Source organism: Ruegeria sp. HKCCA5929, assembly GCF_013034525.1.
Lineage (GTDB): Bacteria > Pseudomonadota > Alphaproteobacteria > Rhodobacterales > Rhodobacteraceae > Ruegeria.
On the sequence record NZ_WQGE01000001.1, the window covers coordinates 854349 to 910121 of the forward strand.

At 56.6% G+C, this 55773-nt stretch carries 59 protein-coding genes (2 of these 59 running past the window's edge); 32 read left to right on the plus strand and 27 right to left on the minus strand.

Going from position 1 to position 55773, the window contains the following annotated elements; translation table 11 throughout:
- Positions 1-239, plus strand: the final stretch of a protein-coding gene (gene aqpZ, locus GOV90_RS04245) for an aquaporin Z (protein WP_171090665.1). 451 nt of this gene lie to the left of the window's left edge; only the last 239 of its 690 coding nucleotides appear in the window; its start codon lies beyond the left edge, outside the window; the stop codon is at positions 237-239.
- Positions 240-336: 97 nt separating this feature from the next.
- Entirely contained in the window at positions 337-1179 is an 843-nt protein-coding gene (locus GOV90_RS04250) for an alpha/beta fold hydrolase (RefSeq protein WP_171090667.1), read from the plus strand.
- A gap of 47 nt (positions 1180-1226) precedes the next feature.
- On the opposite strand, the gene GOV90_RS04255 is transcribed toward GOV90_RS04250, so the two are convergent.
- Complete coding sequence (locus tag GOV90_RS04255; protein ID WP_171090669.1) at positions 1227-1784, minus strand: peptidylprolyl isomerase; 558 nt, start codon at positions 1782-1784, stop codon at positions 1227-1229.
- Positions 1777-2283 (minus strand): peptidylprolyl isomerase, encoded by a 507-nt coding sequence (locus GOV90_RS04260; RefSeq protein WP_171090671.1) that lies wholly within the window; start codon positions 2281-2283, stop codon positions 1777-1779. Before GOV90_RS04260 ends, GOV90_RS04255 begins: the two co-directional genes overlap by 8 nt.
- A gap of 133 nt (positions 2284-2416) precedes the next feature.
- Between GOV90_RS04260 and pgk the strand changes: the two genes are divergently transcribed.
- The 6 genes from pgk to GOV90_RS04290 all read left to right on the plus strand — a co-directional run bounded on the left by pgk (position 2417) and on the right by GOV90_RS04290 (position 8335).
- Positions 2417-3610: a phosphoglycerate kinase gene (pgk, locus tag GOV90_RS04265; protein WP_171090673.1), complete on the plus strand. Its 1194-nt coding sequence runs from the start codon at positions 2417-2419 to the stop codon at positions 3608-3610.
- Between the two features lie 163 nt (positions 3611-3773).
- Positions 3774-4073, plus strand: coding sequence for a septum formation initiator family protein (locus tag GOV90_RS04270; RefSeq protein ID WP_171090675.1), 300 nt, complete (start codon positions 3774-3776; stop codon positions 4071-4073).
- 176 nt (positions 4074-4249) lie between these two features.
- The gene (gene pdhA, locus GOV90_RS04275; RefSeq protein ID WP_171090677.1) at positions 4250-5239 is read left to right on the plus strand and encodes a pyruvate dehydrogenase (acetyl-transferring) E1 component subunit alpha; all 990 of its coding nucleotides are present in this window, start codon (positions 4250-4252) and stop codon (positions 5237-5239) included.
- A 15-nt stretch (positions 5240-5254) separates the two neighbouring features.
- Positions 5255-6625: a pyruvate dehydrogenase complex E1 component subunit beta gene (locus GOV90_RS04280; RefSeq protein WP_171090679.1), complete on the plus strand. Its 1371-nt coding sequence runs from the start codon at positions 5255-5257 to the stop codon at positions 6623-6625.
- Between the two features lie 14 nt (positions 6626-6639).
- Positions 6640-7938, plus strand: a complete 1299-nt coding sequence (locus GOV90_RS04285) for a pyruvate dehydrogenase complex dihydrolipoamide acetyltransferase (protein WP_171090681.1) — start codon at positions 6640-6642, stop codon at positions 7936-7938.
- Between the two features lie 154 nt (positions 7939-8092).
- Entirely contained in the window at positions 8093-8335 is a 243-nt protein-coding gene (locus GOV90_RS04290) for a hypothetical protein (protein WP_171090684.1), read from the plus strand.
- A gap of 7 nt (positions 8336-8342) precedes the next feature.
- On the opposite strand, the gene cysE is transcribed toward GOV90_RS04290, so the two are convergent.
- Positions 8343-9152, minus strand: coding sequence for a serine O-acetyltransferase (gene cysE, locus GOV90_RS04295; protein WP_171090686.1), 810 nt, complete (start codon positions 9150-9152; stop codon positions 8343-8345).
- A gap of 84 nt (positions 9153-9236) precedes the next feature.
- Between cysE and GOV90_RS04300 the strand changes: the two genes are divergently transcribed.
- A complete protein-coding gene (locus GOV90_RS04300; RefSeq protein ID WP_171090689.1) occupies positions 9237-9575 on the plus strand; it encodes a TraR/DksA C4-type zinc finger protein in 339 nt (112 codons plus the stop codon).
- A gap of 276 nt (positions 9576-9851) precedes the next feature.
- Here GOV90_RS04300 and GOV90_RS04305 read toward each other — a convergent pair whose 3' ends face one another.
- Together GOV90_RS04305 and GOV90_RS04310 are read right to left on the minus strand one after the other, a co-directional pair.
- Positions 9852-12131: a glycoside hydrolase TIM-barrel-like domain-containing protein gene (locus tag GOV90_RS04305; protein WP_254429041.1), complete on the minus strand. Its 2280-nt coding sequence runs from the start codon at positions 12129-12131 to the stop codon at positions 9852-9854.
- A gap of 620 nt (positions 12132-12751) precedes the next feature.
- Entirely contained in the window at positions 12752-13132 is a 381-nt protein-coding gene (locus tag GOV90_RS04310; RefSeq protein WP_171090692.1) for a VOC family protein, read from the minus strand.
- Between the two features lie 48 nt (positions 13133-13180).
- Here GOV90_RS04310 and GOV90_RS04315 point away from each other — a divergent pair, with 48 nt between their 5' ends.
- Both GOV90_RS04315 and GOV90_RS04320 read left to right on the plus strand, forming a co-directional pair.
- Complete coding sequence (locus GOV90_RS04315; RefSeq protein WP_371732476.1) at positions 13181-13708, plus strand: winged helix-turn-helix transcriptional regulator; 528 nt, start codon at positions 13181-13183, stop codon at positions 13706-13708.
- 314 nt (positions 13709-14022) lie between these two features.
- Entirely contained in the window at positions 14023-15288 is a 1266-nt protein-coding gene (locus GOV90_RS04320; RefSeq protein WP_171090697.1) for a DEAD/DEAH box helicase, read from the plus strand.
- 85 nt (positions 15289-15373) lie between these two features.
- On the opposite strand, the gene mltG is transcribed toward GOV90_RS04320, so the two are convergent.
- The 7 genes from mltG to fabD form a co-directional block, all read right to left on the minus strand.
- Positions 15374-16531, minus strand: a complete 1158-nt coding sequence (gene mltG / locus GOV90_RS04325; RefSeq protein WP_171090699.1) for an endolytic transglycosylase MltG — start codon at positions 16529-16531, stop codon at positions 15374-15376.
- The gene (fabF, locus tag GOV90_RS04330) at positions 16532-17797 is read right to left on the minus strand and encodes a beta-ketoacyl-ACP synthase II (RefSeq protein ID WP_171090701.1); all 1266 of its coding nucleotides are present in this window, start codon (positions 17795-17797) and stop codon (positions 16532-16534) included. It lies immediately after the preceding gene.
- A 194-nt stretch (positions 17798-17991) separates the two neighbouring features.
- Complete coding sequence (locus tag GOV90_RS04335) at positions 17992-18735, minus strand: HisA/HisF-related TIM barrel protein (protein ID WP_171090704.1); 744 nt, start codon at positions 18733-18735, stop codon at positions 17992-17994.
- Positions 18736-18858: 123 nt separating this feature from the next.
- The gene (locus GOV90_RS04340) at positions 18859-19398 is read right to left on the minus strand and encodes a GNAT family N-acetyltransferase (RefSeq protein ID WP_171090706.1); all 540 of its coding nucleotides are present in this window, start codon (positions 19396-19398) and stop codon (positions 18859-18861) included.
- 138 nt (positions 19399-19536) lie between these two features.
- Positions 19537-19770, minus strand: coding sequence for an acyl carrier protein (locus GOV90_RS04345; protein WP_050602116.1), 234 nt, complete (start codon positions 19768-19770; stop codon positions 19537-19539).
- A gap of 208 nt (positions 19771-19978) precedes the next feature.
- Complete coding sequence (gene fabG / locus GOV90_RS04350; protein ID WP_171090708.1) at positions 19979-20716, minus strand: 3-oxoacyl-[acyl-carrier-protein] reductase; 738 nt, start codon at positions 20714-20716, stop codon at positions 19979-19981.
- A gap of 42 nt (positions 20717-20758) precedes the next feature.
- The gene (gene fabD / locus GOV90_RS04355) at positions 20759-21697 is read right to left on the minus strand and encodes an ACP S-malonyltransferase (RefSeq protein ID WP_171090710.1); all 939 of its coding nucleotides are present in this window, start codon (positions 21695-21697) and stop codon (positions 20759-20761) included.
- Between the two features lie 174 nt (positions 21698-21871).
- On the opposite strand from fabD, the gene GOV90_RS04360 reads away from it, so the two are divergent.
- A complete protein-coding gene (locus GOV90_RS04360; protein WP_171090712.1) occupies positions 21872-23092 on the plus strand; it encodes a cytochrome b/b6 domain-containing protein in 1221 nt (406 codons plus the stop codon).
- Between the two features lie 61 nt (positions 23093-23153).
- Here the strand turns inward: GOV90_RS04360 and GOV90_RS04365 are convergent, their stop codons facing one another.
- Positions 23154-23726, minus strand: a complete 573-nt coding sequence (locus GOV90_RS04365; RefSeq protein WP_171090714.1) for a YceI family protein — start codon at positions 23724-23726, stop codon at positions 23154-23156.
- A gap of 127 nt (positions 23727-23853) precedes the next feature.
- On the minus strand, positions 23854-24372 hold the full coding sequence (locus tag GOV90_RS04370; RefSeq protein WP_171090715.1) for a hypothetical protein: 519 nt from the start codon (positions 24370-24372) through the stop codon (positions 23854-23856).
- Between the two features lie 283 nt (positions 24373-24655).
- Between GOV90_RS04370 and rpsF the strand changes: the two genes are divergently transcribed.
- From rpsF to GOV90_RS04400, 6 genes are all read left to right on the plus strand, one after another.
- Entirely contained in the window at positions 24656-25009 is a 354-nt protein-coding gene (gene rpsF, locus GOV90_RS04375; RefSeq protein ID WP_171090718.1) for a 30S ribosomal protein S6, read from the plus strand.
- 28 nt (positions 25010-25037) lie between these two features.
- Positions 25038-25265, plus strand: a complete 228-nt coding sequence (gene rpsR, locus GOV90_RS04380; protein ID WP_005608650.1) for a 30S ribosomal protein S18 — start codon at positions 25038-25040, stop codon at positions 25263-25265.
- Positions 25266-25277: 12 nt separating this feature from the next.
- Complete coding sequence (gene rplI, locus GOV90_RS04385) at positions 25278-25898, plus strand: 50S ribosomal protein L9 (protein WP_171090720.1); 621 nt, start codon at positions 25278-25280, stop codon at positions 25896-25898.
- Between the two features lie 151 nt (positions 25899-26049).
- The gene (locus GOV90_RS04390) at positions 26050-26538 is read left to right on the plus strand and encodes a transglycosylase SLT domain-containing protein (protein WP_171090722.1); all 489 of its coding nucleotides are present in this window, start codon (positions 26050-26052) and stop codon (positions 26536-26538) included.
- Positions 26539-26775: 237 nt separating this feature from the next.
- Positions 26776-27477: an autoinducer binding domain-containing protein gene (locus tag GOV90_RS04395; protein ID WP_171090724.1), complete on the plus strand. Its 702-nt coding sequence runs from the start codon at positions 26776-26778 to the stop codon at positions 27475-27477.
- A 107-nt stretch (positions 27478-27584) separates the two neighbouring features.
- Positions 27585-28439 carry an acyl-homoserine-lactone synthase gene (locus tag GOV90_RS04400; protein ID WP_171090726.1) on the plus strand — a complete coding sequence of 285 codons (855 nt, stop codon included), beginning with the start codon at positions 27585-27587 and terminating at the stop codon, positions 28437-28439.
- Between the two features lie 101 nt (positions 28440-28540).
- On the opposite strand, the gene tig is transcribed toward GOV90_RS04400, so the two are convergent.
- The 3 genes from tig to GOV90_RS04415 all read right to left on the minus strand — a co-directional run bounded on the left by tig (position 28541) and on the right by GOV90_RS04415 (position 33096).
- Positions 28541-29872 (minus strand): trigger factor, encoded by a 1332-nt coding sequence (tig, locus tag GOV90_RS04405; RefSeq protein WP_171091203.1) that lies wholly within the window; start codon positions 29870-29872, stop codon positions 28541-28543.
- Between the two features lie 186 nt (positions 29873-30058).
- Entirely contained in the window at positions 30059-31183 is a 1125-nt protein-coding gene (locus GOV90_RS04410) for a porin (protein ID WP_171090728.1), read from the minus strand.
- 308 nt (positions 31184-31491) lie between these two features.
- Positions 31492-33096, minus strand: coding sequence for an NAD(P)H-hydrate dehydratase (locus GOV90_RS04415; RefSeq protein ID WP_171090730.1), 1605 nt, complete (start codon positions 33094-33096; stop codon positions 31492-31494).
- A gap of 169 nt (positions 33097-33265) precedes the next feature.
- Between GOV90_RS04415 and GOV90_RS04420 the strand changes: the two genes are divergently transcribed.
- The 5 genes from GOV90_RS04420 to GOV90_RS04440 all read left to right on the plus strand — a co-directional run bounded on the left by GOV90_RS04420 (position 33266) and on the right by GOV90_RS04440 (position 37785).
- Complete coding sequence (locus tag GOV90_RS04420) at positions 33266-33604, plus strand: P-II family nitrogen regulator (RefSeq protein ID WP_050602105.1); 339 nt, start codon at positions 33266-33268, stop codon at positions 33602-33604.
- Between the two features lie 33 nt (positions 33605-33637).
- Positions 33638-35044, plus strand: a complete 1407-nt coding sequence (glnA, locus tag GOV90_RS04425; protein WP_171090732.1) for a type I glutamate--ammonia ligase — start codon at positions 33638-33640, stop codon at positions 35042-35044.
- Positions 35045-35171: 127 nt separating this feature from the next.
- The gene (locus GOV90_RS04430) at positions 35172-35819 is read left to right on the plus strand and encodes an MSMEG_1061 family FMN-dependent PPOX-type flavoprotein (protein ID WP_171090734.1); all 648 of its coding nucleotides are present in this window, start codon (positions 35172-35174) and stop codon (positions 35817-35819) included.
- Between the two features lie 66 nt (positions 35820-35885).
- Positions 35886-36674 (plus strand): lytic transglycosylase domain-containing protein, encoded by a 789-nt coding sequence (locus GOV90_RS04435; protein ID WP_171090736.1) that lies wholly within the window; start codon positions 35886-35888, stop codon positions 36672-36674.
- 199 nt (positions 36675-36873) lie between these two features.
- Entirely contained in the window at positions 36874-37785 is a 912-nt protein-coding gene (locus GOV90_RS04440) for a hypothetical protein (protein ID WP_256367913.1), read from the plus strand.
- 35 nt (positions 37786-37820) lie between these two features.
- Here GOV90_RS04440 and GOV90_RS04445 read toward each other — a convergent pair whose 3' ends face one another.
- On the minus strand, positions 37821-38564 hold the full coding sequence (locus GOV90_RS04445) for a DUF3445 domain-containing protein (RefSeq protein WP_171090740.1): 744 nt from the start codon (positions 38562-38564) through the stop codon (positions 37821-37823).
- Positions 38565-38686: 122 nt separating this feature from the next.
- Here GOV90_RS04445 and dddP point away from each other — a divergent pair, with 122 nt between their 5' ends.
- On the plus strand, positions 38687-40030 hold the full coding sequence (dddP, locus tag GOV90_RS04450; RefSeq protein WP_171090742.1) for a dimethylsulfonioproprionate lyase DddP: 1344 nt from the start codon (positions 38687-38689) through the stop codon (positions 40028-40030).
- A gap of 10 nt (positions 40031-40040) precedes the next feature.
- Here dddP and GOV90_RS04455 read toward each other — a convergent pair whose 3' ends face one another.
- Complete coding sequence (locus tag GOV90_RS04455; RefSeq protein WP_171090744.1) at positions 40041-40235, minus strand: hypothetical protein; 195 nt, start codon at positions 40233-40235, stop codon at positions 40041-40043.
- Positions 40236-40516: 281 nt separating this feature from the next.
- On the opposite strand from GOV90_RS04455, the gene GOV90_RS04460 reads away from it, so the two are divergent.
- Positions 40517-41731, plus strand: coding sequence for a bifunctional alpha/beta hydrolase/OsmC family protein (locus tag GOV90_RS04460; protein ID WP_171090745.1), 1215 nt, complete (start codon positions 40517-40519; stop codon positions 41729-41731).
- A gap of 33 nt (positions 41732-41764) precedes the next feature.
- Here GOV90_RS04460 and GOV90_RS04465 read toward each other — a convergent pair whose 3' ends face one another.
- The 3 genes from GOV90_RS04465 to GOV90_RS04475 form a co-directional block, all read right to left on the minus strand.
- Positions 41765-42094, minus strand: coding sequence for a hypothetical protein (locus GOV90_RS04465; protein ID WP_171090747.1), 330 nt, complete (start codon positions 42092-42094; stop codon positions 41765-41767).
- A 12-nt stretch (positions 42095-42106) separates the two neighbouring features.
- Positions 42107-42667, minus strand: coding sequence for a hypothetical protein (locus tag GOV90_RS04470; protein WP_253284690.1), 561 nt, complete (start codon positions 42665-42667; stop codon positions 42107-42109).
- A gap of 153 nt (positions 42668-42820) precedes the next feature.
- Complete coding sequence (locus tag GOV90_RS04475; RefSeq protein WP_171090748.1) at positions 42821-43153, minus strand: hypothetical protein; 333 nt, start codon at positions 43151-43153, stop codon at positions 42821-42823.
- An 88-nt stretch (positions 43154-43241) separates the two neighbouring features.
- On the opposite strand from GOV90_RS04475, the gene purB reads away from it, so the two are divergent.
- The 4 genes from purB (at position 43242) to GOV90_RS04495 (ending at position 47687) form a co-directional block, all read left to right on the plus strand.
- A complete protein-coding gene (gene purB, locus GOV90_RS04480; RefSeq protein WP_171090749.1) occupies positions 43242-44546 on the plus strand; it encodes an adenylosuccinate lyase in 1305 nt (434 codons plus the stop codon).
- Between the two features lie 378 nt (positions 44547-44924).
- Positions 44925-45473, plus strand: a complete 549-nt coding sequence (locus tag GOV90_RS04485) for a hypothetical protein (protein WP_171090751.1) — start codon at positions 44925-44927, stop codon at positions 45471-45473.
- Positions 45474-45542: 69 nt separating this feature from the next.
- Complete coding sequence (locus tag GOV90_RS04490; RefSeq protein ID WP_171090753.1) at positions 45543-46637, plus strand: flagellar motor switch protein FliG; 1095 nt, start codon at positions 45543-45545, stop codon at positions 46635-46637.
- A gap of 126 nt (positions 46638-46763) precedes the next feature.
- Positions 46764-47687, plus strand: a complete 924-nt coding sequence (locus tag GOV90_RS04495; RefSeq protein WP_171090755.1) for a lysophospholipid acyltransferase family protein — start codon at positions 46764-46766, stop codon at positions 47685-47687.
- Here GOV90_RS04495 and GOV90_RS04500 read toward each other — a convergent pair whose 3' ends face one another.
- Positions 47688-48389 carry a thioredoxin family protein gene (locus GOV90_RS04500; protein ID WP_171090757.1) on the minus strand — a complete coding sequence of 234 codons (702 nt, stop codon included), beginning with the start codon at positions 48387-48389 and terminating at the stop codon, positions 47688-47690.
- A gap of 225 nt (positions 48390-48614) precedes the next feature.
- On the opposite strand from GOV90_RS04500, the gene acnA reads away from it, so the two are divergent.
- The 3 genes from acnA (at position 48615) to GOV90_RS04515 (ending at position 53766) form a co-directional block, all read left to right on the plus strand.
- The gene (gene acnA, locus GOV90_RS04505) at positions 48615-51305 is read left to right on the plus strand and encodes an aconitate hydratase AcnA (protein ID WP_171090759.1); all 2691 of its coding nucleotides are present in this window, start codon (positions 48615-48617) and stop codon (positions 51303-51305) included.
- Between the two features lie 117 nt (positions 51306-51422).
- The gene (locus GOV90_RS04510; protein ID WP_171090761.1) at positions 51423-52925 is read left to right on the plus strand and encodes a BCCT family transporter; all 1503 of its coding nucleotides are present in this window, start codon (positions 51423-51425) and stop codon (positions 52923-52925) included.
- A gap of 139 nt (positions 52926-53064) precedes the next feature.
- Positions 53065-53766, plus strand: coding sequence for an SDR family NAD(P)-dependent oxidoreductase (locus GOV90_RS04515; protein WP_171090763.1), 702 nt, complete (start codon positions 53065-53067; stop codon positions 53764-53766).
- Between the two features lie 25 nt (positions 53767-53791).
- Here GOV90_RS04515 and GOV90_RS04520 read toward each other — a convergent pair whose 3' ends face one another.
- The 4 genes from GOV90_RS04520 to ccmB form a co-directional block, all read right to left on the minus strand.
- Positions 53792-54331, minus strand: coding sequence for a DsbE family thiol:disulfide interchange protein (locus tag GOV90_RS04520; RefSeq protein ID WP_171090765.1), 540 nt, complete (start codon positions 54329-54331; stop codon positions 53792-53794).
- Complete coding sequence (ccmD, locus tag GOV90_RS04525; RefSeq protein WP_171090767.1) at positions 54324-54482, minus strand: heme exporter protein CcmD; 159 nt, start codon at positions 54480-54482, stop codon at positions 54324-54326. Before ccmD ends, GOV90_RS04520 begins: the two co-directional genes overlap by 8 nt.
- Positions 54479-55252, minus strand: a complete 774-nt coding sequence (locus GOV90_RS04530; protein ID WP_171090769.1) for a heme ABC transporter permease — start codon at positions 55250-55252, stop codon at positions 54479-54481. The genes ccmD and GOV90_RS04530 overlap by 4 nt, the downstream gene beginning before the upstream one ends.
- A 61-nt stretch (positions 55253-55313) precedes the next feature.
- Positions 55314-55773 carry the 3' portion of a heme exporter protein CcmB gene (gene ccmB / locus GOV90_RS04535; protein ID WP_171090771.1) on the minus strand. Its footprint extends 197 nt past the window's final position, so only the last 460 of its 657 coding nucleotides appear in the window; its start codon lies off the right edge, out of view; the stop codon is at positions 55314-55316.

Here is a 55773-nt window from a genome sequence, read left to right on the forward strand (position 1 = left end):
CAACTTCAGACAAGGCACCGGCTGGTTTCGCACCGATTGCCATTGGCCTGGCGCTGACACTGATCCATCTGGTGTCAATTCCGGTCAGCAATACATCGGTCAATCCCGCCCGGTCCACCGGAGTCGCCCTGTTCGCAGACGGCCCCGCGCTTGCGCAGCTTTGGATGTTCTGGGTGGCACCCCTGATCGGAGGCGCGGTCGGTGCGTTGATCTGGAAAGTGACTTCATCTGAAGACTAACGTGAACTGACTCGGTTTTTTCCCTGTCAATAAAAAACAAGCGTATCCTTCCGTAACGCCCGGCTGAACCAAGGCTCGGGATCAACGGGAGGATACTATGAAGATTACAGCGACTACATTTGTACTGGGATGCCTGGCCACCGCCAGTTGGGCTGCCGACCCGTGGCTGAGCATCCCAGCAGCCCCAGAGATGCCATCAGCCAACATGTCCGGCACCGCTGAAATCAATGGGATCAATATGTACTACGCCACCTATGGAGACGGTGAAGGCACACCGATCTTAATGATCCATGGTGGCTTGGCGCATGGTGACATCTGGGCGGCACAGGTTGCGGATCTTGCCGCAGATCACACCGTGATCGTTGCCGACACTCGCGGGCACGGGCGATCAACCAATGATGGCAGCACCTATTCCTACGGATTGCTGTCGCAGGATTATCTGGCTCTGTTGGACTATCTGAAGATCGATCAAGTGCATCTGGTTGGCTGGTCCGACGGGGCCAACATCGGCTATTCGATTTCGAGCACCAACCCGGAACGGCTGGCCAGTCATTTTGCTCATGCGGGTAATGTGACGCTGGATGGTATCGATCCGTCGGTAGAAACCAACGAAGTGTTTGGCGCCTATGTCGGCATGATGGCCGAAGATTATGCAGCAATGTCCCCCACGCCAGATGGGTTCGAAGCGTTCCTGGGCGGGATCGCTGCTATGTGGAGCACCGAAAAACCCGGTGGTTTGGAGGCGCTGTCGTCGATCACTGTCCCGACACTGGTCGTTCAAAGCGCGCATGACGAAGCCATCCTGATGGCACATTCGCAGGCAATTTCCGAGGCCATTCCGGGGACAGACTTGCTTGTTCTGGAAGATGTCAGTCACTTTGCTTCATTTCAGAAGCCGGATGCCTATACGCAAGCTATCCGCGACTTTATCGATCAATAAACCATAGAAAAAGCCCGGCGCTTTGGGCCGCGCCGGGCTTTCACTACTTATTCGGTGACGGTGACTTTTTTCATCACGTCGGGCTGGCCCGTGACCGCTCCGGTCTGGGAATGCCCGCGTTTGATCGCATCCACCACGTCCATACCATCGGTCACCTGACCGACCACAGTGTACTGCCCGTCCAGGAACGGGCCGGGTTCGAACATGATGAAAAACTGCGAATTGGCCGAATCCGGGTCATTCGAACGCGCCATGCCGACCACGCCCCGGTCAAAGGTGACGTCGGAAAACTCGGCTGGCAAATCGGGTCGGTCTGATCCGCCGCGTCCAGCGTAACGCATGTCAAACCCGTCCGCGCCGGAATTGCCGTATTGCACGTCGCCGGTTTGTGCCATGAAGCCGTCAATCACGCGGTGAAACACGACGCCATCATACTGACCGTCGGTGGCCAGCGCAGTGATCTGTTCCACATGCTTGGGAGCGACGTCCTCGAACAAGTCGATCGAAATAGTGCCATTGGCCCCTTCCCCTTCGACCTCAATCTGCAGACCGCTGGCCAGTGCCGGACTGGCCACCAGTGCAAAAACCGCAGCCAGCTTATACATCGGCGGCCACTTTGACGCTGATCATGCGATCCGGGTTCGCTGGCGGTTCGCCCCGAACGATGGCATCCACATGCTCCATGCCATCGATCACACGGCCATAAACGGTATATTGACCGTTCAGGAAGTGGTTGTCCTTGAAGTTGATGAAGAACTGAGAGTTGGCCGAATCCGGGTTTTGCGACCGTGCCGCGCCCAGCGTGCCGCGATCATGGGGCAGTTTCGAGAACTCGGCTGGAACGTTCGGAAGCGACGACCCACCGGTGCCCGCCATGCGCAGGTTGAAGCCGTCTTCCATATCGCCGTGCTGAACGTCGCCGGTTTGCGCCATGAAACCGTCGATCACACGGTGAAAGGCTACGTTGTCATATTCTCCACCACGGGCCAGTTCCTTCATCCGCGCGCTGTGCTGGGGGGCCACGTCGGGCAACAGCTCGATGACGACGTTGCCGCCTTTCAGCTCGATGATGATTGTGTTTTCGGGATCTTTGATCTCGGCCATGTGGCCCTCCTGTCGTTTGTCTTGCGCAAATACCTATGCGCCAAGCGCGTGAATGCCAAGTGACGCATTGACCTGAGGGCAAAATGCAGGAAAAGAACCGCCTAAATCGGTTGCCACTGGGAAGGATTGCACGATGGGCTGGAAAACACTGGACGATATGGATCTGAACGGCAAACGCGTGCTGGTGCGCGTGGACATCAATGTCCCTGTCGTTGACGGTGTTGTGACCGACGCCACCCGTATCCAGCGGATCGCACCGACAGTACGCGATATTCTGGCCGCCGGTGGTAAGCCGATCCTACTGGCCCATTTCGGTCGCCCAGGTGGCGAGCGACGCGAAAACTTGTCACTCAAGCAATTGGTGCCGACACTGGAAAGCACTTTTGGCGCCCCTGTCCTGTTTGCAGCCGATTGCGTGGGCACCGAGGCTGAACTGGCCGCCGATGCGCTGCAACCGGGTCATCAGGTATTGCTGCTGGAAAACACGCGCTTTCACGCAGCCGAGACCAAGAACGACGCTGATCTGGCCGCAGGCATGGCCAAGCTGGGGGACGTTTATTGCAACGATGCGTTTTCAGCCGCGCACCGCGCCCACAGTTCGACCGAGGCTTTGGCGCGCCTTCTGCCCGCATGTGCAGGTCGCCTAATGCAAGCCGAATTGCAAGCGCTGGAAGGCGCACTGGGTGCCCCTAAACGGCCCGTAACTGCTGTTGTAGGCGGTGCAAAAGTATCCACCAAACTGGAGTTGTTGGGCAATCTGATCGACAAGGTGGACTATCTTGTCATTGGCGGTGGCATGGCCAATACCTTTCTGGTCGCAAAAGGTCTGAACGTCGGCAAATCGCTGGCTGAGCGGAACATGAAGGATACCGCTGCGGAAATCCTGACCAAAGCCGAAAGCTCGGGTTGCACCATTGTTCTGCCCACGGATATTGTGGTTGCAGACAAATTCGAAGCCCATGCTCCGCATCAAGTCTTGCCCGCAGATCAATGCCCCGAAGACAGCATGATCCTGGATGCAGGTCCTGAAAGCGTCGCCGCGATCACCGAGATCTTTACAAAAAGCAAAACGCTGATCTGGAACGGCCCGCTTGGCGCGTTCGAATTGGAACCCTTTGATGCAGCGACCAATGCCGCCGCATTGAAAGCGGCGGCTTTGACCCGTTCGGGCCAGTTGGTCTCAGTTGCCGGTGGCGGCGATACCGTTGCAGCACTGAACGCATCGGGCGCGGCACATGATTTCTCGTACATCTCCACTGCGGGCGGCGCATTCTTGGAATGGATGGAGGGTAAGACCCTGCCCGGTGTAGCCGCACTGGAACAGTAGTCCTGTCGCGGCGCGCTTTCGCTTACCTTGCGAGACATTCTGACTCATCCCCTGATTTTTGGGAATCAGGGGATTCACAAGCCGAATCACCTGTGACATAGTGCTGAAAGAGGTTCGAAAAGGACCCGTTATTGAGGCAAGTTTTCATACGGCGGTAAACAGAGTGTCCCGTTCCCATCGGCCCGGTTTGGGCGCAGTTGCTTTCTTCTCGGTGGCTTTCATGCTGGGTGTCTATTTCACCTTTGCCGCCGTACAAGGAGATTATGGCCTGTTTCGTCGGGTCGAGATTGCAGCGGAACGGGACGCTCTGTCGCGCGATTTGGCGAAGCTGAATGCCGAGATCGCCGAGATGGAGAACCTGACGCTACGGTTGTCTGACACTTATCTTGACCTGGACCTTCTGGACCAGCAGGCACGCTCGGTTCTGGGTATGATCCGCGCGGACGAGATCGTCATTCGCTAAGCGGACTTGGTTTTTTCGTCGAGCAGCCCTTCTCTACCAACAATTCATTTTGCTTTGATAAGCGCAGCTTAGCGTAAACCGACGCTGCGTCACATTAACACTCGCCAGATCGCCCGAAATGCTTTAGAAGATAGTTTAACGCTAAACTATCTGTCCGAAAGGGGGAGATCGCCACAATGGCTGCGCGAAAAACCACAAAGAAACCAAATGTTTCTGCGGAAGAGCTCAAAACCTACTACCGCGAGATGCTGCTGATCCGCCGATTCGAGGAAAAGGCCGGTCAACTTTACGGTATGGGTCTGATTGGCGGCTTCTGCCACCTTTACATCGGACAGGAAGCGGTTGTTGTCGGCCTCGAAGCCGCCGCACAGGAAGGTGACAAACGCATCACCTCGTATCGCGATCACGGCCATATGCTGGCCTGCGGTATGGATCCGGGTGGCGTTATGGCCGAGCTGACCGGGCGCGAAGGCGGCCTTTCCAAAGGCAAGGGCGGCTCGATGCACATGTTCTCGAAAGAGAAGCATTTCTATGGCGGTCACGGCATCGTTGGTGCACAGGTTCCGCTGGGCGCAGGTCTGGCCTTTGCTGACAAATACAAAGAGAACGGTGGCGTGACATTCACCTATTTCGGTGATGGCGCGGCCAACCAGGGTCAGGTCTATGAGACGTTCAACATGGCCGCTCTCTGGGATCTGCCAGTGGTCTTTGTGATCGAAAACAACCAATACGCCATGGGTACAGCGCAGGCGCGATCAACATCGTCGCCAGACATCTACGTGCGCGGCGAGGCGTTTGGCATCCCCGGTGAGATCGTCAACGGTATGGATGTGTTGGCGGTTAAGGCCGCAGGTGAGAAAGCTGTGGCCCACTGCCGTGCGGGCAAAGGCCCTTACATCCTTGAGGTTAAAACCTACCGGTATCGCGGTCACTCGATGTCTGACCCGGCCAAGTACCGCACCCGCGAAGAGGTTCAGAAGGTTCGCGAACAAAGCGATCCGATCGAACATGTGCGCGAGCTGCTGTTGACTGGCAAACACGCGACCGAGGATGATCTGAAGGCGATCGATAAAGAGATCAAAGAGGTCGTCAATCAAGCCGCTGAATTCTCGAAAGAAAGCCCCGAGCCTTCCGTCGAAGAGCTCTGGACTGACATTTACGCCTGAGAGGACGAATAAGACATGGCAACCGAAATTCTCATGCCCGCCCTTTCGCCCACAATGGAAGAGGGCACACTAGCCAAATGGCTGGTCAAGGAAGGCGACACTGTAAGCTCTGGCGATATCATGGCCGAGATCGAAACCGACAAGGCGACGATGGAATTTGAAGCCGTTGATGAAGGCATCATTGGCAAGATCCTAATCGCTGAAGGTACCGAAGGGGTCAAGGTGAACACCCCTATCGCGGTTCTGGTGGAAGAAGGCGAAGACGCCTCTGCCCTGCCAGCGGCTGCTCCTGCAGCCGCAGCGGTGACCGAGGCCGCCCCTGCGGCGGTTGAGGCCCCCGCTTCTGCCGCTGCCCCCGCTGCTCCGGTCGTTGACCTGTCGCCCGATTGGCCCGCAGATGCAGAGATGAAGTCCGAAACCGTCCGTGAAGCGCTGCGTGACGCGATGGCCGAGGAAATGCGTGGTGACGAAGACGTCTACCTGATGGGTGAAGAAGTCGCCGAATATCAGGGCGCGTATAAAATCAGCCAAGGTCTGCTGGACGAGTTTGGCCCCAAGCGCGTTATCGATACGCCGATCACCGAGCACGGTTTTGCAGGCATCGCCGTTGGTTCAGCCTTTGGAGGTCTGAAACCGATTGTCGAGTTCATGACCTTCAACTTCGCCATGCAGGCGATTGACCAGATCATCAACTCTGCTGCCAAGACGCTGTATATGTCAGGCGGTCAGATGGGCTGCCCCATCGTGTTCCGCGGTCCTAACGGTGCCGCCGCCCGAGTGGCTGCGCAGCACTCTCAGGACTATGCAGCGTGGTACATGCAGATACCCGGCCTGAAGGTGGTGATGCCCTACTCGGCAGCCGATGCTAAAGGTCTGCTGAAATCGGCGATCCGCGACCCCAACCCGGTTGTCTTCCTGGAAAACGAAATCCTCTACGGGCGTTCTTTCGACGTGCCGCAGGTGGATGACCTGACCATCCCGCTGGGCAAGGCGCGTATTTGGCGTGAAGGTTCGGATGTGACCATCGTCAGCTTCGGCATTGGCATGCAATACGCACTCGAAGCCGCCGACAAACTGGCGGAAGAAGGCATCAGTGCCGAAGTTATCGACCTGCGCACAATCCGCCCGATGGACACTGGCGCAATCATCAACTCGGTGATGAAGACGAACCGTCTGGTGACTGTGGAAGAAGGTTGGCCGCAAGGCTCGGTCGGCAGCTACATCAGCTCGGTCGTGATGCAGGAAGCGTTCGACTATCTCGACGCCCCGGTCATCAACTGCACCGGCAAAGATGTACCGATGCCCTACGCTGCGAACCTCGAAAAGCTGGCCCTGATCACCACCGATGAGGTGATCGCCGCCGTCAAACAAGTGACCTACCGGTAAGGAGCGACAGACAGATGCCCACCGAAATTCTGATGCCCGCCCTTTCGCCCACAATGGAGGAAGGCACGCTTGCCAAATGGCTGGTCAAGGAAGGCGACACCGTTTCCTCTGGCGACCTGCTGGCCGAGATCGAAACCGACAAGGCCACGATGGAGTTCGAAGCCGTTGATGAAGGCACCATCGGTAAGATCCTGATCGCCGAGGGAACCGAAGGCGTTAAGGTCAACACCGCCATTGCTGTTCTGCTGGAAGACGGCGAAAGCGCAGATGACATTGGTGCGACGCCTGCCGCCGCGCCTGCGGCTGCGCCCGCAGCAGAAACTGCAGCGCCAGCGGCGTCCGAGACGCCAGCCTCTGCCCCGGCCCCGGCTGCTCCGGTCAAGGCTGATGGCGGTCGTGTTTTCGCCTCACCACTGGCCCGTCGCATTGCGGCGCAAAAAGGTCTTGATCTATCGCAGATCGCCGGCTCTGGCCCGCATGGTCGCATCGTCAAGGCGGATGTGGAAAGCGCGACTGCCGCACCGGCTGCAGCTGCTCCAGCGCCTGCAAGCACTGCTCCCTCTGCGCCTGCGGCACCAACCGGGCCGTCGGCAGACATGGTCGCTCGGATGTATGAAGGGCGCGAGTACGAGGAAATCCAGCTGGACGGTATGCGCAAAACCATCGCCGCGCGCCTGTCCGAAGCCAAACAGACCATCCCGCATTTCTATTTGCGTCGTGACATCAAGCTGGACGCGCTGCTCAAGTTCCGCAGCCAGTTGAACAAGCAGTTGGAAGGCCGTGGCGTCAAGCTGAGCGTCAACGATTTCATCATCAAAGCTGTCGCAAACGCACTGCAACAGGTTCCGGCCTGTAACGCAGTCTGGGCGGGTGACCGCGTGCTGCAACTGAAGCCTTCGGACGTCGCCGTTGCTGTTGCGATTGAGGGCGGCCTGTTCACCCCGGTTCTGCAAGATGCTGACATGAAGTCATTGTCCGCCCTATCGACCGAGATGAAAGACCTTGCAGCCCGCGCCCGCGAACGCAAGCTGGCACCGCATGAGTATCAGGGCGGCACCTTTGCCGTCTCAAATCTGGGTATGTTTGGCATCGACAACTTCGATGCAATCGTAAACCCGCCACATGCCGGAATTCTGGCTGTAGGGACCGGTGTGAAAAAGCCTGTTGTCGGAGATGATGGCGAACTGACCGTGGCAACCGTGATGTCTGTCACAATGTCCGTGGATCACCGCGTCATCGACGGGGCGCTAGGGGCAGAACTGCTCAAGGCCATTGTCGACAATCTGGAAAATCCGATGGTCATGCTGGCCTGAGGCACTCGAACACCCCCCGCCCAAGCTTTTGTTGGGCGGGGGTCATCTTATCATTTGGCGCTGAATTGAACCCGTGTGATTGGCGTATCAATTGCCTAAAGCGCATTGACCTCCCACCTTCTTCTACAAGATTAATTCAGAAGGAGAGTGCTCTGTGGTCCGCAAGAACCTTGTACAAAGCTTGGTAGTTTTGGTCCTTTTGACTGGGACGACACCAGGCGAGGTCTCTGCGAAACCGAACAGTTATCCGGGCGAGCACTCGAAATTCAAAAGCAGTGATCCTGAGGCGATTGCCGAGCAGAAAGCTGAACAAAAGCGGCGCAAAGAACTGCGTCAGCAGAGACGAGAGGAACGCAAGCGCAAGCGGTTGGAGAAACGCACCAACCGCTTGAAGTGATTTTTACCTACTGGTCTTTGCCCAGCATGTGGTCCATCGAGATCGCAGGCTGATCGCATCCCGCCTCGCCCACGATCTTCGCGGGAATACCAGCAACGGTTTTGCAAGCCGGTACAGGTTGCAGAACCACCGAACCCGCAGCGATACGGCTGCAATGGCCAACTTCGATGTTGCCCAGAACCTTCGCTCCGGCCCCAATCAGAACCCCGTTGCCGATCTTGGGGTGGCGCTGTTCCTCTTCCTTGCCGGTTCCGCCCAGCGTTACCGAATGCAACATTGAAACATTATCGCCCACAACAGCGGTTTCACCAATGACAATGGAATGAGCGTGGTCGATCATGATACCCTTGCCGATCTTTGCAGCCGGATGAATATCTATCCCGAATATCTCGGACGAGCGCATCTGGAAGAAATAGGCCAGATCGTAGCGACCCTTTTTCCACAACCAATGCGCAACCCGATAGGCCTGCATCGCCTGATACCCTTTGAAGTAAAGGATCGGCTGCAACAGGCGGTGACATGCGGGGTCACGCTCGTAAACGGCCATCAGATCAGCCCGCGCCGCTTCGATCAGATGTGGATCATCGGCATATGCTTCGTCGACAATCTCTCGCAAGACCATCATCGACATCTCGTTCGAGCACAGCTTGGCCGAAATCCGATAGGAAAGCGCGCGTTCAAGGCTGCGGTGATGCAGGATACAGGCGTGCACAAGACCACCCATGAGTGGTTCTTTTTCTACGGCCGCGTGGGCCTCGGATGTGATGCGGGTCCAAACCGGATCAACCGGCGTTACATGACTGCGCTTTTCAAACATGGCTTTTAATCCTTTGCTGCGCCTAGAATGCCATTTAGTGGTAAAAAGACCAAACGCAAACCCGTGATCTGCAATGCAACAAAAATGAATGAGTTCGAAAGCTCATATTTTAAAACAAAAATTCGCGAGCGACTGTCCGAGTTGGAACAGCTTTCAGCGTCAGGTCAAAAGGCGCAGGCTGTCGTTGAACTGGATCAACAAGCGGTTGGCCGACTGAGTCGCATGGATGCCTTGCAAAACCAGGCCATGGCAAAGGCGCAACAAACCAATCGCGATATTGAAAAAAGCCGTCTTCAAGCCGCCTTGGTACGCATTGAAGAGGAGGAATACGGGTATTGCGAGGATTGCGGCGACCGAATTCCAGACGCGCGGTTGGCGCTGGACTTGGCCGCCAGCAAATGTGTCAGCTGCGCTGCCGGGTGACTAAGAATTTGGAAAGATGGTGCAGAACCGTCTCAAAACATTGGCAATACTGCAAGTCGTCGAACCCCGGCTCATTCGCCAGGGTTCTGTTTCGAGCAACGGCCATCAGCGAGCCGTTGCCGTAAACGGGATGAAGTCGCCCCGTGCGTTCAAGATGCCTGTCAGCCAGTTCTGCTTCATGAATCATCCGAACGCATAAACGTGTCCGGTCTGCCTGAGGAGCTGCCAGCAAAGCACACGCTGCGGCACTGACATCTCCGTGCAGAACCGGCCGCATCAGGCTGACTGCCCCACCAAAAGACGGGTTGACGGACCGGGGCCGTAGACGGCTGACACCTGCGCCACTTCGACCTCATACGCGCCGGTCGAACCGTCCGCCGCCTTCATTGTTGAGGAATAGGTCCAGCGTGGTTCCGCGATCAGGTCTTCGCGCAGCAATGTTCCATCTGCACGGATGCGCACCAGATAGGATTCGGTTTCTTCGCCCAGAGGTATCTCCAGCCCCGACCAATCATCCGCGTCCAGACGCGCACGTCTGATCCATGAAAATGCATCGCCGGACAGACCGGCTTGAACTTTCAGGTGCACCGGTGCGTAAGGACGCAATCCGTTACCATCGAAAGACGCGATCAGATGTTGGAAAGACGGATCATCGTAACTGCGATCCACAGGCCCGATGCGGTAGTGTTTGGCCATCCGACGCTCATTGCGCAACAAACTTGTCTGCTGGATCTGAGAATTCAGAAGAACAAAAACTGAGCCATCCGGCCAGACATCCGGCATCAACGCGTCAGTGCCCAACTGCCCCCTGAGACGCCCGGACAAGGCGTAGACTCCGGGCGCTTCGAGAACCGCATCAGAAAACTGAAAAACCTCCCAGTTGCCCGGCGACCCATCGCCGATAGCAGCCAGATTCAGGCCATTCAGAACTGAACCACGGGGGCGGGATTCCAACTGGCCCGACACCAACTTGATCCGCAACGCCGGACCCTCGTCCCACACACCCGCGCTGGCACGATACAGCGGGGTTTCGGTGACACCAACAATCGCTTGGCCCTGGATTATGTCGCCCAGCGCGTAAGCTTCGTCACTTGACGAGTTATAGACCGCAGCCGCGCCGGGCCACGGATCGCCCGTGACAGCCAGATAAGGGGCATGCGGAATTTCTGCGCCAGTGAACAACGGCAGGTCCAGAAAAACCGGCAGCAAAGGGGTCGGCGCAGCATAGGGTTTCACTGTCGGGGCATCTTCGCGCAGGTCCGAAGCCTTGTAGACACCTTGTTCGACCCGAACCGCCTCGACCAGTTGCAGGTCCGATGTTTCCAGTCGGTCAATGCGGTAAATCGGGCTGTTTTCGACCTCTGACAATCGCACCAGATCCCCGGCACCCAGATGTATCTGCGACGGCGGCAGCGCAAAGCGCACGGTATCACGCGAGGCCCTTGCCTCACTCAGCCAGCGTTCCGCGGTTTGACGACCCTCTGCCCGGGTCATCGACAACGGCATTTCATTCACCGAAACGGAATGGGTTTTGTCCTGAGGGAGTACGGCCTCTTCTGCGACCAGATCATGGTCCGCATCCGACTGCACAAAGCGCAGGCGAACCCGACCAGTCATCTCGGCCTCGGCCTCACGCCGATGTTCAACCGCGCCTTCCAGATCGCTGCTGATCGCCAGCTGATCAGGGTTGAGTGCGACCGCACCGTAACCGTCGCGCATCTGAAACCGCAACTGACCGTCCCGTTCAATTGCATCAAACCCGTAACGCAGCATCAGTGGTTGCAAAGCGGACCGCGCGTTTGTCACATCTTCGATCACATAGCCCCGAACCACACCATGAAGTCGCGAAACATCGATGTCTGTCACCCCTGCCCCATGGCAGATTTCGGTCACTACAGATGCAAGTGTCCGCGACCCGGACCGCCCGTTCAGCCAATGCCCTCTGGCATAGTTTTCTCCATCGTCCCATTGGCTCTGCAGATTTGGAAATGTTGGAAACGGACGGGTATCCCACGCCCAAACGTACGCGTTCGCCAAATCCAGCATCCGAGCGCCATAGATATGTGACACTGGATTGACTGCGGGATCGCTCCAGTGTCCTAGTGTTGCGGTCAAATACTGCGCCTGAATGTAATCATCCCTCAATCCGTTCGAATAAGCTGGCAAAAGCGACTCCGAGGACTTGGGATCGAGGAACTTGTTTGGCTGGTTTGTGCCCTTGTCGATTGCCGCACAGCCCAGTTCATCCACCCATGCTGCATCGAACTGCGGCCCGCGCAGCCCCTCAGGATCATGCGCCGAAAACGCCTGCGCCTCGGCCCCGTTGGGCCAGATCAGTTTCCGTTCCGACGCCTTCCATGTGGGCCGACGATCCGGCGGCGAGCACTGTAATATCCCGCTATCGCCAAAGATCATCACATCGCGCACCTGATCAAAGGTCTCACCGACCAACGCCACCCGGCTGGCCTCTCCACGATCCAACGGTTTCGCCCCTTCAACCATCGACCGCACCCATTCAGCCCCGGCACGTGTTTTCCCGGCTCCACGCCCGCCCATAATCACCCAAGACCGCCAATCTCCCTCGGGCGGCAACTGATGCGGCAGCGCCCAAAACTCAAACAGGAAAGGGAGGGCGCACAGCCCCCCCCTCCCCGATCTCACTCAGAAATCTCTCTCGCACCGCAGCATCGGCGGAGGCGAGCCAACCTGCACCCGATTTCAAATCGAGCGCGCTCAAGGTCGAGCGCGTACCCCCCTTGGGCAATTCCGGCTTGTCTGTGATGTTGTTCGACAAAGCTTGTCTCCACTTTCTGACAACTTCGGATCAGCCCCTCTAACTGCCCGAGTTGCCTGGCTGAACCAGCAAGATCTGCATCCTCCCCGGCACCGATCTGTTTGCGCAGGTCTTCCGCCGCTTGCCGCAGATCGCGAATGGACCTCTCAAGCGACTGCAACAAGTCAGCCGTCTGGGAAATCCGCTCTTCCGGGGTAATCAAAGTCATGTTTGCCTGTGACCTCATGCGTGAGTTTTCTCCGCACGAGAGAAACGAAAAACGGCCACCGGGTTGCCTCCCGGGCGTTGCCCACTTCTTCTAGCATAGCACAATCAGTAGATAAAAAAGAACGCAATGTCAATGTGTTAAGCAACACGCACGCAACACGCACCGTTCGCAGCGTTAAGACTGTCCGCCCGATAAATCCTGCGCCAACATCAAAGCATTCATGTCCGGATCATAAAATGTTGCCGTGCTGACCATCCCTTCAATCGTGTCCGTTTCTCCGTCGAATTTAACTCCGGCGTTCTCCAGTTTTTCGCGCGCGTCCACGATATCGGCAACTTCAAAAACGGGGACGCAGTTACCCGGCAAAGCTTCGACTTGCTCGCCCAGCCCCAAAGTGACTCCGTCGACACTTGTCCGCATTTCACTCCAACCCGCTTCATCGATGTGATGGATAAGCTCAAAACCAAGTTTGTCTGTATACCAATCGACGCTTACATGCCGATCCCGAACTGACATCGCCAGCGTTATGGTATTTTTCAATGAAACGAGCGGCATAGCACTTTCCTTTTTTTTAAAATATAGTTACTATACTTTATGGACATAATGACACTTGTCAAGCTGACCTCTCGGGCTTGGTCGTTGAACATACTTGCCCTGCTGCACGAAGGGGTTCCGGGTCGGCAGGCACCACTCTTGTCTGCCACCAATGCAAGCCGTACCGCGTTTGCGGCCAGTTTTGCCCACCTCACAGACCTTGACCTGATCGAAAGGAACCCTGGCCATGGGCATCCGCTACGGCCGGAATTCCGGTTGACACCATCCGGGATCGCGACCGCCGAAATTGCCAGCAAAATTATCACTGCTGCTCGCGACAAAGATGAAACCAGTCTTTTGCGAAAAACATGGACCGTTCCGGTTCTGGCTCTAACGGACCGGCCCCATCGGTTTTCGACCATCAAATCGGGACTTTCGATCATTACAGATCGGGCGCTGTCATCGTCACTCCATCAGCTGGAGGCACAAGAATGGATCAGGCGTGATATCAACACAGCCGGGCGGATGCCGTTTCCGACATACCGCGCAGTAAAAACCGGTCTTGCCATCAACAAGGCTGTGGGTCTAACGCTATAACTCAGCAACCACGCCAAGTGTTGTTTTTGTATCGGCAAGGCTTCTTAAGCCACGCCCCAGGTTGACATTTCCGAGCTCAACCCTCATGTCCCCTCAAAGCCAAGCGCTGCAGCGTGAGCCTGAGCGGACCTTGTCCGCCCCACAGCGCCCGATCCACCCATAGTTCCCCATCACGCAGGGTTCTTGACGCGACGACCGGACAGCGCAGGGTGCGCCTGCCCGTCCCGAGGTCTCGCACAACCCCTGCAGGTCGCCAGATGCGACCCGTCACGACCTGTCCGTGGGCAATAGCTCCGGGCATAAAGGATAGTTTTTTGTTCGACTTCGACATGCTGGGTCTTGCCCCCGCACTCAACAAAGCGCTGAAAAGCGCCAATTTCACACAGCCTACCCCGATTCAGAACCAAGCCATCCCGCTTGCGCTGAACGGCCACGACATTCTGGGTCTTGCCCAAACAGGTACCGGCAAGACACTGGCCTTTGGCCTGCCTCTGATTGATCACCTGCTGGCTCAGCCTGGAAAACCTGATCCCAAGACAGCCAAGGCGTTGATCCTTGCGCCGACCCGCGAATTGGTGAACCAGATCGCCGAAAGCCTGCGCGTCTTGACCAAAGGCACCAAGCTGCGCGTTGGGACAGTTGTGGGCGGACAATCGATCAACAAGCAGATCATGTTCCTGGCGCGTGGCACAGATATTCTAGTCGCCACTCCGGGTCGCCTGATTGACCTGATGGACCGTGGCGCCGTCGATCTCAGCTCAGTTCGCCATCTGGTTTTGGACGAAGCTGACCAGATGCTGGATTTGGGGTTTATCCACGCCCTGCGCAAAATTGCACCAGCGCTGGGTACTCCACGCCAAACCATGTTGTTTTCGGCTACCATGCCAAAACAGATGGAAGAGCTTAGCCGCGCGTACCTGACCAACCCCCAACGGGTTCAGGTGTCGCCTCCAGGCAAGGCCGCTGACAAGATCACACAATCGCTGCACTTTGTGTCGAAACCCGGAAAACCAGCAAAGCTGCGTGAAATACTCTCACGAGACAGCGATGCGCTGACATTGGTGTTTACCCGCACCAAACACGGGGCCGAACGATTGATGAAGGGTCTGGTTGCCGATGGGTACAACGCGGCTTCGATCCACGGCAACAAAAGCCAGGGGCAAAGGGACCGCGCGATCAAGGCGTTTCGCGAAGGTGAGGTAACCATTCTGGTGGCCACCGACGTTGCCGCGCGTGGCATCGATATCCCTGGCGTTGCTTATGTTTTCAATTTCGATCTACCCGAAGTGCCTGACAACTATGTCCACCGGATCGGCCGCACGGCGCGTGCCGGGCGTGAAGGTGAGGCCATTGCATTTTGTGCACCTGAAGAAGTCGATCTGCTGCGTCAGATTCAGAAACTGATGAAGATCGAAATTCCCGTCGCAAGCGGCACAATGCCTGAAGGCGTTGAACCCCAAAAACCAGCGCGCCGCCAAAATAATCGCCGTCGTGGGTTCAAACCCAGACCAGCCAATGGCGATGGAAAGCCTTCGGCTGGAAAGGGTCGCCGACCCCGCCGCAGACGCCCTGCCGCTTAACACCAAAAGCCAATACCAAAAGAAACGCCGACGTCGGATATTCCTCTGACGTCGGCGTTTCTTTTCGTAGTTTTGAAGTTTGGGTCTAGTTTCCCGAGTTCCGTTCGGCTTCAATCTCGCGCCACTTAGCAACGTTACGGTTATGCTCCTGCAATGTCTCTGCAAAGGCATGACCGCCCGTGCCATCGGCCACAAAGAACACAAAGCTGGTGTCATCCGGCGCAACGGCGGCCTCAAGACTTGCCAAACCGGGGTTCGCAATCGGGGTCGGCGGCAACCCATCGATCTGATACGTGTTCCACGGCGTTGGGCGGTTCAACTCACTGCGCCGCAAACCCCGACCCAAAGTGCCCTGCCCTTTGGTCACGCCATAAATGACCGTCGGGTCCGTCTGCAGTCGCATCCCTTGATTCAGTCGGTTCACGAAAACGCTGGCTACTTGTCCGCGCTCTTCGGGAACTCCGGTTTCCTTTTCGATGATCGAAGCAAGGATCAGCATCTCTTCGGGGCTTTCCAAGGGCAAGCCATCCTGACGGTTTTCCCAGGCCGCATTGATCCGAAGCTGCTGTTTGTCTTGCATAGCCTTCAGGACATCATTGCGGTCCTGACCGGCCACAACATCATAACTGTCCGGGGCCAACATACCCTCAGCCGGGATCTCAGTCACTTCTCCGGTCAGCGCCTCAAAGGACTTCAACGCTTCAACCACCTGCCATGAGGTCACGCCTTCGGCCAAGGATACGCGATACCGAGTGTCCGCTTCATTGCGCTTTTCAGTATAGGCTGCTGGGGCCTCTTCCTCCAAAGCATCAAAAGACGCGATTTCATCAAAATCCAACGTCGCCGGGTTCAACTCGCGTACCCGTGTCTGGGCACGGGTCACGCCGATGCGGTATTCGATCTCGGATCCACACGTGCTGGCCCCGCTGCTGGTGATTTCGGCAATGATCTGCTCCATCGACGCGCCTTCGCGTACCAGAAAGCTACCGGCTTTCAGCTGCTGCGCGCGGTCCGTGTAATCCGCAGCCATACGGAACAGCGTCGCATTGCGGATCGCGCCCTGATCTTCCAGTTCCTGACTGACACGCGTCATGTTCGATCCGCTTCTGACCTGTAGGCAGATTGCGGTTTCAAGCGGGCCGTCCGCTTTGTACTGAGATTGCCCCCAAAGGATCAGTCCGCCCATCAGGAACAGGCCGACCACCAACATGGTCAGCGCATTCGAAGCAATGGCCCGCCACATTTAGCTGACCTTTCCAAAGATCACGCTGGCATTGGTACCGCCAAACCCAAACGAGTTTGACAGAGCCACGTTGATCTCGCGCTCGCGCTTGGCATTCGGTGCCAGATCAATCGGTGTTTCGACAGCCGGGTTGTCCAAGTTGATCGTCGGCGGCGCCACCTGATCCCGGATCGCCAGGATCGAGAAGATCGCTTCAATCGCGCCCGCAGCCCCCAGCAAGTGCCCGGTGGCCGACTTCGTCGAGGTCATTGTGGCGTTTGACGCATGATCGCCCAGCAGGCGTTCCACAGCACCCAACTCAATCGTATCCGCCATGGTCGAGGTGCCATGCGCGTTGATGTAGTCCAGATCTTTCGGCTCCAGCCCGGCACTGCGCAGCGCGGCCTTCATCGAACGTTCGGCCCCATCGCCATCCTCTGACGGTGCGGTGATGTGATAGGCATCACCCGACATGCCATAGCCCAGAACCTCGGCATAAATCTTCGCTCCACGCGCCTTGGCGTGTTCGTAGTCTTCCAGAACCACGATGCCCGCGCCTTCACCCATGACGAACCCGTCACGGTCGACATCATAGGGACGGCTGGCTTTCTTCGGGTCGTCTGCATATTTCGTCGACAGCGCCTTACAGGCGTTGAAACCTGCAATCCCGATCTCGCAGATGCAGCCTTCGCCGCCACCTGCAACCATGACGTCCGCATCACCTGCACGGATAATACGGCTGGCATCGCCGATCGCATGGGCGCCAGTCGAACAAGCAGTCACAACAGAGTGGTTCGGCCCCTTGAACCCGTGGCGGATCGACACCTGACCCGAGGCCAGATTGATCAGAGCACCCGGAATAAAGAACGGCGACACCCGACGCGGGCCTTTGTCGCGGATCAGATTGGCTGTATTGGCAATCGAGCCCAGCCCCCCGATACCCGAACCAATCAGAACACCTGTCCGCAGGCGGTCTTCCTCATCTTCAGGCAACCAGTTCGCGTCCTTGCAGGCCATTTCCGCAGCCGCGATCGAATACAGGATAAAGTCCTCGATCTTGCGCTGTTCTTTCGGCGGCATCCAATCATCGGGATTGAACGTTCCGTCGGTTCCATCCCCGCGCGGCACCTCGCAGGCATAGGTCGTTGTGACCCCGCTTGCCTCAGCGTCGAAATGCGTGATGGGGCCTGCGCCGGATTCTCCGTCCAGCAGCCGCGACCATGTTTCCTCGACCCCGCTGGCCAAAGGAGTGACCAATCCAAGACCGGTTACAACGACTCTGCGCATGAAGTGCCTCTTGCCTGCTTCCTGTTATGAGAACCGCTCATACCCCGGCCCGGGGTGCGGGGGCAAGAGCAAGGGCGATTTCCGCGCCGGCATCCTGCCGCCGATCACCCAGAGAAACGCGTATTTTAGGGAAAACACAGTACCCGCCCTTTCACGCGCGCAGCAGAAAGGGCGGAATGGTTTGTTGTTTCGACTTACTGGAACTGCGCCACTGGCTCGTGTGCGGCCTTAGCCATCTCCAGAGCATCTGATAACTCAAGCGACTTACGGAACAGCGCCCGCCCAACAATTGCGCCCGAGATATTCGGAATATAAGCCAGACGGGAAATATCGTCCGCCGTGCGCACAACACCGCTCGCAATCACCGGGGTCCTCGAATGCGCGGCGATTCCGGAAATCAGACCTAGTTGAGCGTCTACATCTTCCATGTCACTGTCGATATCTGTCACGACAATCGCAGCAAATGGCACGCCTTCGAATGCGTCAATGAATGCTTCGGGTGTGAACGCGCTCTGGTTGCGCCAACCATCGGTCATGACATACCCCTGCCAGACATCGACAGACAGCACGATTTGGTCTGGGTACAGCTTGGCCAGTTCCTTGACCAGATTCGGCTCCAGCGCGGCCAAAGTGCCGATGACAACGCGCCCTACGCCTTTGTCGATCCAATGCTCGACCTGTTCTCGCGTGCGCATCCCACCGGCCAATTGCACGGGAATCTCAGCTCCGCGAATGATTTCCTCGACCAGTTCGACGTTGGTATCTTTGCCTTCAATCGCGTCGAAATCGGTCAGATGCATCCATTCAGCACCCGCCTCAGCCCAGCTCCGCGCGGTTTCAACCGGATTCACGTGCCAGATCATCGCGTTATCCAGACGGCCTTTGTCCAGCGTGACACACCGGCCGTTCTGCAGTTCCATCGTGGGGTAAATCCTCATGAGCCTGTTCCTCCGCTCAATCGCTCTGAAAATCCCCGGTAGCATAGGTCGAACGTTCCAAACCCGATTTACCGGGATCGGCACAGTTTGGCCATTTTGCGGCATATAGGCGAACTCGCGGAATTACGCGCGGGCGGGTGGTCCGTTGCGCCGTAACAAATGCACCGGGGTTTCACTATACACCCCTTCGCGCATCAAAACATAGCCCAGCTTTTTGGCCAGCTTCTGGGACGACAGATTGGATGCGTTCACCATCGCCACCAAAGGTCCTGGAATCACACGGTCGAACCAGTCATGAGCCGCCTTGGCCGCCTCATACCCCAACCCTTGACCTTGTGCCTCGGGGGCCAGAATCCAACCTGCTTCGGGGAAGCCATCAAAATCCTCGCCCAAACGTCGGTTGCCATAAAAGAATCCCGCCTGCCCAATCAGCGTGCGCGTCGATTGCTGCATCACGCCCCATTGGCCAAATCCGGCCATTTGCCAGTGCCCGGCATTGCGCAGAAAAGAGTCCCACGCTTCGCCTCGCGATCGGGGCGTACCGCCAATGTGCTGCACGACACACGGGTCACGCCATATTTCAGCGAACCGTTCAAAATCCTCCGGGCGCATGGCGCAGAGCGTCAAACGCGCGGTATTTATCATTGGAGTGGATCTTATCATGCCCTGTCCACTTTGAGTTTTGCCTCAATGGAAACAGTGCGCAGTGGAAAATGGCCACGCAAGTGCGAATTTTGCGCGGACATAAAAAAACGGCGCCTCCGTTGCTCGGAAGCGCCGCTTTTGATCAGAAAGAAACGTTTAGGACGCTTCGCTGATGAACTTGACCGCGTCGCCGAAGGTCTGGATGGTTTCGGCTGCGTCATCGGGAATCTCGATGCCGAACTCTTCTTCGAACGCCATAACCAGCTCAACGGTGTCCAGGCTGTCTGCGCCCAGATCGTCGATGAAAGACGCGTTTTCCACGACTTTGTCTTCTTCAACACCCAGGTGCTCAACAACGATCTTCTTAACGCGATCTGCGACGTCGCTCATGTCTATTCCTCATTCCTTTACAGGGCGGTCTGCCCGATTCTGCCCTTGCCCGCACGGGTTGGCCTTGATTTGCCCGTTTCGGGCGGTTTGGGTCCCGGGAAACCGGGAAAGTAGAAGGCCGACCTGAAAGACCGGCCCCGCATAGATGCGCCGCCTATAGCATAGTCGACGCAAGAGGCAAACGCTTTCGCGTGCGCCACTGTCGCGATCACAACATGGCCATACCGCCGTTCACATGCAAGGTACTTCCAGTGACATAACCCGCCTCGGGGCTTGCAAGGTACAAAACAGCCGCAGCGATTTCTTTGGGATCGCCCATGCGACCCGCAGGAACTTTGACCAACAGACCCTTTTTCTGTTCCTCGGTCAGTTTCTCGGTCATAGCCGTCGTGATGAATCCCGGTGCCACAGCGTTCACTGTGATCCCACGCGTTGCAACTTCGTGGGCCAAGGCCTTGGAAAAGCCGATCATTCCGGCTTTAGACGCCGCATAGTTCGCCTGCCCAGGGTTGCCGATTGCAGCCACCACGGACGAGACATTCACGATCCGGCCCCAGCGCGATTTCATCATGCCCCGGATCACGCCTTTGCACAGTTTCATGGTCGAGGTCATGTTCACGTCAATAACGCTCTGCCATTCTTCGTCGGACATGCGCATGAACAGGTTGTCGCGTGTGATTCCGGCGTTGTTGACCAGAATGTCCACCGATCCCATCGCCGCGGCCGCCTGCTTTGGCAACGCCTCCACAGCTTCCGGATCACTCAGATTGCAAGGCAGCACATGCGCGCGCTCACCCAGATCGTCTGCCAGGGCTTGCAGTGGTTCGACTCGCGTACCGGACAATCCAACCGTTGCACCCGCGCCGTGCAGTGCACGCGCAATGTCGCCACCGATCCCACCCGATGCACCGGTGATCAGCGCATTCTTACCTGTCAAATCAAACATACAGTTTCCCTCTTGGCGCGTCGGCAAAGACGCGCATTTAGCTTACGATTCGGCCTGAAGGGCCTTTTGAACATCTTCTGGCGTGCCCACGGCCTTGCCCGCAATGGCACGGTCAATCTTGCGGATCATACCAGACAGCGCTTTGCCTGCGCCGATCTCCCATGTCTCGGTCACCCCCTGAGCCGCCATGTACTGCACGCTCTCGCGCCAGCGGACCGACCCAGTCACCTGCTCGACAAGCAACTGCCGGATCAAATCCGGATCACTGACCGCCTCGGCGCGTACGTTCGCCACCAGGGGCACAGCGGGTGCCTTGATTTCGACCGCAGCAAGGGCTTCCGCCATTACATCTGCAGCAGGTTGCATCAGCGCACAGTGAAATGGAGCACTTACGGGCAACATAACCGCACGTTTTGCACCTTTTTCTTTGGCAATCTCGGCAGCGCGCTCGACAGCAGTTTTTGAACCGGACACGACAACTTGGGTTGGATCGTTGTCATTTGCCGCCTGACACACTTCGCCCTGCGCGGCCTCTTCAGCAACAGAGCGCACGGCGTCAAGATCCAAGCCAAGAATGGCAGCCATCGCACCCTCGCCCACAGGCACAGCGCTTTGCATGGCTTGCCCGCGCGTGCGCAACAGGCGCGCGGTGTCAGCGACAGACAACGCTCCAGCAGCAGCCAAAGCGGAATACTCACCAAGCGAGTGCCCCGCCACAAATGCGGCTTTGCTGATCGAAACACCCTCGGCCTCCAAGGCGCGCATTGCGACCATTGACGTCGCCATCAATGCGGGCTGCGCATTTTGTGTCAGCGTCAACTCGGCGATATCGCCTTCCCAGATAAGGCTGCTCAGTTTCTCGCCCAGAGCGTCGTCCACCTCATCAAATATGGCTTGCGCCGCCGGATAAGCCTCGGCCAAAGCTTTGCCCATACCGATTGTCTGGGCGCCCTGCCCTGGAAAAACGAACGCGAGTGTCATTGCAACCTCATGCATACTGTTAGGTTGCGGCGGGGTGTAAACTGACTGCTCGTCTGGCACAAGCGCTGCCTGCATTCTGCATTCTGGCACCGTTGCTGTGCGTCCGCGCTTACTTGTGTCAGTCTCACGCGTCTTTACGTTGGACACGACAGAGAATCCCGGAGTCTTATTTTCATGGCCGCGACCAATTCATTTTCCAGTTACGGAAGCGTTGCAAAAACGTTTCACTGGCTCACAGCCCTTCTGATCCTGACAGCCCTGCCGCTTGGCTGGATCGCAGATAACTTGGCATACGCGGTTCTTCACGCAGACACCGCCCCAACCGAGGCCCAAATCGCCCGCGCCGCGCGCGTCTTTTCGCTGCATAAAACTGTAGGGATCGCTGTCTTCTTCGTGGCATTGGCGCGCATTTTGTGGGCTTTCACACAAACAAAGCCCGGCTTGTTAAATGCAGACAACAAGCCCGAGGCCTTTGCGGCGGAAACCGTTCATTGGCTTTTATACGGTTCGCTGGTCCTTGTTCCACTCAGCGGTTGGATCCACCACGCAGCGACAGAAGGGTTCGCACCGATCCTCTGGCCTTTTGGGCAAAACCTGCCGTTTGTTCCCAAGTCTGAAGCCGTGGCTGAGATGACCGGAGTCCTTCACTGGCTGTTCATGTGGGTTCTGGTGGGCTCATTGGCGCTGCACATTGTTGGCGCGCTGAAACATCACGTCATCGACAAGGACAGTACATTGCGAAGAATGCTGCCTGGTCATTCGGACGCACCAGAACCGCCGCAACAACACCATTCACTTGTCCCTGCGCTTGCTGCCGTGGCGGTTTGGGGCATGGTTCTGACTGGCGGCTGGGTCACGGGTGAATTCGCACGCGAAGCCGACGATGCCGACATCGAACTCGCCGAAGTTCAATCTGACTGGCAAGTGCAGACCGGGGCCTTGTCGATAACAATCTCTCAGTTGGGCAGCCCGGTCACCGGATCTTTTGCCGACTGGACCGCTGCCATCACCTTCGACGAACCTGCACAAGTCGGGCCTGCGGGATCTGTGGACGTTAACATAGCCATTGGCTCTCTGAGCCTTGGTTCGGTCACTGATCAGGCTATGGGTTCCGATTTCTTTGACACATCACAATTCCCTACGGCGCAGTTCACTGCAGATTTGTTCAAGACCGAAACCGGGTACGAAGCCCGTGGCCCGCTGACCATCCGCGACAAAACGATGGATATCGTTCTGCCGTTTTCCCTGGATCTTCAGGGCGACACGGCCACCATGTCGGGTTCTGTTGAACTCAACCGGTTGGATTTCAACGTCGGCACGTCACAGCCGACCGAAGAGTCCCTGGGCTTTGCCGTCTCTGTTTCTGTCGACCTGACCGCCAGCCGCAGCCAGTAATGCCAACAAAAAACCGCCGGTGAGATACTCACCGGCGGTTTATTCTTTCAAGTCCTTCGACTTACTCTGCCTTTTGAGCCTCAACAGAAATCTGAACCTGCACTTCGTCGCTTACGAACGGTGCAAATTGTCCCAGGTCAAATTCACTGCGAACCAGCGTTGTGGTCGCGTTGAAACCTGCCCAAGGCTTGTTGGCCATCGGGTGATTGTCCACTTTGTTCAACTTGGCATCCAGAACAACCGATTTGGTTACGCCATTCATGGTCAGGTCGCCGGTGATATTGGCTGTATCATCGCCTGTCACCTCAATCCCGGTCGAGACGAAAGTGATCAGATCACCTTCGGCAGCGCCAAAGAAATCTTCGGTCATGAAGTGGTCTTCCCGAGGCTTCCATCCTGTGAACATCTCCATAACCGGCATTGAAACCGTAACACTGGATGCCGCAGGGTTTTCCTGATCGAACATGATCTCGCCCTCAAAGCCCGAGAACATGCCGTAAGTGGTCGAAAAGCCAAGGTGATCATAGTTGAAGATGACCTGGCTATGGCTGGGGTCCAGTACATATTTCTCGGCACTGCCGAATGCAGCAGTTGCCGAAACGGCCAAAGCCGCAGCAAGAAGGGTGGATTTCATAACAATCTCCGCGTTTTTTTTGTGTGCAAGCCGATGGGGGTTGCTCACAAACAAGATGTGCCGCCCTAGGGCGGCACACAACCTCTTTTGGCTAACAATTTCTGTTCCTTTTTGAACAGAATAAAATTCAGCCGAAAATTGTTACGCTTTTGCTCAATTGCCCCTTCAGGGCTCGGCTGACATCCGCCGATTCAAGTGGCAGCTTCATCAACAGGCTGCCGTCCACGTCGAACAAGTGCACTTCATTCTCTTCAAAGCGCGCACCACCCAAGGAGTCGTAGCTGCGACGCAAAACAGTCTGTGGGCGCCCATCTTCGTTCTTTTGCAATACCCGCACCTCGCGACGAATAGGATCGAAATACGCATCGGGACGCGGATCCAGAACCTCAATCGTCAGCAAGCTGACCCCAACGATCAGAAACAGCATCGAAGCAACCATCTTAATCGGCCAGACATCCGCAGCGATGACCGACCCCGGCATCAGCCACATTGAAAACGCTGACACGATCAGGAATGCGCCAACCATCCGCGCCAGAATCAAGCGCGCCTTCCAGTTCGGCGCGAATGCGATCATTACCGGAACCGAGTTTTCAAAGCGCGATCCAGCCGCTTCTTCCCGGTATGTGTTTGTGTTCGTCGCGGTCATAACGTTTCACCCTTTATAAGGTTACTGTCGGTTTTCAGTTGGTTCCGGGTAATGTCCGGTATGCAAAACAACTTTGAGCCGAAAAGCGTCAGCAATTGGGCACCCCAAAGGAAATTGGGCGACTTCACCAAGGCATATGTGGCGGGTCTTGCCCCTGCGGTTCAAACGTGTATACGGGGCCATCCTTCGCAGTCATATGAATCGCGCAGCCTCTCGTGGCAGGGTCGCGAAGGACCAAATGGCCCCGCCTATGAAATGCGCCTTGATATAAACAGGAGTGCACATGCCACTGTATGAGCATGTAATGATCGCGCGTCAGGACCTGTCCAACGCGCAGGCGGAAAGCCTCGTCGAACACTTTGGCACCGTACTGGCGGACAACGGCGGCAGCCTTGTCGACAGCGAGTACTGGGGCGTCAAGACGATGGCCTATAAGATCAACAAGAACCGCAAAGGCCACTATGCCTTCCTGAAGACCGATGCCCCCTCGGGTGCGGTTCAGGAAATGGAACGCCTGATGCGTCTGCATGACGACGTAATGCGCGTTCTGACCATCAAGGTCGACGGCCACGAAGATGGCCCGTCGGTTCAGATGCAGAAGCGTGACGAACGTGGCGACCGCCGCGAGCGCCGTTGATCACCGCCTGAGGAAAGGACACTAAACCATGGCCGCAAAACCATTTTTCCGCCGTCGTAAGGTCTGCCCGTTCTCGGGTGAGAACGCGCCGAAAATCGACTATAAGGACACCCGTCTGCTGCAGCGCTACATCTCTGAGCGCGGCAAGATTGTTCCTTCGCGCATCACCGCCGTTTCGGCGAAAAAGCAGCGTGAACTGGCTCGTGCTATCAAGCGCGCCCGCTTCCTCGCCCTGCTGCCCTACGCCGTGAAGTAAGGAGAGACTGACATGCAAGTTATCCTTCTGGAACGCGTTGCGAAACTGGGTCAGATGGGCGACGTCGTTGACGTCAAACCCGGATACGCCCGCAACTTCCTGCTGCCCCAAGGCAAAGCCCTGAGCGCGTCCGAGTCGAACATCGCCTCGTTCGAAGCCCAGAAAGCGCAGCTGGAAGCCCGCAACCTGGAAACCAAGAAAGAAGCTGAAGCACTGGCTGAAAAGCTGGACGGTCAGCAGTTCATCGTGATTCGCTCGGCATCGGATGCTGGCGCTCTGTACGGTTCGGTCACCCCGCGTGACGCCGCAGACGCTGCAACCGAAGCAGGCTTCACAGTCGACAAGAAACAGGTCGTTCTGGTCGCTCCGATCAAAGAACTGGGTCTGCACTCTGTTGCTGTCCGCCTGCACCCCGAGGTCGAAGTTGAGATCAAGATGAACGTTGCCCGTTCGGAAGAAGAAGCCGAATTGCAGGCATCTGGCAAATCGATTCAGGAACTGGCTGCTGAAGAAGAAGCCGCCGCTGAATTCGAAATCGCCGAACTGTTCGACGACATCGGCTCGGCCGCATCGGAAGACGATGACCTGGCTGCCGAAGCTGCTCCGGCTGAAGAAGACGAAGCCAAAGCCTGATCTGGCTACGCTTTGAACAAGACAAAGGCCGCACGTTTTGTGCGGCCTTTTTTATGCCATAGCCAGACCAGCAAATTTCGGCCCAAATTGATCGCTAGAGTTGCGACCGAACAGACGTTCCATATCATACCGCCTTATTGACCGGAGATTCATGATGCCCGTTTTTCCCCGCCGCAGCTTCCTTTCCCTGTTGCTCGCAACCCCGCTGCTTGCATGCGGTGGAGGTGAAGTCTCAAAAGCCGACACTACTCAGTTCAATCCGCCGCTCTATCCAAATGAGACGCCGGAACTCAGAGCCTCGATCAACAAATGGGCTGATCACTACGAGCTTCCGCGCGAGCTTGTACACAAGTTGGCCATTCGCGAAAGCACACACCGCCCTTGGGCCGTGAACCGCCCCTATTACGGGCTGCTACAGATCCTTCCGGCCACCGCACGATCGATGGGGTACAAAGGTAATGCCGAGGGACTATTAAATGCGGATACCAACCTGGAATTCGCGGGCAAGTACTTGCGCGGAGCATGGCTGCTGTCCGACGGAGACCAGCAACGCGCGATCTTTTTGTATGCAAAAGGGTATTGGCCCGAGGCCAAAGCAAGGGGATTGCTGGTAGAAACCGGGCTCAAACCCGCACCCTGACGGTGGTTAGCGTCAATTTTCGCCTGAAAATTAGCACTTGAGGCGGGATAGTGACAAAAATGCTCTATTGAATGTCACAATATCCTGAATAGCGCAGACAATTGATGCCTCTGCTTGTCAGGATTAAGAAAATATGATGTTCTGGCTGAGTGAGGTAACCGGGTTCCACTCTGTTGAATACGTATGCTCGACGACACCATCGGGCAGTTAAGATGGGCCGCAGCTGGTAGGCGCCGCATGGAAATTGTCGATCTGAGCACTCTGCCGGATTCAGAAGTTCGCTACACCGAATTTCTAAGGCAAATCTGTGACAAGCATGAAATGGACCATGCTGCTTATGCAGGCATGAACCCTGCCGCTGGATCTGTCGCTGGCTTTGTCACGTATGACGAAGAGTGGACAGAGCATTACCAGAACCAGGGTCTGATCATGATCGACCCAACCATCCACATGGCACGCCGCAGCATTGCTCCGGTGGATTGGAGCCGCCTTGAACGCAGCCCCGATTTCCAGCGTGTATTCCGCGACGCTCATGATTTTGGCCTGCCCAGTCAAGGTGTTACGATTCCTGTACGCGGTCCGTACGGGGATATTGGCCTGCTCAGCGCAACCCGCAATTGCAGCAAGGAAGAGTGGCGCAAGCTCTACACCCACGTGATAAGCGACCTGCAATCCATGGCAGTACACATTCACGACAACGTCGTTTCGTCGGATCAGCTAACCAGCGCGCTCTACCATCCAACCCTGTCGACCCGAGAAGCAGAGATCCTGCAGTGGGTCGCAGCTGGCAAATCTCAGCAGGACATCGGCGATATTCTGTCGATTTCGCACCGGACCGTCGAAGTACACTTGCGTTCGAGTCGGGAAAAGCTTAGTGCCCTGACCACCCCGCAGGCTGTTGGACGCGCGATTGCGATTGGGCTAATTACCCCAGGTTAATCAAAAAAAGCGCTTAATTTCGCCAAAATACGGGAAACCCCCAATAGAAAAATCCCCTAGGACCGGTAACGTCGTATTTACCGAACAACCACTCGAAGGGGGAAGAAATGATCATCGTGGTAGATGGCCTGAACAGACATATGTTCAGCGAAGTTCTTGACGAAATGTTCGAGTTGAGAGCACGTGTATTTGGCGAACGTCTTGGATGGGACGTCAAAATAGAAGACGGAAAAGAAATCGACGAGTTCGATCATCTGGACCCGGCATATGTAATCGGACTCGACGATGAGGGGAATGTCGTCGCAGCCGTGCGTGCCCTCCAGACCACCGGCCCTCACATGTTGTCGGATGTCTTCTCGGCGATCCTTTGCGGCGAAGCACCACTGCGCAGCGCAACCATGTGGGAATCGACCCGCTTTTGCGTAGATACCCAGCGTCTCACACGCGGCAAAGAAAAGAACTCGGTTTCCTACGCAACCTGCGAATTGATGATCGGTTCTTTGGAATATGCCAAGAACGCTGGCATTCAGGACATCATCACCGTGATCGATCCGGTCATGGATCGGGTCCTGAAACGCTCGAATTGCGCCCCGTATGACTATGTCGGCCAAACTGTCCCAATGGGGAAAGTTCATGCGCTGGCTGCTCTGCTGGATTGCACAGACGAACGCATCGCGGGTCTGCGTGAGTTTGCAGACATTCACAACGATGTCTTCATCGACGAAGACGAGGCACTGGCCCTGTTTGCAGCCAAGAAAGCCGCAGCACAAAGCCCTGCCAATCAGGATCACAAACCACTGACTGATCTTGAAAAGTATTTTGTGGAACAGATGAGCGCCGCGAAGACAGAAGCTGAACGGCAAGATGTGCTGAGGCTGATCGAAACGCTCTCGAACACGTTCACACCAGAGCAGAAGACTGCTCTGCTACAAACCCCCCGTGCTTTTGCTCATGAGGCCTGACCCCCTCACCTCATAGGTACAAAAGCCACCCATGCGGAGCCGTCTGATTAGCAGGCGGCTCCGTTTTTTTGTGCCCATTCGTAAGAATGGGCGGAAGAGGATTACTCCTCTTCCAGTGCCTCAACGGCTTTTTGCAGATCGTCTTTGCTCACGTCTTTTTCGTTGACCTGAGCCAGTTCGAACACATAGTCGACGACTTTGTCTTCGAAGATGGGTGCGCGCATCTGCTGCTGCATTTGAGCGTTCTGTTGAACAAACTCAAAGAACTGACGCTCTTGACCCGGGTACTGACGCGCCTGGTTCATGATCGCCTGGGTCATTTCTGCGTCGGTCACTTCGACCTCGGCCTTCTGACCCAGCTCGGCCAGCAACAGACCCAGACGCACGCGGCGTTCGGCCAGTTTGGTGTGCTCTTCAGTCGGCTCAATCTCGCCGTGATCGTGGCCTTCCACGTCCGGGTTTTCCTCGTGGAACAGCTGATGTGCAATCTGCTTGGCTTCAGCGTCCACCAGCGACGGTGGCAGGTCGAACGACACTTTCTCGTCCAGCACGTCCAGCAGAGCACGCTTCATGACGGCACGCGATGCACCTGCGTATTCTGCTTCCAGACGTTCCGAAATCTGCCCCTTCAAGGCATCCAGATCTTCAGCACCGAACTTCATGGCCAGATCGTCGTTGACCTCTGCGGCCACCGGTTCTTTCACCTCTTTGATGGTGCAGGTGAAAACAGCGTCTTTGCCGGCCAGGTGCTCTGCACCGTACTCAGCGGGGAAGGTCACGTTGACGTCTTTGACTTCCTCGGCCTTCACACCAACCAGCTGCTCTTCGAAACCGGGGATGAAGCTGTTCGAGCCCAGTACCAGAGGGTACTCTTCAGCCGAACCGCCGTCGAATTCTTCGCCGTCAACCTTGCCAACGAAATCAAAAACGATCTGGTCGCCGTCTTTCGCCTTCGAGCCCTTGCGGCGCGCTTTGAAATCCTGCGCAGTTTCAGCCAGATTGTTCAGCGCTTCTTCCACAGCCGCGTCGTCAGCTTTGACCACCAGCTTCTCCAGCTCGACCGATTTCAGGTCAACCTCTGGGATCGCAGGCAGTGCCTCGTAAGACATGGCCACTTCAACGTCGTCGCCTTCTTTCCAATCTTCATTGGTCATCTTGACTTCGGGCTGCAGCGCAGGGCGGTCACCGCTGTCTTCAAAGTGCTTGTTCATCGCGCCATCGATGCTTTCCTGCATCGCTTCGCCCAGCAGGCGTTGACCAAACTGCTTTTTCAGCAGTGCCATCGGCACCTTACCTTTGCGGAAACCTTTCATTTCGATTTCCGGCTGCGCTTCGGTCAGCTTTTCATTGACCTTGTCGTCCAGCTCGGCTGCGGTCACAACGATGTTGTAGCCGCGTTTCAGACCTTCGTTCAGCGTCTCTGTAACCTGCATTATGGTAGTCCCCATAGGATTCGGGGCGCGCAAAAAGGGCGCGCCGGGCAAATTTGACGCCTTCTATTTGCCCAGCAGCGTACGTGCAAGGGGCAAAGGCAGAATCCACCTGTATTTGATCGCCTATTCCCCCAAAAAAGAACGCCCCGGAAACCGGGGCGCTCGTTTTCAATCCGGTCACAGCGATCAGAACTTCCAGCGTGCGCCCAGAACCCATGCTTCGTTGTTGTCAAAGGATGAACCGTCATCGAAGTCGTGGTTACGGTACTTCAGATAAACATCTGTCTTGATTGCATCGACCTTCTGAACAACTGCGATACCCCAGGCTTTGGTGTCCGACCCGTTGCTGTTGAAATCCGAACCGTCATAGTAATCTATGCCGACACCGGTCTTACCCCAGGCGATCCAATTTCCTTCGTATGAGATTTTGCCATACCAGTAATTCGGATCCGTCGCCCCGGCCTGATCGTCGTCACGCGTACCGCCAGCAATCGTAACTCCCAGCCCGCTTGGCAGAAGGACAGACGCCGAACCAATCGTGTCCTTGCGATCGCCGGAATTGTCGTCCCGGTCGCGCACCGAATATGCAACAGCTGCCGCGAATTCCACGCCACCGGCAAAGGTGTTTTCATAGAAAAGACCAACGTCGTAATAGTCATCGTCGTCGCTGCTGGACAGAATGTTTTGCCCATAGGCGAAGCCAGCCGAGAACCCGTTGAATGTCGGTGTGTCATACCGGATGCGCCCACGGCGCGAGCCGTCAAAGTTGCTGGAACTATCGCCAACCGTGATACCGCTCAGCATTCCAGCTGTGTCGCGATAGAAGAAGCCGGCGTTTTCATCGTTGGTGAACGAATACAGCGCGGTTCCGACATATGACAGATCCACCTCAGCGGCACCGTCAGCGACCATACTGCCCTGCCCCGCCGAAAACTTGCCGTACCCACCTTTCAGCGAGAAATCCACGTGACGAATATCTTCGCGATTCCAGCCATCCGCGTTGGTTCCAAACTGATCAGCAGACGCCGAACCGGGCAGGCCAAGACCTGTTTCAAACCAAAACTGGAACTCATTGCTACCGTAAGGCTGCATCAGGCGCAGGCCCACGCGGCTGTTCGACAAGTCGTTGTCGAGGACCCGCGTCTCGGTGTCCTGCCCGTCATCGACCGAGATCAGAGCCGGGTGCAGCTGTCCATAAAGCAACACATAACCACCTGTGTTGTTTTCGTATTTCAGCTCAGCTGCAGCCGGAATCGCCGCCGTTGCACTCAGCGCAGCGGCAGCGGAAAGGGTTTTGAATTTAGAAGTCATTTCACTCACCATGAATGGTTCGGGTGTTACGCCCCGTCCAATTGATCATCGAGCACCGACGTTCCAGATGCCCGCGCGCTGTCTGATAAAGGAATGGCAAATTCGCAACACAGAACGCAGAGGCCAAGAGAATTTTATAATGTATTTCATTTGCTTAAATACATCACCACCAGTCCGTTTCGGAGGTGCTCAAAACAACTTTGCCCCCGGTCTGTGCGTCTGGCAAACACTCACTCTGCACCCCCGCAGCCCTGATCGGCGAAAATTCGCCGATCTGACGTAGATTGGGCCATTCCCCGCCAACACACTCAAATATTCATCTTTCTAAACACGTCAGGCAGCTGTTCCGGCAAGTCCTCGGCAATCAGGCCGGGCCCAAATTGCAGTGCGCATTCCACATGCAGCCACGCGGCAGTCTCTGCAGCTTGCAACGGTGGATACCCACGTGCCAGCAACCCGGTGATGAATCCCGCCAGCACATCGCCAGATCCAGCGGTCGCCAACCAAGGAGCCGCCCTTTCGTACGAGGCCGAGTTGACCGAACATCGCCCGTCAGGTGCGGCAATCACGGTATCCGACCCCTTGAACAGAACCACGCACCCAGCGCGCTTTGCAGCCGCCCGCGTTGCGTCAACCTTGGAATAGGCAGAGCCTTGTGTCGGCGCAGCTTTCAAATTGTCCGCAATGTCGGGGAAAAGCCGCGCAAACTCTCCTCCGTGCGGGGTGAGCACGCAGTTTTCGTGTAACTGCGCAAACAAAGCATCCCGGTCGTCCGCAAAGGCCGACAACGCATCCGCATCCAACACCGTTGCCCGGCGCGCTGCCAAAGCCACCGGAACCAACTCACGCGCGCGTTCCACTCCCAGCCCGGGGCCGAGACAAAGCGCATTGAGGCGCGGGTCACTCAGAACCTCGACCAGGCCATCTTTTCCCTCAACGCGCTGCAACATGAGCGCCGTGATCTGACTAGCCACTTCCAAGACCGCCGCAGGCGGTACACCCAACGTCACCAATCCCGCACCAATCCGCAACGCCCCGCGCGCGGCCAATCGCGCCGCGCCTGTTTTTCCGCCCCCTCCGGACAAGATCAGAGCGTGTCCATGAGAGTACTTGTGGCCTTCTGTCTTCTTCCGCAGCCTCGCCCCATCGACGGAAGCCATTTGGACAATCTGGCTGCTTTTAGCTGTTTCGAGCCCAATCGATTTTGTTTGCACCTTCCCGCAGGACGTTGGACCATCGCCTAAAACATGCCCGACCTTTTTACTGTGAAACGTGACCGTCAAGTCGGCGACAATGACGTTGCCTAAAACGCGGCCACTATCGGCGCACAAGCCACTTGGCGTATCAACTGCGACGACCTTTACACCTCGATCCCACAGCAATGCCCTTGTCTCAGTATTCGCCAATAAAGAGAACACACCTGTAAACGGTCGGGTAAGACCGGTTCCGAACGCTCCATCGACAATCAGATCAGTGTCCTTCGGAAGCTGAAGATATTCCGCGTCACTTGGGCTGGCATCGACGGCGAACACATTAACGTCGCCTTCATCCAGCCACCGCTCATAATTCACACGCGCATCCGGCGGCAGCTTCTCCGGATCCCCGTACAGAAAGACCTCAACCTCCCATCCCAACTCCCGCAACAACCTGGCGACAACAAAGCCATCGCCACCATTGTTCCCCGGCCCGCACAGCACCACCGCACGCAGCGGATCCCCTTCATCTGGCCCCAAATACCTCGGGGAGCGCGAGGGGCTGGCCCCTCGCCTGTCCCACTCTGGCCACTCCTCGAAAATTGCCTCAACAACGCCCTGCCCGGCCCGCTCCATCAGCTCAAGACCTGTCACCTCACCGGATTCGATGGCAGCCTGCTCAATGGCCCGCATCTGCGCCGCTGTCAGCAATTCCGTCATCCCACACCCTCATTCGATTCAATTCTGATTAGTTTTTGTGCAACACGCCCATAAATTAGCACGCTGCCAGATTTCGATGCATCCCAACCTGCCCAAATCCGCAATCACATTGCCGCCCGATCTTAGACGTGATCACTGCCCCTGAGACAACCATTCAAGGTGAGCCGGGATGAAAAAGATCGAAGCGATCATCAAGCCGTTCAAACTGGACGAAGTGAAAGAGGCATTGCAGGACGTCGGCGTCCAGGGCCTCAGCGTGATCGAGGTCAAAGGCTTCGGTCGTCAGAAAGGCCATACCGAACTGTATCGCGGCGCGGAATATGTCGTCGATTTTCTGCCCAAAGTGAAAGTCGAAGTCGTGCTGGACGATGATCAGGTCGATGCCGCCATCGAAGCTATCGTTTCGGCCGCCAAAACCGACAAGATCGGCGATGGCAAGATCTTCGTCTCGCCCGTCGAACAAGCTATCCGTATCCGCACCGGCGAGACCGGTTCGGACGCACTATAACCCTCCAATCTTCAAGTCAGAGGAATCTAGAGAATGAGCAAGGACGCAGTTCTTCAGCTGATCAAGGACGAAGACGCAGAATACGTCGACATCCGCTTTACCGACCCGCGCGGCAAGCTTCAGCACGTGACCATCATGGCCGATCAGGTCGACGAAGACTTCTTGGAAGAAGGCTTCATGTTCGATGGTTCTTCCATTGCCGGTTGGAAGTCGATCGAAGCATCCGACATGAAACTGATGCCCGACACCGAAAGCGCCTATGCCGATCCGTTCTACGCAGAAAAAACCATCTGCGTTCACTGCTCGGTTGTTGAGCCCGACACCGGCGAGGCGTACGAGCGTGACCCGCGCGGCACCGCTCAGAAAGCCGAAGCTTACCTGAAATCATCGGGTATCGGTGATGTCGCCTACATGGGGCCTGAAGCCGAATTCTTCCTGTTTGACGACGTTCGTTTCTCGAACAGTATCAACAAGGTATCCTACGAAGTTGATGCTACCGACGCGTCGTGGAACACCGACACCGAGTACGAGATGGGCAACATGGGCCATCGTCCGGGCGTCAAGGGCGGTTATTTCCCAGTAAACCCCATCGACGAATCACAGGACCTGCGGTCGGAAATGCTGTCGACCATGAAGCGTCTGGGCATGAAGGTTGACAAGCACCACCACGAAGTTGCCTCGTGCCAGCACGAGCTGGGCTTGATCTTCGACAGCCTGACCAAGCAGGCCGACGAGCTGCAGAAGTACAAGTACGTCATTCACAACGTAGCCCATGCCTACGGCAAATCGGCGACCTTCATGCCGAAGCCGATCGCGGGTGACAACGGCACCGGCATGCACGTGAACATGTCGATCTGGAAAGACGGCAAGCCCCTGTTCGCAGGTGACAAATACGCCGACCTGTCGGACGAAGCATTGTACTTCATTGGCGGCATCCTGAAGCACGCCAAAACCCTGAACGCCTTCACCAACCCGGCGACCAACAGCTACAAGCGTCTGATCCCCGGCTTCGAAGCACCCGTTCTGCGCGCCTACTCGGCCCGTAACCGTTCGGGTTGTGTGCGTATTCCGTGGACCGAAAGCCCGAAGGCAAAGCGCGTCGAGGCCCGCTTCCCCGATCCGGCTGCGAACCCCTATCTGGCGTTTGCTGCGCTGCTGATGGCTGGTCTGGACGGCATCAAGAACAAGATCGATCCGGGCGAAGCCATGGACAAGAACCTGTACGATCTGCCTGCCGAAGAACTGGCTGACATCCCAACCGTTTGCGGCAGCCTGCGCGAAGCTCTGGAAGCTCTGGCATCGGATCACGACTTCCTGCTGCAGGGCGACGTGTTCACCAAAGACCAGATCGACGGCTACATCGCACTGAAGATGGAAGAGGTCGAAACCTACGAGCATACCCCGCACCCGGTTGAATACGGCATGTATTACAGCTGCTAAACCGGATTTGGGTTTACATCTGCAAGGGCGTCCAATCGGGCGCCCTTGTCTTTTCTACCGGTATGATTTGACGCGTCGCCTGAGTTTCAACAAACTCAAGATGACACTCCCAACCGGAGACAACAGTATGGCCTTCAGCACTTCACCTTTTTCGAAATACTCAAATTTCGTGACATCCGAAAAAGAACTGCTTCAGATTTCCGGCACCCCTCTCCCGCAGATCATTGCCAAAGAACTCTCTGAACTGGACCAGATGTGCCGCGACTTCATCGCTACTTCGCCCTTCTGCCTGATCGCCTCGGCCAACCCCGACAGATATCTGGATATCTCCCCTCGTGGGGATCCTGCAGGTTTTGTTCAGGTCTTGTCCGATACACTGATCGCTATCCCGGACCGTCCGGGCAACAAACGGGTGGATACCTTCCACAACGTTCTCAAAGACCCGCGTGTGAGTGTGATTTTCTTTGTTCCCGGCAAGATGGAGACACTCAGACTTCGGGGCGAGGCCCGGATCTGCGCGGACCCGCAGCTACTGGAGCAAATGGCCATTGCTGGCCATGCGCCGAAACTGGCGCTGCTGATCCACGTTCATACGGTGTTTGCGCATTGCCCCAAATGCGTCATTCGCTCAAACCTGTGGCAGCCCGACGCGTGGCCGGATTCCTCGAACCTGCCGAACATGAACGCCATGATGGTGAAACATGCCCGCATAAAGGCCACCCCGGACGAATGGTTCGAAACACTTAAAGAGAAAGGAGAGCTGGACCTCTACTAACTTCTTTCCCGAACCCAAGGCCCCAGCTACGCTGACTTCAGACTTCATCTCAAACGGATTGTGCCCATGTTTCGCCTTGCAGCTATCCTCGCTTTGTCACTGACCTCGCCTGTTTTGGCCGCGCCCTGCGGGAACACTAGCGCCGGGTTTGAAGCGTGGAAAGCCGATTTTGCGAAACAGGCACGTAAGGCCGGGGTCAAGAAAAAGGGGCTGCAAGCACTGTCGCAAACACAATACGCAACGCGCACCATTGCAGCAGACCGCAACCAGAAAAGCTTCAAATACTCGCTGGACAAGTTCATGCGGGTCCGCGGGGCAGACACAATCGTGGCGCAAGGACGTAAACGCAAAGCCGCCAACCCAAACTATTATGCAGCCTTCGAGCGCCAGTACGGTGTGCCAGCTGGTGTGCTGATCGCCATTCATGGCATGGAAACCGGCTTTGGCAGTTTTATGGGTGACAGCCAGATTGTTTCCGCAATAACCACTCTGGCTTATGATTGTCGCCGATCCGAGTTCTTTATTCCCCACGCAATTGGGGCACTGAAACTGGTGGATATGGGCAGTATCACAATGGCGACAAAAGGGGCAAAACATGGCGAATTGGGCCATACTCAATTCCTGCCCGGCAACGCGCTGACCTATGGCGTCGATGCCACTGGTGACCGGCGTGTGGATTTCTACAATATGACGGACGCTCTAGCCTCAACCGCGAATTTTCTTCGTAAGAAAGGGTGGAAACCCGGTCGCGGTTACCAGCCCGGAGAACCAAATTTTCGTGTTTTGCAGCAGTGGAACGCGGCCTCTGTGTATCAGCAATCCATTGCCATCATGGCCACCCGAATCGATCAATAGCGTCGCCGCACGGAAAACACGCGCCACGCTCGTTTTCGCCACATTTCCGCCACAGTGACAAACAAAAGCCTTTAGTTTCTTGGTTTCCAAAGCGTAATCAATCGCGGGAAAATTTCGTTTTTTTGCATTTTTCGCCAAATTCTCCCCCAGAACGGTTGCTAGAGTGTCTTTCGAACAATGCTTGAATAAGGACAAAGCAGTGGCTCGGAAGCATAGCTACCATGGCGGTCTGCAATTTGATGGTGACGCAACTGGCGCGCTCGAGCGCTTTGGAACCATCGTTGCGACAACGCTTGAGGACTACGGCCATCTGGTCGAGCGCAAAGCGCTGCTCAGCTATTCCGAGGCCAGCATCGTCTCGAGCCAATATCTGGTTCGGCTGACGCTGGATACAGGCACACCCGAGCAGGAAGACCGATACGAGCGCATGGATCGCGCCGCGGGGCTAAAAACCATAACAAAGCCCCGCGTCTCGCATCCTCAGAACCGGCTTGTGCTGTCAGTCACCCCCGTGTCGCCGATACTGGATGATACCGAAATCTCGGAACTGATGCTGGTGGTCATCTTGTATCGCATGGTCGACATCTGCTCGACCCGGCGCGTTGAATGGCTGTCACCGCACACGGTGCTGACGGTCGAACAATTCATGAGCGCTTTCGATACCCTGACCCCAAGTCGCGAAACGCGAGACAGAAAACAGATTTTTCAGTCCCTGACCGGTCAGTTCGCCGACGTCAAAATGCCTGAACTGGATGACAACATCACTGCCCTGCACGCTCCGACGGCTCGGCCGATCCAGCTTACGGATGAACAATTGCTCAGCATCGCGTTCCGCAATGATGACGCCGCTCCATCTGATCAGGCAGCGCCTAGTACTGATGTGGCGACAGATGACGAACGACCAAGCGATATTCTGCGTCTCAGCAGCTGGTGTATGACAGGCGTTCTGGCCAGCGTTTCTGCACCGATCGCCTTGTCGATGACTGCAGTCAACCTGATCCGGGGCGAAGATTTCCGCCTCAACACTCAAGTGCTAGTGTTCACGTTTGCCATTGTCGCACTGAACGCCAGCAACGCGTTTGCCGACGTTGCCATCGCCTTGGGCATGTAACCAAATTACCAAGACCCTCCTTGGAGGCCCCGCCGTCAGGCGGGGTTTTCCATTTCTGCAACCGCATGCGCAGCCAGAACATACGTATGGATGGAAAACACGACCGCATTCGTCCTGGGCAGGCGTAACATGGTTTGTCGCTCACTCCGAAGATATGAGTCCTGTTGCCGGTCCCGAATTTCCCGCGGTGCGTGCACACTGCGGGGCTGGAATAGCTCGGGATCTTCATACCAGAGGGCATTGAAACGCCACAATGGGCGCCCGGGCTGAATGCCATCGAACAACCGCTGAACCCTCTTCGCAATACTGTCGTCATAGCTTTCGACGGGCACGTGAATGTCGATCAGTGGCCGCATGAATTTTTCCGCCAAACGCCAGCTGGCTGGAAAGCACAGGATCGCGCCGGTCAGAACATGCTCATCCCCGCGCTTTTGAAGAATGCAGAAGTCTTCCTGCACCAGCCTGCACAACGTATCCAACGGTTGACTGTAGTCGATAGAAACCATTGCACCATCGGGCCTGACAACCGTCTCCTCAGCTGAGGGGTAGACTTGGGCCAACACCAGCTCCAGTAACTCGCGGGCGGCAGGTTCCGCCTGTGGATCAAGGGCCAGAACATCGTCTCGATGGTCAAAAAGCAGCTCTTCACGACGTTGCATCTGACCAGAAAATGCATCGTCCTGATGCAGCCAGTTTTCCAACGTCGTCGGTTGTATTCCCGGCAAGGCACGCGGGCTTCGGACATCGTACGGAATTGTGTTTTGCAGAATCTGCCTCATGACAAAGGCTTAGCATGCCCCAGACAACGTGTCGGTCGAAAACGACAACCTCGCGGTCGCATTTTTTTCAGACGCTGTAGATCGGCACATTAGTTTTGCCAAAGCACATAACGAGGCCAGCCATGAATCATCACTACAGAGACACGCGCAAAATTGATCCCAGCAAAGGCGCAACTTTGGGCGATGGCACTCCGAATGACAACGACCGGATTGAAATCGGACCGACACAGCTGGCGTTTGACGAATGGGCCGCTGCCGGGCTGGAATTGCCCAACCTGACCCGTATGCGGGAACATCGCTGGAAGCGGCTGACGCAAGCTGTTGTGGATCGCGGGTATGGCGGCGTGCTGATGTTCGATCCGTTGAACATTCGCTATGCGACCGACAGCACAAATATGCAGCTGTGGAACACGCATAACCCGTTCCGTGCCGTTTTGTTGTGTGCCGACGGGTACATGGTGATTTGGGACTACAAGAACTCGCCCTTCCTCAGCACGTTCAACCCACTGGTGCGTGAACAACGCTCAGGCGCGGACCTGTTTTACTTTGACCGGGGCGACAAGGTCGATGTGGCGGCGGATGTGTTCTCGAATGAAGTGCGGGTGCTGATCGAAGAGCACAGCGGCGGCAACAAACGCCTTGCCGTTGACAAGATCATGCTGCACGGCCTGCGCGCGCTTGAGGCGCAAGGGTTCGAGATCATGGAAGGCGAAGAGCTAACCGAAAAGACCCGCGCCGTCAAAGGACCGGACGAAATCCTTGCGATGCGCTGTGCCAGCCATGCGTGCGAGACAGCCGTAGCTGAAATGGAGAAGTTTGCCCGTGCCAATGTGGGCAATGGGAAGACCTCAGAAGATGACATCTGGGCTGTTCTGCATGCGGAAAACATCAAGCGCGGCGGGGAATGGATCGAAACCCGCCTCCTGGCCTCGGGCCAGCGAACCAACCCGTGGTTTCAGGAATGCGGCCCTCGGATAACGCAGCAGAATGAAATCATCTCGTTCGACACCGATTTGATCGGATCCTACGGAATTTGCATAGACATTTCGCGCAGCTGGTGGATTGGCGATCAAAAACCACGGGCGGACATGATCTATGCCATGCAGCACGCACATGAACACATCATGACCAATATGGAGATGCTCAAACCCGGCGTAATGATCCCGGAACTGACGGCAAATTCCCACAGGTTGGATGACAAGTTTCAGGCGCAGAAATACGGCTGTCTGATGCACGGCGTCGGCCTGTGTGACGAGTGGCCGCTTGTGGCCTATCCCGATCAGGCTGTCAAAGGATCCTACGACTATGCACTGGAGCCCGGAATGGTTCTGTGTGTCGAAGCTTGCGTTGGCGAGGTTGGCGGTGATTTCAGCATCAAGCTTGAAGATCAGGTTCTCATTACCGAGGACGGCTATGAGAACCTGACAAAGTACCCGTTCGATGCCCGCTTAATGGGGGCAGAGTGAGGCCAACGCCTCACTTTGACCAATGCGACCGGCGGACATTGCCGTGCCAGTCTTCCAGGATCGGTTCGTCTTGAACCTGTGGCCCGCTCATGTTTGCGGGCCAGGACTGTCCAGCGACAAAGCCTGTGACACCGGCCAGTAGCAACGCGATGATCCACAGAGGGTGCATCACAGGGGTGCGGGCGGTGATTTCTGCGTGTGACATGGGTATCTCCTTGGTCGACAACTGCGATCCATAGATGTGCCTCAACAGAATATAAGTAAAATGAATGTTTAATTTACATAACATCACGATACGTGATGCATTAAGTGCAGGTTTGTAAGACCGCCCTCTCAATCTTTATGCTTGGCCAGATGATGTTTCACAGGTGAGAAAACGCGCACAAAGTTCTCACCTTCACGTGACGCGACTGACATAAGGGTTGAGACCGGAGCAACATAAACCCACTATTGTCGGTGTTCCCCCAACCCATTCAAGGAGCCGACATGCCCACGGAACGCATTACCTTTGCCGGACATGACGGCAGCCAACTGGCCGCGCGTCTTGACCTGCCGGACGGTCCGGTGCTGGCGACAGCGCTCTTTGCCCATTGCTTTACATGTTCCAAGGATATCCCAGCGGCCCGACGTATATCTGCCCGACTGGCCGCCATGGGGATCGCAGTTCTGCGCTTTGACTTTACCGGGCTGGGCCATTCCGAAGGAGAGTTCGCGAACACGACCTTTACCTCGAATGTCGAAGACCTGATTGCCGCCGCGCAATACCTGGCCGGACGGAATATGGCCCCAGCCCTGTTGATCGGACATTCGCTGGGCGGCGCAGCGGTTCTGCGTGCGCGGGCGGGCATTCCGTCGATAAAAGCCGTGGTGACCATCGGGGCTCCGGCAGACCCAAGTCATGTCTCGCATCATTTCGAAGCCGCTTTACCGCAGATTGAGCAGGACGGCAGTGCCGAAGTCACGTTAGGCGGGCGTCCTTTCCGCATTGGCAAAGCCTTTGTAGATGACATCGCGCAATCTGCCTTGTCGGCGTCCATTGCTGAACTCAAAGCTGCGTTGTTGATCCTGCACGCACCGCGGGATGAAACCGTCAGCATCGATAACGCAAGCACGATTTTTCTGGCGGCAAAACATCCCAAAAGCTTTGTGACTCTCGACCATGCCGATCACCTGATCACACGTGCTGAGGATGCCGAATATGCGGCTGATGTGATAACCGCTTGGGTTTCGCGTTACGTAAAGCTTTGCCCACCCGCCCCGCCACCCGGTGCCCCGGAAGGTGTTGTGCGTGTCACCGAGGCTGACCCAAGCGGCTTTATGCAAGATATTCAGGCCGGACCCCATCACCACGCGGTCGCGGATGAGCCGGTCTCGTACGGCGGTACAGACAAAGGCATGTCCCCCTACGGGTTTGTATCCGCTGGTCTGGGCGCTTGCACATCCATGACGATCCGGATGTACGCCCGACGCAAGCGCTGGCCCCTGACAAATGTCAGCGTTGATGTCTGTCATGACAAAGTGCATGCGCAGGATGCAGGTCTGGCCAATGAGGGCAAAGTGGATCAGTTTCGTCGGAAAATCCGGCTGACCGGTCCGCTGGATCAGGCGCAAAAACAGCGCCTGCTTGAGATAGCTGACAAATGCCCGGTACACCGAACGCTGGAAGGTTCCGCCCATATCACAACCGAGCTTCTGCCGTAAAAAAAGGCCGCCTGTCTGGCGGCCTTGAATTTCTTAGCGGCGCGGTGATGGCCGATGAATGGGTGGCCGTGCGGCGGGTGGACGCGCCGTCGGCGGCCTTGGCCGTGCAGGCGGTTTGGCAACCGGCGGTTTCGGACGATCAGGACGAACCGGTCGGTCGGGCCGGTTTGGTCGATCAGGCCGGTCGATATCGATGTTGACGTCTCGACGGTAATAGTCGTTCCAAAGCATCGAGTCGTAGAACGGGTCGTACCCATATCCATACCCAACGCCAACCGAGACGCCTTCACAGGCCGACAGGCCAAAGCTTGCTGCGCCCAGCCCAAGTGCAAGAGAAATCCGTCTGATCATTTGAAAATTCATCGCACCCTCTCCTTACTGAAGCGACCGGAACGACGCGAAGACTGCGTTCAGATCGTCAGCATAGTCCGGATTCGCACCATCGCGCAGGATGGCCACGGCAACTGCAACGCGGCCCCGCGGCAGGTCAATAAGCGTTGCTGTAAAGCTGACCCCCCTGCCTTCGCGGCGTCCGGTGCCCCGGAACACCTTCGCAGGCAATCCTCCGATACGTGTGTCGCTGGTGCTTGTAACGGTTGGATCGTTGACCAGAAACTTGTCGATATCCTGCAAGTAGCGGACACCATCCTGAATGGATGCTACGCCGTCTGGCGAAACAAACCCCATCCAGACTGTATCGTCTGTCACTGGGCGCATCCCCATGACGCGGGACACTCCGCGCGTGTCACCCAGCTCGGAATCCTCGATCTCTCGCGCGCCACCAGTGCGCAGCACCCAAAAGTCAGGGACACTGAAACGAAACAACGCACGACCATCTTCTGTGTACGTCACCGGAGTATCGGCCGTCACTGACCCTGCCGCGCCAAGCCACACGGCAGCGCACGCGGCCAGCAATGATCCTGAAAATAAACGCATATCTCAATAACCTGATGATTTCCTCAAACGCAGCTTGACCCTTCCAGACGCAGTTTGTCCAGTACCGGCACGCAAAGACCGGGCGGATTACGACCCCGCATGTGAGCTTTCAAAGCGCGGTTGCCGTCGCCGACGGGGTTAGAAATCGCGCCTCTATTGCGCGTAAACGCCGTCTGTCTGACCGCCTGCATCATCGACGAACCGGATAGTATCCTCATTGCGGAAGACATCGTAACAGGCCCACAAATCTGAAGGTGGCCAGATCGAACAATACTGATCCTCGCGCACGGCCCAGCGCCCGGCGCTTGGCCCACCCGAGAAGTACTGCGTGCTCATGCTGGCCTCGAAGGTTTGCCAAACCCCTGCACCATATTCGAGCTTCTTATCTGTCAGCGCGGCCAGAATTTCGTCACCTGACAATTTCTGAAAGCCATCTGCGGCCAAAACACCCGGCCAAAGGGCCAAAATCAGGGCAAACCGTCTCATAGGCGCTCTCTCTTCTTGTTCCCTGCTGCACACAGGGCTAAACCCCGCGCCAACGCCTCATCCCAATCACAAAAAGGTGCTGCCGCCAATGATTCCTCGTTATTCCCGCCCTGACATGGTCACCATCTGGTCGCCCGAGAGCAAGTTCCGCATCTGGTACGAGATCGAGGCACATGCTTGCGATGCCATGGCCGATCTGGGCGTCATCCCGCGCGAAAATGCTGAGGCCGTGTGGAAAGCCAAAGACGTGGAGTTCGACGTAGCCCGTATTGATGAGATTGAGGCCGTCACCAAACACGATGTCATCGCCTTCCTGACCCATCTGGCCGAGCATGTGGGCAGCGAAGAAGCCCGTTTTGTGCATCAGGGCATGACCAGTTCCGACGTGCTGGACACCTGCCTGAACGTACAACTGACCCGCGCCGCTGACATACTGATCGCCGATCTTGAAGGTCTTCTGGCCGCGCTCAAGCGCCGCGCGATTGAACATAAGGACACTGTACGCATCGGTCGTAGCCACGGCATCCATGCCGAGCCGACCACGATGGGCCTGACCTTTGCCCGCTTCTACGCCGAGATGGACCGCAACCTGTCGCGGATGCGGGACGCTCGCGCGGAAATCGCAACCGGCGCGATCAGCGGCGCAGTTGGCACCTTTGCCAATATCGATCCGCGCGTTGAGGAACATGTCTGCGACCAGATGGGATTGGTGCCTGAGCCGATCAGCACGCAAGTCATTCCGCGTGACCGCCACGCCGCGTTCTTTGCGACTCTGGGTGTCATCGCCAGCAGCATCGAAAACATCGCCATCGAAATCCGCCACATGCAGCGAACCGAGGTGTTGGAAGGGGCCGAGTTTTTCTCGATGGGTCAGAAGGGTTCTTCGGCTATGCCACACAAGAAGAACCCGGTTCTGACCGAGAACCTGACAGGTCTGGCGCGCATGGTCCGCGCAGCCGTGATCCCGGCGATGGAAAACGTTGCGCTCTGGCACGAGCGCGACATCTCGCATTCTTCGGTTGAACGTATGATCGGGCCGGACGCCACGATCACGCTCGATTTCGCGCTGGCGCGGCTGACTGGCGTGGTCGACAAGATGCTGATCTTCCCAGAAAACATGATGGAGAACATGAACAAGTTCCCTGGCCTTGTGATGAGCCAGCGGGTTTTGTTGGCGCTGACCCAAGCCGGGGTCAGCCGTGAAGACGCATACGCCATGGTCCAACGCAACGCGCTGAAGGTCTGGGAACACCGGACCGACTTCAAAGAAGAGTTGCTGGCAGATGCGGATGTCACCGCTGCGCTCAGCCCTGAAGAAATCGAAGAAAAATTCGACCTCGGCTATCACACCAAGCATGTCGATACGATCTTTGCCCGAGTGTTCGGCGAATAATTCTTAAGCGATCAAGCAGTTCAGGGGCCCGGTTCGCACGCAGCGATCCGGGCCTTGTTCTTTTGCCAGATCATCAAAAATCGGTTATCTTGTCCGCGCATTCCTGAACAGGAGAAGCTTGATGATCCGGACTTTGATTTGCGCATTGGCCCTTGGCTGCTCAGCCTCTGTCGCTTTGGCCTGCAGCGCCCATACTGAACAAACGCAGTCCTGCGCGCCGGGAACACAATGGGACGCCGAGGCCCATAGCTGCATAAAAACCGTCAATAGCTGAGGTTTTTCTTTCCTACTTGTGAATAAAAGCGACAGCGCAATTGTTAGCCTTTTATCAAATCGCGCTATGCTTGATCAGAGCAGCCCAGAGAACGGAGTAGGAAAATGCGCCTTGTTTTAGTTTCAGCTATTGCCCTTCAGGCTTTTGCCTTCGCACCGGCTTTGTATGCAGCCGGCGATGGTGGCAGCACCACGACCCCACCAAAACCAACGAACACGACCAAGAGGTGCCTTTTTGGCCGCGTCTACGACAAGGACGCGGGGCGTTGTGTCAAACCGAACAAGACCAATTTCACCGATGATGAACTGTATGACGCCGTGCGCGAGCTGGCTTATGACGGGCAATTCGAGAACGCTCAGAACATTCTTCGCATCATGGATCAGGACGATGATCGCGTCCTGACATATTGGGGTTTTACCTACCGCAAAATGGGTGAGCTTGAGCTAGCAAACGTCTTCTACACCAATGCCATCAACTCTAACCCCGACAACATCCTCGCCCGCAGTTACATGGGACAGGGCTTTGTCGCCGAAGGCAGAACCGATCTTGCGATCGAGCAATGGCGCGAGATCAAAGCACGTGGTGGCGAAGGAACCTGGGCCGAGGCATCGTTGCGTGAAGCCATCCGCACCGGGCTGACCTATAACTACTAAACTTCAAGGTTATTTAACCCGATTCTCCGTAATCTGCCTGTGGTTCAGAAATTTTGGCACCACAGGCAGATGCAGGACACAAACGCATTGATACAAGCGGCACCCGGGGCATCCGCTCCGCTTGCCACAGGGAATGACGACACACCGCGACTTGTTCCCAGGACATTGACCAGCCGCCAGAAGGCCGCGGTTGTTGTGCGCCTTTTGCTCAACGAAGGCGCGGATCTTCCTCTGGAAGAACTGCCAGATGATCTGCAAGAAAGGCTGACTCATCAACTTGGCGAGATGGGGCTGGTGGATCGTGTAACTCTGGATGCCGTGGCGCAGGAATTCAGCGAGGCTTTGAATAACCTTGGGCTGGCGTTTCCGCACGGGCTGGCAGGGGCACTGGATGCAGTAACCGGAAAGATCGCGCCCAAAACGGCGGCCCGCCTGCGCAAAGTGGCGGGGGTACGTCAGGTTGGCGATCCATGGCAAAGACTGCGCGACATCCCTGCCGAGGATCTTGCCGCCATGGCTCAGGCGGAAAGCACCGAAGTGGCTGCTGTGATGCTGTCCAAAATGGACACCGCACAGGCGGCTCAGATGCTGGGTCATATGCCCGGCCCGGTGGCCCGTCGGATCACTTACGCAGTTTCAAAGACGGCAAATGTCACCCCCGAATCGGTTGAACGAATTGGCTGGTCTTTGGCAGCGCAATTGGATCAGCGTCCGGCTCAGGCGTTCGATGACGGCCCCGGCGCGCGTGTTGGCGCGATCCTGAACCAGTCTGCGGCTGCAACGCGTGACGATTTGCTGAATGCACTGGATGAGGATGACGCCGCTTTTGCCGATCTCGTGCGTCAATCAATCTTTACCTTTGCCCATATCTCCAGCCGTATCGCAGCCCGCGATGTTCCCGCCATACTGCGCGAAGTGGACCAACCCGTTCTGGTCACGGCCCTAACCGGAGCAGCCGCCGATGATGACAAAGCATCGGTCGAGTTTCTTTTGTCCAACATCTCGTCCCGCATGGCGGATAATTTGCGCGAAGAGATGGGCGAACGTGGACGCGTCAAGCAATCTGAAGCTGAAGACGCGATGACACAGGTGGTTGGTGCCATTCGGACATTGGCTGATGCAGGAACAATCGCTTTGGTCGATCCCGAAGAAGAGGCCGGATAGCACTTAAGTCAAGATTATGCGCCGCGATCCGTCCACTTTGATCGGCACCTTGCTGAACGCTTGAGCTTACCAACATCGGCCTGTATGTCTGGCACAGAACTTCGCAACACGCGGTGAGATGCCTCCATGCCCGTCGAAAAGTCGGAGCTCAGCAAGTTTGAGCTTGGAAAATACTATGTCACCAATCTGGTCCTTCAGGGGATTATCGGGGCAATGCGCCTGCTTCCTTATGAGCGGCGCATCGCGACCATGGGCGCGATCATGCGATCACTGGCCCCGGTGGTTGGTTTTCGCACACGTATCCGTCGCAATCTGAAGCTCACCTGCCCTGACCTGTCCGACGCCGAGGTCAAAAAGATCTGCCGTGATGTGCCGGACAATGCAGGTCGGGCGATCATGGAGCATTTTTCGCCAGAGGGCTTCACCGAGCGTCAGAGTACAGCAAAGATTTCAGGCCCAGGCATTGCCGCCTTTGATGCAGCAGTCGCCGAAGGGCGCCCGGTCATGATGATTACTGCGCATTTTGGCCACTATCTGGCCGCGCGCATTGCCCTGCAAAAACACAGCGGTCAGCCGATAGGCTGCCTGTATCGCAGGATGGCAAACCCTTATTTCAACGACGCTTACGTAGAAGCCTTCTACAAGACCGGCGCCCCCATGTTCGAACAAGGACGTCGGGGGATGGTTGAAATGGTGCGAACGCTGAAAAAGGGTGGGATCATTGCCATCGTGTCTGACCTTCACGCCATGGGGGGCGAAGAACTGATGTTTTTCGACAAACCCGCCGTGACCTCTGTGCTGAACGCTGAACTCGCGATGAAATACAAGGCGGAACTCATCCCTTGCTACGCTGTGCGTCAACCCAATGGCATAGATTTTGAGATCATTCTGCACGATCCGGTTCCACATACGGACCCGAAAACTATGACCCAGTTCACCAATGATGACCTAGAGAAGATGGTGCGCCAGTATATGGGTCAGTGGTTCTGGATTCATCGCCGCTGGAAGCATTGGAACGGGCTTGGCATTGCACCGGACGAGATGCCTTGATCACTTCACGCGCGTTGCCGCAACAATAGGGCCGTGGCCTGCGCGTTGAACCAAAACAACCGTCGGAAGGTCTGATCCAAGTTGGGCTGAGAAGGTTTGTGGTGCGACGCCGTCCCATTGCCCGGCGATCTGCCAGGTTTCCACCACATTGGCATAGTCCAAGTCGTGCCCAGCCAGCTCTCCACGACGGATCGAGGCGTGGCGCATGGGCGAATACTGGACGACACGAATGTCATAGGTCTCGCCCTCCGGCAATTCCACTGGCATGACTTCCACAGTCACTTCATCCGCTGTTCGGATTGCGATCACCGAAGCCTCGGGCACTGCCTTAAGATGCGCATTGATCAGGCGGTCGAGCTCTCGAGATTGGGCACCCACAATGTCATGCTGCCCGTTGATCACCATCTGCGGCGTATAGATCATCGAGCGCCCCCCTTCCCGGGCATAAGCGCGCTGCCGTGTGGTGTGGTCCGGGTCAGCGTATTCATCCTTCCACCCAATGTAGTCCCAATAGTCCACGTGCAGCGCCAAGCCGATGACGTCGTCTCGCTTGGCCAGATCATGCATCAGCCGGTCCGCCGGGGGACAAGACGAACAGCCTTGTGACGTAAACAATTCAACCACCACAGGATCATCCTCGGCCGCGACTGATGCAGCTAGGAAAAAGGACATCAGGGCAGTCAAAATGGCGGATCTGAACATAAGAACTCTCGATTTCGGCGGTTGGGATTCAGCAATAGCTGCTTCGCTGTTCAACGACCAATCAAGGTTTCTTGAGGCGCAGGTGCACATTTGCCTCATCAATGTGTGCAATGGTATACAAAATTGCTCCCTTTGTTCTTGTTCTTCCTTGAACGAAGGGGTTTGGTGATACAGATAACAGACAGCGAATCCCATTGCCCAAGTCATTTGAGAGGGAGGCCACTGATGCCCATCAGAGTCGGACAGGACACTGCCAAGACACGCCGTAGCCTAAGCGTGAACGGCAAATCCATTTCATATTATTCCATCCCCGCCGCCCAAGAGGCCGGTCTGGGCGATTTCTCGAAACTTCCAGCGGCACTGAAAGTCGTGCTGGAAAACATGCTGCGGTTCGAAGATGACGGCTTTTCAGTCTCTGTCGAAGACATCAAAGCATTCGCCGAATGGGGCGTGAACGGTGGGAAGAACCCGCGTGAGATAGCGTACCGCCCTGCCCGCGTGCTAATGCAGGATTTCACCGGCGTTCCGGCGGTCGTGGACCTTGCTGCGATGCGCGACGGCATCAAGGGACTGGGCGGCGATGCACAGAAAATCAACCCGCTGAACCCGGTTGATCTGGTCATCGACCACTCGGTCATGATTGACGAATTCGGCAATCCCCGCGCTTTTCAGATGAACGTGGACCGCGAATACGAACGCAATATGGAACGCTACCAGTTCCTTAAATGGGGCCAGTCGGCGTTCAACAATTTCCGTGTCGTGCCCCCCGGAACCGGTATCTGCCATCAGGTAAATCTGGAGTACCTCGCACAGACGGTCTGGTCAGACACAGACCAAAACGGGGATGAGGTCGCTTATCCTGATACGTTGGTCGGCACCGACAGCCACACCACCATGGTCAACGGCATGGCCGTTCTGGGCTGGGGCGTTGGCGGCATCGAAGCCGAGGCCGCGATGCTGGGTCAGCCGATCTCGATGCTGATACCCGAAGTTGTGGGTTTTGAACTGACGGGTTCGATGGTCGAAGGCACCACCGGTACAGACCTTGTTCTCAAGGTCGTGGAAATGCTGCGCGAAAAGGGCGTTGTTGGTAAGTTCGTCGAGTTCTACGGCGAAGGCCTGGACCGCCTGCCGTTGGCCGATCGCGCGACCATCGCCAACATGGCACCAGAGTACGGTGCGACCTGCGGCTTCTTCCCCATCGACGGCGAGACCCTTCGTTACATGCGCAATACCGGCCGCGACGAGGACCGTCTGGCGCTGGTCGAAGCCTATGCCAAGGAAAACGGCCTCTGGCGCGACGCGGACTACGCTCCGATCTACACCGATACCCTGACGCTGGACATGGGCACGATCGTTCCGGCGATCTCGGGCCCGAAGCGCCCGCAGGACTATGTTGCCCTGACCGACGCCAAGGCGGCCTTTACCAAGGAAATGACCGAGACCTTCAAACGCCCGATGGGCAAACAGGTCGAAGTCAAAGGCGAAGAATACGGCATGGAGTCGGGTAAGGTCGTGATTGCTTCGATTACCTCCTGCACCAACACCTCGAACCCTTATGTGATGATCGGCGCTGGTTTGGTGGCGAAGAAAGCACATGAACTGGGGCTGAACCGTCAGCCTTGGGTCAAGACATCTCTCGCCCCCGGTTCGCAGGTCGTGTCTGAATACCTCGAGGCCGCCGGTCTGCAACAGCATCTGGACGCCATCGGGTTCAACCTTGTTGGTTATGGCTGTACCACCTGCATTGGGAACTCGGGCCCGATCCAGAAAGAAATTTCCGAGGCAATTGCCGAGGGCGATCTGGTCGCCACGTCGGTCTTGTCCGGCAACCGCAACTTCGAGGGGCGTATTTCACCGGATGTCCGCGCAAACTATCTGGCCTCACCGCCACTGGTGGTGGTTTATGCACTGGCCGGCACGATGGATATTGACCTGACCTCGGAACCGATCGGTCAGGACAAGGACGGCAATGACGTCTTCATGAAAGACATCTGGCCGACCCAGAGTGAAATCGCTGAACTGGTCGAGGCCACTGTGACCCGCGAGGCGTTCCAATCAAAATACGCCGACGTGTTTAAAGGCGACGAGAAATGGCGCGGGGTCGAAGTTCCACAACAGGAAACCTACAACTGGCCGCCGACCTCGACCTACATTCAAAACCCACCCTACTTTCAGGGCATGGGTGCCGAGCCGGGCACAATCTCGAATATCGAAGGGGCCAAGGTTCTGGCAATTCTGGGCGACATGGTCACAACCGACCATATCTCGCCTGCCGGGTCTTTTGCGACGACCTCGCCCGCTGGCCAGTATCTGATCGAACGGCAGGTGCAACCGCGTGAGTTCAACTCTTACGGCTCGCGTCGCGGCAATCACGAGGTCATGATGCGCGGCACATTCGCCAATATCCGCATCAAGAATGAGATGCTGGAGGGCGTTGAAGGCGGCTACACCAAAGGCCCAAATGGCGAACAGACCTCGATCTACGACGCGTCGATGGCCTATCAGGCGAACGGCACGCCGTTGGTGGTGTTTGGTGGCGAGCAGTACGGCGCGGGCTCAAGCCGCGATTGGGCGGCCAAAGGCACTGCGCTGTTGGGTGTGAAGGCCGTCATCGCCGAAAGCTTTGAGCGTATCCACCGGTCAAACCTGGTTGGCATGGGCGTCATTCCGTTCGAATTTACGGGGGGCGACACACGCAAGACGCTTGGCCTGAAAGGGGATGAAACCGTCTCAATCCACGGATTGGATTCAGTTGAGCCCCTGCAAGAGGTGCCCTGCACAATCGTTTATGGCGACGGAAGTGAGAAAACCATCACCCTGAAATGCCGCATCGATACCGCACCCGAGATTGAATACATCGAAAATGGTGGCGTGTTGCACTATGTGCTGCGCAACCTTGCGAAGGCATCGTGACCAGACAGCATAACGTGCGAATTAACCCCCCGGCCAAGCGCCGGGGGTTTTGTTTTCTGGCCATTCATTCGAAAACCTGAAACTGTTGGGCAAGGTCATTCACGGAAGCCACGCGCCATGCAAAAACCAAACGCCCTGCTGGTTTGTTCCCTCAGTGTCATTGCCGTGATCGGGATATGGGGGGTTGTCGACATCCAGAGTTTGGTGACCTGGGCCAGTGGTATTGTCCAACAGACCTTCCATAGCCGGGGATGGTTTGTGATGCTTGCCGCCTCGGGCATGTTGATCGGGTGTCTGGTTCTGGCGTTCTCGAAATACGGGAACATTCGCCTTGGTCGCGACGACGAAGAACCTGAATTCTCCATCGCCACATGGATTTCGATGTTGTTCTCAGCCGGGATGGGGGTCGGTCTTTTGTTCTGGGCGGTGGCCGAACCATTAACCCACTTCAATTTCATCTCAGGCATGGCACCCGATTACATCGCGGCGCAGCAGGCCATGCTGGCGACCAACTTCCATTGGGGTTTGCACGCTTGGGCCATATACGGATCAACTGCCCTAACCATCGCCTATTTCAGCTTCCGGCGCGGCTCTGGGATGATGGTTAGCGCACCGATCATAAGCCTGTTTCCCGGTGAACGCTGGGCCGAACGTGTCGGATGGCTTTCAGACTTCATGGCGATCATTGCGATTGCCATTGGCGTTGGTGGCTCAATGGCCATGGGCGTCTTTCAGGTCGCAGACGGAATCGCGGTGTTGGGAGGCCGGGAAACGGTCGGTGCATTTTTGATTACCGTCGTGTTTCTGGCAATGGTCGGAGCTTACGTCCCTGCGCTTTTGATTGATCTGGGGCAAGGCATGGCGCGCTTATCTAACGCTGCCATGCTGATTGCGATCGGCCTCGTGGCCTACACCATCATTCTTGGCCCAACTGAATACCTTTTGAACACTGTGGTTCAGGGGTTTGGCGACTATGTCACCAATGTCATCCCACGCGGCTTTCAAACCTTCACGTTTTTTGGGGACGACGTCACCAGATGGTTCAGCGACTGGACCCTCACCTACATGGTCTGGTGGATCGCGTGGGGGCCTTTTGTGGGCGTCTTCGTGGCGCGCATCTCTCGTGGTCGAACGATACGAGAGTTCGTGATCGGGGTACTGTTCGCCCCCACTCTGTTCTCAATCCTCTGGTTCGGCGCGTTTGGCGGTATCGGACTTTTCGAGGCGCTCAACGGGGCCGGCGAACTGTTGGCCTACACGCAGACAAACATCGAACGCGTGACCTTTGCCCTGCTCGACCGGCTGCCGCTGTCCCTGATGACAACGCTTGCAACGGCACTGGCTGCGTTTTTGTTCATTGTGACAAGCGTTGTCAGCGCGGCATTTGTTCTGGGCACCTTCTCGACCGGTGGCGACGAGAACCCGCCCCCCCGCGTACGCCTGATCTGGGGGGCGTTACTAGGATTATTGAGCGTTGCGATGATCCTTTCAGGTTCTGTGGACTCGGTCAAAATTCTGATTTCACTGGGCGCTTTGCCCTTTGTCTTCATTTCAGTCCTGCTGATGGTCTGCCTGTTCCGCGGCCTAAGAGAGGAGGGCCAGCACGATGCTGATCGGTGATCTCACAGATACTCTGATGAACCTGGTAACCTTTGCGTTCATCGCGGCGATGATCTGGATTCTGCTGCGCAGCTGACGCTTTTCCAAGGCGACCAGATTAAGCGTTGAAACACATCCACTTTACAGATTTGGTGTGCCTATGGACAAAGTTGCATTGATAACCGGCGGCGCCCGAGGGATTGGCCGGGCAATCGTCGAAGACCTTGGTCGAGATCACAAAATTGCGTTTACGTGGTTAAACAGCGCCCCCGATTTGGATGTGTTGGACGGCGACGTTCTGGCGATACGCTCAGACCTGACGCAGCAAGATCAGCCCACTCGCGTGATTGATCAGGTCATCGCACAGTTCGGACGGCTGGATGTTATTGTGAACAATGCCGGGCTTGTCCGCCCAACGCCTAAAGAAGCGTTCAATTTGCAGGATCACAGAGACATCCTTGACCTGAATTTGCTTGCACCCGTGGCCCTTCTGACCGCCGCCCTGCCCCACCTGCAAGCCGGGGCATCCATCGTGAACATCTCGTCCATGAACGCGACCCTCCCACCGCGCGATGCCGCGACCTATGGGGCCAGCAAGGCTGCGCTCAACCTGTGGACCCGTGCCATGGCCAAGGAACTGGGTCCGCAGGGTATTCGGGTCAATGCGATTGCCCCAGGCGCGATCAACATCCCCGAGGCTCCGCGCTCAGACGATCTGACGGAACTTTTTGTCAAAGACACCGCCCTTGGCCGGGTTGGCGCGCCGGAAGACATTGCAAAAGTCGTGCGCTTTCTTGTCTCGGACGAAGCGGGGTTCATAACCGGTGAAGTCTTAGGCGTCACCGGGGGCTATCGGTTGTAATTCTAGCTGATGCAAAATGAGGGCGTTATCCGCCCGCAGCCTTTTCTAAGGCAGGGCGGATCGTGTTTTCGATCACACGCTGCGTAATAGGCCCGGCAAAACGCAGGATGATGGTGCCATCACCGTTGATCACATAGGTTTCAGGCACGCCGTAAAGGCCCCAATCCAACGCCATGCGGCCTTGCTCGTCGCGTCCCATCGCAGTGTAAGGATCGCCAAGCTCGGTCAGAAATGCGTCTGCGTTGGCCAACTGGTCCTTGTAGTTGATGCCATAAACCGGAATGCCTTCTTTCGCCAAAGCGTCCAGATTGGGGTGTTCGGCCCGACAAGGGGCGCACCAACTGGCCCAATAGTTGACCAGCTTGACCTCTCCGTCCCGCAGGGTTGCGTCATCGAATGGGGTTTTGCCAGGAAACTCGCTTAGGACCACCGGTGGGGCGGGCTGCCCTTCCCGCGCGGATGGCAGAGCGTTTGGATCGTCGCGGAACATGCCGATTCCGGCCAATACGGCAAAGGCACCAAAAATCAGCGGCGGAGCGATCATCAAGGGCGAAATCTTAGCCATTGCGCGACATCCTTTGTTCGACGTGTTCCATATCTTTGCGCACCTTGCGTCCACGCATCACACTGAACGCAACCAACGCCACCAGAAGAACGATAGACACGGCATAAGACGACAGAACCGCATCAGCATATTTTCCAAGATCGGGAATCATCCGCCCACCCTTTCCCGCGCCATCAGCGCCTTGATCCGACGCGCGCGAATTTCGGTTCCGGTACGGTACAGCACCAATGCGATGAACAGCAGAACAAAGCCGATGATGCAGACCAGCAGCGGATAGAAGAAAATGTTGCTGACCTTTTCTTCGGTGTCTGTCCCGGTCACTGCTGCTGCGCGCATGACAGATGCGCCCTGATGAAGCCCCTGATTCCAGAAGTTCACCGCATAACGGCTGAGGATCGCAAAAACAGACCCCACAAGGCACAGGACCGAGGTCAGGTCGGCCGCCGTATCCGGGTCTTCAATCGCTTCCCACAAGGCGACATATCCCAGGTAGAACAGGAACAGGATCAAAAACGAGGTCAGTCGCGGATCCCAGGCCCACCAGGTGCCCCACATAGGCTGGCCCCAGATCGCGCCTGTCAGCAAAGCAATAAGGGTCATCACAATCCCAATCGGTGCCGCCGCCCGCGCTGCCAGCGCACTGACATGGTGACGTCGTACCAGCCAAACCAACGACGTCGCCAGCATCATAAGCCAGCAGTTGATCGCCATCAGTGCCGCAGGCACATGCAGATAGATGATCTTGACCGTCGACCCTTGTTTGTAATCGTCCGGCGTAAAGAAAAAGCCCCAGATCAGCCCAACGACGATGCAGGCAATCGAGGTGATCCAGAAAAACGGAAGGACACGCTCGCTGGTTGCAAGAAACTTGCGCGGGTTGGCATATTCCCAGAGGGCATTGGCTTTGGCTGCGATAGACATGGGCCCTATCTAGTCCGAGTTGGGGTGGTTCTCAATTGACCTCGGTCAATATTGAGACGGTTCACCGCAGATTGATCCTCAACACTGCCGCGCTTGCGAAGGGCAACAGCGCGATCGTCGCCGCAGTGATGCCTGCCAGCATGAGCAAAGGCGTCTGTACTTCCATGTCCGTTGCGCCGCGACGCGCAACCTCGGCCCCGAAAATCAATGTGGGCACGTATAGCGGCAGCACCAGCAATGATAAAAGCAAACCGCCTCGCTTCAAGCCGACGGTCAAAGCCGCACCAAAAGTTCCGATCACGCTCATCGCAGGGGTGCCGATCAGCAGTGAAATCACCAGCCAGAAAAAACCCGGCACAGGAAGATTGAGCAATACCCCCAGGAACGGAGCGGCTAGAACCAGAGGCAATCCTGTGGTCAGCCAATGCGCCAAAGCCTTGATGGTCACAACCGATTCCAGCGGCAGCGGTGCTGTGGCCAGCAAATCGAGCGACCCGTCCTCCCAATCCAAGGCCAGCAAG

Coding starts and splice junctions, on each gene's coding strand:
- GOV90_RS04420 (WP_050602105.1), top strand. CDS start 33,266: ATGAAAAAGATCGAAGCGATCATCAAGCCGTTCAAACTGGACGAAGTG.
- GOV90_RS04475 (WP_171090748.1), bottom strand. CDS start 43,153: ATGAGACGGTTTGCCCTGATTTTGGCCCTTTGGCCGGGTGTTTTGGCC.
- GOV90_RS04460 (WP_171090745.1), top strand. CDS start 40,517: ATGCCCACGGAACGCATTACCTTTGCCGGACATGACGGCAGCCAACTG.
- GOV90_RS04280 (WP_171090679.1), top strand. CDS start 5,255: ATGGCAACCGAAATTCTCATGCCCGCCCTTTCGCCCACAATGGAAGAG.
- GOV90_RS04530 (WP_171090769.1), bottom strand. CDS start 55,252: ATGTCTATCGCAGCCAAAGCCAATGCCCTCTGGGAATATGCCAACCCG.
- GOV90_RS04435 (WP_171090736.1), top strand. CDS start 35,886: ATGTTTCGCCTTGCAGCTATCCTCGCTTTGTCACTGACCTCGCCTGTT.
- GOV90_RS04485 (WP_171090751.1), top strand. CDS start 44,925: ATGCGCCTTGTTTTAGTTTCAGCTATTGCCCTTCAGGCTTTTGCCTTC.
- cysE (WP_171090686.1), bottom strand. CDS start 9,152: ATGTTTGAAAAGCGCAGTCATGTAACGCCGGTTGATCCGGTTTGGACC.
- fabG (WP_171090708.1), bottom strand. CDS start 20,716: ATGTTTGATTTGACAGGTAAGAATGCGCTGATCACCGGTGCATCGGGT.
- GOV90_RS04465 (WP_171090747.1), bottom strand. CDS start 42,094: ATGAATTTTCAAATGATCAGACGGATTTCTCTTGCACTTGGGCTGGGC.
- GOV90_RS04445 (WP_171090740.1), bottom strand. CDS start 38,564: ATGAGGCAGATTCTGCAAAACACAATTCCGTACGATGTCCGAAGCCCG.
- GOV90_RS04310 (WP_171090692.1), bottom strand. CDS start 13,132: ATGCCGCTCGTTTCATTGAAAAATACCATAACGCTGGCGATGTCAGTT.
- mltG (WP_171090699.1), bottom strand. CDS start 16,531: ATGTGGCGGGCCATTGCTTCGAATGCGCTGACCATGTTGGTGGTCGGC.
- GOV90_RS04520 (WP_171090765.1), bottom strand. CDS start 54,331: ATGGCTAAGATTTCGCCCTTGATGATCGCTCCGCCGCTGATTTTTGGT.
- GOV90_RS04315 (WP_371732476.1), top strand. CDS start 13,181: ATGACACTTGTCAAGCTGACCTCTCGGGCTTGGTCGTTGAACATACTT.
- GOV90_RS04285 (WP_171090681.1), top strand. CDS start 6,640: ATGCCCACCGAAATTCTGATGCCCGCCCTTTCGCCCACAATGGAGGAA.
- GOV90_RS04345 (WP_050602116.1), bottom strand. CDS start 19,770: ATGAGCGACGTCGCAGATCGCGTTAAGAAGATCGTTGTTGAGCACCTG.
- GOV90_RS04300 (WP_171090689.1), top strand. CDS start 9,237: ATGAATGAGTTCGAAAGCTCATATTTTAAAACAAAAATTCGCGAGCGA.
- tig (WP_171091203.1), bottom strand. CDS start 29,872: ATGCAGGTTACAGAGACGCTGAACGAAGGTCTGAAACGCGGCTACAAC.
- rpsR (WP_005608650.1), top strand. CDS start 25,038: ATGGCCGCAAAACCATTTTTCCGCCGTCGTAAGGTCTGCCCGTTCTCG.
- GOV90_RS04515 (WP_171090763.1), top strand. CDS start 53,065: ATGGACAAAGTTGCATTGATAACCGGCGGCGCCCGAGGGATTGGCCGG.
- ccmD (WP_171090767.1), bottom strand. CDS start 54,482: ATGATTCCCGATCTTGGAAAATATGCTGATGCGGTTCTGTCGTCTTAT.
- pgk (WP_171090673.1), top strand. CDS start 2,417: ATGGGCTGGAAAACACTGGACGATATGGATCTGAACGGCAAACGCGTG.
- GOV90_RS04255 (WP_171090669.1), bottom strand. CDS start 1,784: ATGTATAAGCTGGCTGCGGTTTTTGCACTGGTGGCCAGTCCGGCACTG.
- dddP (WP_171090742.1), top strand. CDS start 38,687: ATGAATCATCACTACAGAGACACGCGCAAAATTGATCCCAGCAAAGGC.
- GOV90_RS04495 (WP_171090755.1), top strand. CDS start 46,764: ATGCCCGTCGAAAAGTCGGAGCTCAGCAAGTTTGAGCTTGGAAAATAC.
- GOV90_RS04430 (WP_171090734.1), top strand. CDS start 35,172: ATGGCCTTCAGCACTTCACCTTTTTCGAAATACTCAAATTTCGTGACA.
- rpsF (WP_171090718.1), top strand. CDS start 24,656: ATGCCACTGTATGAGCATGTAATGATCGCGCGTCAGGACCTGTCCAAC.
- GOV90_RS04390 (WP_171090722.1), top strand. CDS start 26,050: ATGATGCCCGTTTTTCCCCGCCGCAGCTTCCTTTCCCTGTTGCTCGCA.
- pdhA (WP_171090677.1), top strand. CDS start 4,250: ATGGCTGCGCGAAAAACCACAAAGAAACCAAATGTTTCTGCGGAAGAG.
- GOV90_RS04510 (WP_171090761.1), top strand. CDS start 51,423: ATGCAAAAACCAAACGCCCTGCTGGTTTGTTCCCTCAGTGTCATTGCC.
- purB (WP_171090749.1), top strand. CDS start 43,242: ATGATTCCTCGTTATTCCCGCCCTGACATGGTCACCATCTGGTCGCCC.
- GOV90_RS04250 (WP_171090667.1), top strand. CDS start 337: ATGAAGATTACAGCGACTACATTTGTACTGGGATGCCTGGCCACCGCC.
- GOV90_RS04340 (WP_171090706.1), bottom strand. CDS start 19,398: ATGATAAGATCCACTCCAATGATAAATACCGCGCGTTTGACGCTCTGC.
- GOV90_RS04260 (WP_171090671.1), bottom strand. CDS start 2,283: ATGGCCGAGATCAAAGATCCCGAAAACACAATCATCATCGAGCTGAAA.
- acnA (WP_171090759.1), top strand. CDS start 48,615: ATGCCCATCAGAGTCGGACAGGACACTGCCAAGACACGCCGTAGCCTA.
- glnA (WP_171090732.1), top strand. CDS start 33,638: ATGAGCAAGGACGCAGTTCTTCAGCTGATCAAGGACGAAGACGCAGAA.
- rplI (WP_171090720.1), top strand. CDS start 25,278: ATGCAAGTTATCCTTCTGGAACGCGTTGCGAAACTGGGTCAGATGGGC.
- GOV90_RS04370 (WP_171090715.1), bottom strand. CDS start 24,372: ATGACCGCGACGAACACAAACACATACCGGGAAGAAGCGGCTGGATCG.
- GOV90_RS04470 (WP_253284690.1), bottom strand. CDS start 42,667: ATGCGTTTATTTTCAGGATCATTGCTGGCCGCGTGCGCTGCCGTGTGG.
- GOV90_RS04455 (WP_171090744.1), bottom strand. CDS start 40,235: ATGTCACACGCAGAAATCACCGCCCGCACCCCTGTGATGCACCCTCTG.
- GOV90_RS04365 (WP_171090714.1), bottom strand. CDS start 23,726: ATGAAATCCACCCTTCTTGCTGCGGCTTTGGCCGTTTCGGCAACTGCT.
- GOV90_RS04305 (WP_254429041.1), bottom strand. CDS start 12,131: ATGGGCGGGCGTGGAGCCGGGAAAACACGTGCCGGGGCTGAATGGGTG.
- fabD (WP_171090710.1), bottom strand. CDS start 21,697: ATGACACTCGCGTTCGTTTTTCCAGGGCAGGGCGCCCAGACAATCGGT.
- GOV90_RS04500 (WP_171090757.1), bottom strand. CDS start 48,389: ATGTTCAGATCCGCCATTTTGACTGCCCTGATGTCCTTTTTCCTAGCT.
- GOV90_RS04400 (WP_171090726.1), top strand. CDS start 27,585: ATGATCATCGTGGTAGATGGCCTGAACAGACATATGTTCAGCGAAGTT.
- fabF (WP_171090701.1), bottom strand. CDS start 17,797: ATGCGCAGAGTCGTTGTAACCGGTCTTGGATTGGTCACTCCTTTGGCC.
- GOV90_RS04395 (WP_171090724.1), top strand. CDS start 26,776: ATGGAAATTGTCGATCTGAGCACTCTGCCGGATTCAGAAGTTCGCTAC.
- GOV90_RS04335 (WP_171090704.1), bottom strand. CDS start 18,735: ATGAGGATTTACCCCACGATGGAACTGCAGAACGGCCGGTGTGTCACG.
- GOV90_RS04490 (WP_171090753.1), top strand. CDS start 45,543: ATGCAGGACACAAACGCATTGATACAAGCGGCACCCGGGGCATCCGCT.
- GOV90_RS04360 (WP_171090712.1), top strand. CDS start 21,872: ATGGCCGCGACCAATTCATTTTCCAGTTACGGAAGCGTTGCAAAAACG.
- GOV90_RS04410 (WP_171090728.1), bottom strand. CDS start 31,183: ATGACTTCTAAATTCAAAACCCTTTCCGCTGCCGCTGCGCTGAGTGCA.
- GOV90_RS04415 (WP_171090730.1), bottom strand. CDS start 33,096: ATGACGGAATTGCTGACAGCGGCGCAGATGCGGGCCATTGAGCAGGCT.